This window comes from Uliginosibacterium flavum, from assembly GCF_040566545.1.
GTDB lineage: Bacteria > Pseudomonadota > Gammaproteobacteria > Burkholderiales > Rhodocyclaceae > Uliginosibacterium > Uliginosibacterium flavum.
In genome coordinates, this window is record NZ_JBEWZI010000029.1 from 1 (window position 1) to 40,428 (window position 40,428).

The 40,428-nt window shown below is 60.4% G+C and carries 34 protein-coding genes and 1 tRNA gene; 16 read left to right on the forward strand and 19 right to left on the reverse strand.

From position 1 onward, the window contains the following. From ABXR19_RS18245 to ABXR19_RS18270, 6 genes are all read right to left on the reverse strand, one after another. A partial coding sequence (locus ABXR19_RS18245; protein WP_354602588.1) for an MCP four helix bundle domain-containing protein occupies positions 1–701 on the reverse strand: 701 nt, incomplete at its 3' end. Between the two features lie 39 nt (positions 702–740). Continuing rightward, positions 741–2,909 carry a chemotaxis protein CheA gene (locus ABXR19_RS18250; RefSeq protein ID WP_354602589.1) on the reverse strand — a complete coding sequence of 723 codons (2,169 nt, stop codon included), beginning with the start codon at positions 2,907–2,909 and terminating at the stop codon, positions 741–743. A 3-nt stretch (positions 2,910–2,912) separates the two neighbouring features. Further along, a complete protein-coding gene (locus ABXR19_RS18255; protein WP_354602590.1) occupies positions 2,913–3,251 on the reverse strand; it encodes an STAS domain-containing protein in 339 nt (112 codons plus the stop codon). Between the two features lie 101 nt (positions 3,252–3,352). Next, positions 3,353–4,651, reverse strand: a complete 1,299-nt coding sequence (locus tag ABXR19_RS18260; protein WP_354602591.1) for a methyl-accepting chemotaxis protein — start codon at positions 4,649–4,651, stop codon at positions 3,353–3,355. Beyond that, positions 4,648–5,013: a response regulator gene (locus tag ABXR19_RS18265; RefSeq protein WP_354602592.1), complete on the reverse strand. Its 366-nt coding sequence runs from the start codon at positions 5,011–5,013 to the stop codon at positions 4,648–4,650. Before ABXR19_RS18265 ends, ABXR19_RS18260 begins: the two co-directional genes overlap by 4 nt. 297 nt (positions 5,014–5,310) lie before the next feature. Beyond that, on the reverse strand, positions 5,311–6,633 hold the full coding sequence (locus ABXR19_RS18270) for a hemolysin family protein (protein WP_354602593.1): 1,323 nt from the start codon (positions 6,631–6,633) through the stop codon (positions 5,311–5,313). A 195-nt stretch (positions 6,634–6,828) separates the two neighbouring features. On the opposite strand from ABXR19_RS18270, the gene ABXR19_RS18275 reads away from it, so the two are divergent. Beyond that, positions 6,829–7,125, forward strand: a complete 297-nt coding sequence (locus ABXR19_RS18275; protein ID WP_354602594.1) for a hypothetical protein — start codon at positions 6,829–6,831, stop codon at positions 7,123–7,125. 225 nt (positions 7,126–7,350) lie between these two features. Here the strand turns inward: ABXR19_RS18275 and ABXR19_RS18280 are convergent, their stop codons facing one another. The 3 genes from ABXR19_RS18280 to ABXR19_RS18290 all read right to left on the reverse strand — a co-directional run bounded on the left by ABXR19_RS18280 (position 7,351) and on the right by ABXR19_RS18290 (position 10,827). Then, positions 7,351–9,246, reverse strand: a complete 1,896-nt coding sequence (locus tag ABXR19_RS18280) for a methyl-accepting chemotaxis protein (protein WP_354602595.1) — start codon at positions 9,244–9,246, stop codon at positions 7,351–7,353. A gap of 520 nt (positions 9,247–9,766) precedes the next feature. After that, positions 9,767–9,843, reverse strand: a tRNA-Pro gene (locus ABXR19_RS18285). A gap of 15 nt (positions 9,844–9,858) precedes the next feature. Further along, positions 9,859–10,827: a polyprenyl synthetase family protein gene (locus ABXR19_RS18290; protein WP_435594341.1), complete on the reverse strand. Its 969-nt coding sequence runs from the start codon at positions 10,825–10,827 to the stop codon at positions 9,859–9,861. Between the two features lie 200 nt (positions 10,828–11,027). Between ABXR19_RS18290 and rplU the strand changes: the two genes are divergently transcribed. From rplU to proB, 4 genes are all read left to right on the forward strand, one after another. After that, positions 11,028–11,339: a 50S ribosomal protein L21 gene (gene rplU, locus ABXR19_RS18295; protein WP_354602621.1), complete on the forward strand. Its 312-nt coding sequence runs from the start codon at positions 11,028–11,030 to the stop codon at positions 11,337–11,339. A 17-nt stretch (positions 11,340–11,356) separates the two neighbouring features. Beyond that, positions 11,357–11,623 carry a 50S ribosomal protein L27 gene (gene rpmA / locus ABXR19_RS18300; RefSeq protein ID WP_354602596.1) on the forward strand — a complete coding sequence of 89 codons (267 nt, stop codon included), beginning with the start codon at positions 11,357–11,359 and terminating at the stop codon, positions 11,621–11,623. A gap of 120 nt (positions 11,624–11,743) precedes the next feature. Continuing rightward, entirely contained in the window at positions 11,744–12,892 is a 1,149-nt protein-coding gene (gene cgtA, locus ABXR19_RS18305) for an Obg family GTPase CgtA (RefSeq protein ID WP_354602597.1), read from the forward strand. A gap of 70 nt (positions 12,893–12,962) precedes the next feature. After that, the gene (gene proB, locus ABXR19_RS18310; protein WP_354602598.1) at positions 12,963–14,078 is read left to right on the forward strand and encodes a glutamate 5-kinase; all 1,116 of its coding nucleotides are present in this window, start codon (positions 12,963–12,965) and stop codon (positions 14,076–14,078) included. Between the two features lie 322 nt (positions 14,079–14,400). On the opposite strand, the gene ABXR19_RS18315 is transcribed toward proB, so the two are convergent. From ABXR19_RS18315 to ABXR19_RS18330, 4 genes are all read right to left on the reverse strand, one after another. Beyond that, the gene (locus tag ABXR19_RS18315; RefSeq protein ID WP_354602599.1) at positions 14,401–15,165 is read right to left on the reverse strand and encodes a competence/damage-inducible protein A; all 765 of its coding nucleotides are present in this window, start codon (positions 15,163–15,165) and stop codon (positions 14,401–14,403) included. A 4-nt stretch (positions 15,166–15,169) separates the two neighbouring features. Further along, the gene (locus ABXR19_RS18320) at positions 15,170–15,919 is read right to left on the reverse strand and encodes an EI24 domain-containing protein (protein ID WP_354602600.1); all 750 of its coding nucleotides are present in this window, start codon (positions 15,917–15,919) and stop codon (positions 15,170–15,172) included. Beyond that, positions 15,916–16,704 (reverse strand): hypothetical protein, encoded by a 789-nt coding sequence (locus ABXR19_RS18325; protein ID WP_354602601.1) that lies wholly within the window; start codon positions 16,702–16,704, stop codon positions 15,916–15,918. Before ABXR19_RS18325 ends, ABXR19_RS18320 begins: the two co-directional genes overlap by 4 nt. A gap of 313 nt (positions 16,705–17,017) precedes the next feature. Beyond that, complete coding sequence (locus tag ABXR19_RS18330; RefSeq protein ID WP_354602602.1) at positions 17,018–19,504, reverse strand: ABC transporter permease; 2,487 nt, start codon at positions 19,502–19,504, stop codon at positions 17,018–17,020. A 321-nt stretch (positions 19,505–19,825) separates the two neighbouring features. Between ABXR19_RS18330 and ABXR19_RS18335 the strand changes: the two genes are divergently transcribed. Continuing rightward, positions 19,826–21,565, forward strand: a complete 1,740-nt coding sequence (locus tag ABXR19_RS18335) for a diguanylate cyclase domain-containing protein (protein ID WP_354602603.1) — start codon at positions 19,826–19,828, stop codon at positions 21,563–21,565. 114 nt (positions 21,566–21,679) lie between these two features. Here ABXR19_RS18335 and ABXR19_RS18340 read toward each other — a convergent pair whose 3' ends face one another. From ABXR19_RS18340 to rpsF, 6 genes are all read right to left on the reverse strand, one after another. Beyond that, positions 21,680–22,054: a VanZ family protein gene (locus ABXR19_RS18340; RefSeq protein WP_354602604.1), complete on the reverse strand. Its 375-nt coding sequence runs from the start codon at positions 22,052–22,054 to the stop codon at positions 21,680–21,682. A 102-nt stretch (positions 22,055–22,156) separates the two neighbouring features. Next, on the reverse strand, positions 22,157–23,281 hold the full coding sequence (locus ABXR19_RS18345) for a D-alanyl-D-alanine carboxypeptidase family protein (RefSeq protein WP_354602605.1): 1,125 nt from the start codon (positions 23,279–23,281) through the stop codon (positions 22,157–22,159). Between the two features lie 156 nt (positions 23,282–23,437). Continuing rightward, entirely contained in the window at positions 23,438–23,887 is a 450-nt protein-coding gene (gene rplI / locus ABXR19_RS18350; protein WP_354602606.1) for a 50S ribosomal protein L9, read from the reverse strand. Positions 23,888–23,903: 16 nt separating this feature from the next. After that, the gene (rpsR, locus tag ABXR19_RS18355) at positions 23,904–24,176 is read right to left on the reverse strand and encodes a 30S ribosomal protein S18 (protein WP_354602607.1); all 273 of its coding nucleotides are present in this window, start codon (positions 24,174–24,176) and stop codon (positions 23,904–23,906) included. Between the two features lie 2 nt (positions 24,177–24,178). Then, a complete protein-coding gene (priB, locus tag ABXR19_RS18360) occupies positions 24,179–24,487 on the reverse strand; it encodes a primosomal replication protein N (RefSeq protein WP_354602608.1) in 309 nt (102 codons plus the stop codon). Between the two features lie 5 nt (positions 24,488–24,492). Then, positions 24,493–24,888, reverse strand: coding sequence for a 30S ribosomal protein S6 (rpsF, locus tag ABXR19_RS18365; protein ID WP_354602609.1), 396 nt, complete (start codon positions 24,886–24,888; stop codon positions 24,493–24,495). A 177-nt stretch (positions 24,889–25,065) separates the two neighbouring features. Here rpsF and ABXR19_RS18370 point away from each other — a divergent pair, with 177 nt between their 5' ends. The 10 genes from ABXR19_RS18370 (at position 25,066) to ABXR19_RS18415 (ending at position 39,595) form a co-directional block, all read left to right on the forward strand. Beyond that, entirely contained in the window at positions 25,066–25,644 is a 579-nt protein-coding gene (locus ABXR19_RS18370) for an ANTAR domain-containing response regulator (protein WP_354602610.1), read from the forward strand. 317 nt (positions 25,645–25,961) lie between these two features. Then, positions 25,962–27,221: a CmpA/NrtA family ABC transporter substrate-binding protein gene (locus ABXR19_RS18375; protein ID WP_354602611.1), complete on the forward strand. Its 1,260-nt coding sequence runs from the start codon at positions 25,962–25,964 to the stop codon at positions 27,219–27,221. Positions 27,222–27,277: 56 nt separating this feature from the next. Next, positions 27,278–28,216: a nitrate ABC transporter permease gene (gene ntrB / locus ABXR19_RS18380; protein WP_354602612.1), complete on the forward strand. Its 939-nt coding sequence runs from the start codon at positions 27,278–27,280 to the stop codon at positions 28,214–28,216. 18 nt (positions 28,217–28,234) lie between these two features. Continuing rightward, entirely contained in the window at positions 28,235–29,026 is a 792-nt protein-coding gene (locus ABXR19_RS18385; RefSeq protein ID WP_354602613.1) for an ABC transporter ATP-binding protein, read from the forward strand. An 831-nt stretch (positions 29,027–29,857) separates the two neighbouring features. Then, a complete protein-coding gene (locus ABXR19_RS18390; RefSeq protein ID WP_354602614.1) occupies positions 29,858–32,374 on the forward strand; it encodes an EAL domain-containing protein in 2,517 nt (838 codons plus the stop codon). Between the two features lie 369 nt (positions 32,375–32,743). Continuing rightward, entirely contained in the window at positions 32,744–32,878 is a 135-nt protein-coding gene (locus ABXR19_RS18395) for a hypothetical protein (RefSeq protein ID WP_354602615.1), read from the forward strand. A 244-nt stretch (positions 32,879–33,122) separates the two neighbouring features. Continuing rightward, positions 33,123–35,573, forward strand: coding sequence for a nitrite reductase large subunit NirB (gene nirB, locus ABXR19_RS18400; protein ID WP_354602616.1), 2,451 nt, complete (start codon positions 33,123–33,125; stop codon positions 35,571–35,573). Between the two features lie 122 nt (positions 35,574–35,695). Next, positions 35,696–36,007, forward strand: coding sequence for a nitrite reductase small subunit NirD (nirD, locus tag ABXR19_RS18405; protein ID WP_354602617.1), 312 nt, complete (start codon positions 35,696–35,698; stop codon positions 36,005–36,007). A 32-nt stretch (positions 36,008–36,039) separates the two neighbouring features. Beyond that, positions 36,040–36,864 carry a type IV pili methyl-accepting chemotaxis transducer N-terminal domain-containing protein gene (locus tag ABXR19_RS18410; protein ID WP_354602618.1) on the forward strand — a complete coding sequence of 275 codons (825 nt, stop codon included), beginning with the start codon at positions 36,040–36,042 and terminating at the stop codon, positions 36,862–36,864. 7 nt (positions 36,865–36,871) lie between these two features. Beyond that, positions 36,872–39,595, forward strand: coding sequence for a nitrate reductase (locus ABXR19_RS18415; RefSeq protein WP_354602619.1), 2,724 nt, complete (start codon positions 36,872–36,874; stop codon positions 39,593–39,595). The last annotated feature ends 833 nt before the right edge of the window (positions 39,596–40,428 follow it).

Here is a 40,428-nt window from a genome sequence, read left to right on the forward strand (position 1 = left end):
GCGGTGAGATCGCCCTCGGCGATCCGGGTCGCTACATCCAATGCGTCGCCAATCGGTTTGGTGATGCTGCGGGTGACGATCCAGGCGGCAAGTGCGGCAAGCACCAGCGCGACCAGGAAGGTCACCAGCACCAGGGTGCGGGTTTGCTGGGCGAGGGCCTCGGCTTCATCCCCGTCGGCTTCCATGATCTTGGTCTGGAACTCGTTCAAGGCCTTCAAGGCACCCATGTATTCACCTTGCGTCTTGCGCAGGTCGCCGAAGATGGCGGTCACCGCATCGGCACGCCGGTTCTCATTTATCGCCTTGATCACCACATCCTGAGAAGCCACATACGCTGCACGCGTGGAACTCACAGTCTTGAGCAGATCGCGGCCCTTGTCCGAGGTGATGGACTTGTCCAATTTATCGATGTTTTCACTGATCTGCTTGCGCAAATCCGGGATCTGGTCGAGTTCGGCTTTAACCACATCCGGTTTGTCGGCCAGCATGGCATTGCGCAAACGCCGGGCAATCGTATCCAGATCGTTGATGGTGTCATTGACCAGTACCGTTTTCGGGAAACGGTCATTGGCCATCAAATTCACTTTTTCATTCAGCACCCCGACCCGGGTGAAAGCGAGAACTGAAATCACTGCCATCAAGGCCACGATCAGGCCAAATCCAATGGCTAGTTTCACACCGAGTTTCAAGTTTTTGAACATGATCCAGCTCCTTCGTTTGAAATTATTAATCGTCGTGGATTAGCCGTTACTCATGCTCACCGCGCGCTTGGTTTTTTCCTGATCAGCCGCCAGGCCGATCAATGCAGGCACATCCAGAATCAAAGCCACCTCACCACCGCCCAGAATCGTGGAACCGGCGACGCCGCGCAGCTTCTGGAAAATGCGACCGAGCGGTTTGATCACGGTCTGAAATTCACCCATCAATTCATCGACTAGCAGCCCGGCCTTGCGCCCGCCGTAACGCACCACCACCACGTTTTCGCGCTTGCCGGCGGGGCCGCCGATCTCGAGGAATTCGCGCAGGCGGATGCAGGGCAGCACCTCGCCGCGCAGGTTGATGTAGTTGCTGCCTGTGTTCGTATGGCTCTGCTCGATGCATTCTTCGACCATTTCCAGCGGTACCACGAAGGCTGAACCGCCAACGCCCATCAGGAAACCATCGATGATCGCCAGCGTCAGCGGCAAACGGATGCGAATCAGCGTGCCCTGCCCTTCAACGCTTTCCACATCCACCGTGCCGCGCAGGGCTTCGATATTGCGGCGCACGACATCCATGCCGACGCCGCGCCCGGACAGGCTGCTGACCTGCTCGGCGGTGGAGAAGCCGGGTTCGAAAATTAGCCGACACAGCTCCTGATCGCTCATTTCTGCGTTAGCGGCGATCAGGCCACGCGCGATGGCTTTTTCGCGGATGCGCGTACGGTTCAGGCCACCGCCGTTGTCGGAGACCTCGATCACCACGCTGCCGGATTCGTGATAGGCATTCAGGCCGAGCATGCCGCGTTCCGGTTTGCCCTGGGTGCGGCGCACTTCGGCGCTTTCGATGCCGTGATCCATCGCGTTGCGTACCAGATGCATCAGCGGATCGCCGATCTTGTCGACCACGCTTTTATCCAGTTCAGTGTCTTCGCCCTGCACGCGCAATTCGATGTCCTTGCCGATCTCCTTGGAGACATCACGCACGACCCGCTGGAAGCGGGTGAATACGTCGCCGATCTGCACCATGCGCAGACGCAAAGCGCCATCGCGTACTTCTTCGACCAGACGCGAAATGGTCGAGGTAGCCTCGCTCATCACGGCATCGTGCGAGCGCTGCGCCAGCAAGGAAACCGCCGAGCCGGCAATCACCAGTTCGCCGACCAGATTGATCAGGTGATCGAGCTTGTCAGCATGCACGCGGATCAGCTGCGCATCCTGTGCGCGCCGCTCGCTACCCTGCACTTGTTTGCTGACGGCGGCTTCGACCAGTGCCTTCTGCACCACTTGCTGTTCCACCAGAATCTCGCCCAGCGGCGGCGGCGCCGGTTCGTCGGTGATGTCCTGTTGCTGCACCGTCAGGCCAGCATTCAGTTCCTGTTCGGTCAGCACGCCGGCCTTCACCAGAATCTCGCCGAGGCGCAGATTGTCTTCCGGCAGGCTCATGATCAAGGCGATGTAATCATCCAGGCGGCTGTCTGGCGGCAGGATGCGCAGCAGGCAGTTATCGCGCACGAATTCGAAGACGCGTTCGATCTTTTCCTTGCTGGTATCGGATTTGAAATCGATTTCAAATCCCAGATAGCAGCTCTCGGCATCCATTTCCTCGGCCGGCGGAATGGCATCGGTCAGGGTGGTGATGTGGGTGATCTCGCCAAAGCTGGCCAGATAACGGATGAAGGACAGCGGATCCATGCCTTCGCGCAGTACGTTCGTGCCAAAGCGGATCGAGATGTGCCAGCAATCATGGCCGATCAGGCCGCCGCGCGCGGCATGCAGCGGGCCATCGGAGCGGGCCAGCGCACTGCCGGCGTCGGCTGTCTCGGTGCCGGTAATCTTGTGCAGCAAGGCATGCAAGGCAGCGCCTTGCGCCAGCAATTCGACCGGCGGACTGCTGATTTCATCGGCCACGAAGGTGAGCAAGGCGCGGATATGATCAATGCAGCTGAAAATCAGGTCAATCAGCTCGGCGCCCAACTGCAGGCGTTCTTCGCGCGCATCGTCCAGCAGGTTTTCGAGCACATGCACAAAGCTTTCGATGTAGCGGCATTCGACGACGCCCGCACCGCCCTTGATGGTGTGCACTGCGCGGAAAATGGCGTTGATCAGTTCGGGGTTGTTGCCGTCTTTCTCCAGCGCCAGCAGGCTTTCATCCAGCACTGTCAGCAATTCCTGGCATTCGGCAATAAAGGCTTCGCGTACCGGATCCATGATTCAAGCCCCCATTGAAGATTGTTCAGCCGCAACCAGCAGCGGATCGCCAAACCAACCAACCATGCCGCACAGGTCCAGCGTCTCTTGCACCTCGGCGCTGTGCGCCACGATGGCCAGGTTGTGGCCCAGGCGGATCGCCTCGCGCTTGGCCAGCACCAGCACCTGCAAGCCGGCGGTGTCGAGCTCCTCAACCTTGAGCAGATCCAGCTCGACCTGCGCGGCGGATTCAACCGCCTGCAGCAGTTGCAGCTTGATCTCCGGTGCGCTGTAGATGTTCAGCCCGCCGTTGAGCGTGAGGCGCTCGGCTTTGGGCTTGGCTTTTGTTTTTGCCTCTGTCATGTTGTTGACTCCGTTTCAGAATCTGTTGATACGCAATTTTGATATCACGATAGTTCGCAGCAGGGGCCTGGTGCGGCGGGTTTCATTCATGTCGGCGCACCTCAAAACAACTCGATTTTCTTGCCGCCACCACCGGCCGGCGCAGCATTACGCCCCAGGGCGGAGGCATGCGCATCGCGCTGTCCATCCATCACATAACCGGAAAACATTTCGTCCAGCCGTTCGCCTAGCGGACGCAATGGCGGCACATCGCTGCGCGACTGATCCAAGGTTTGTGCCATCTGCGCCAGATGCTCAGCCAGGCCACCCATGGCACCGACCACGTGCTCGACTTGTTGACGCGTCACATCCTGAAACTGGATGTCGGCCATCACATCCATGAAGGCATGCGTCAGCGCCTCGCTGGTATTGCGCAACTGCTCCACCGTCTCGCTCTCACGCAGCACCAGATAGCCGTAACGCGCCCCCATTTCCGTCAGCTGACCTGCGAAAACCTCCAGCGTGACGACCTCATCTTTTTGCACGTCATGCGCAAGGCTATCGGCAAACTGCTCCTCGACATTGGAAGCGACCTTCATGATGCCTTCACGGATCTGCAGCACGGCCTGCTCGGTCTGCACCGAGAGCTTGCGTACCTCGTCAGCCACCACCGCAAACCCTCGCCCGGCTTCGCCCGCACGAGCCGCCTCAATCGCCGCATTCAGGGCCAGCAGATTGGTCTGGCTAGCTACATGTTTGATCAGATCCACAAGGGATTGCAGGCCGCGCGCATCGGCGACAATCGCGGCAATTTTCTCTTGCTGTACGCCAGTGTCCGTCACCCGCTCAGCGATGTAGCGCTGCATGTCATCCACCTGCGCCTGATTTTCAGACATGCTGCGGCGCGAGCTTTCCGCCATGCGTTCAGACTCACTGTTGAAGTAGCCGATGAACTCATTCATTGCACACAGGTGTTCATCCACTTTCTGCAGCCGCTCCATGATTTTCATGGCCGCCGCTTCGGTCTGCGAACTCATGGCACCGAGCTGGGTGGCGACCACATTCTGAAAGGCCGGAAAGGCCAACAGTTCGCGCTGTACCGGCGCCACGCGGTTATGCCAAAGATTCAGCCCCGCCTCTTCGACCTGCTCCTCTTCCTTGGCAAGGCCAAAAGCCGGATCGCGATACAGAAACCAGGAAGTCAGAAACTGCACGGCAAAAGCGGCCAGCACGGCAACTTCCACCATCAGCAAGGCGCCTCCACGATCCGACAGACCGAACCATTCGTGCAGCAGGGGCTCAAGCCAGCCAAAGCCCCACCAGGCACAGATGCCGATGATGATGACCGTCGACAGCGACACCAGCGACACGCGCACGATGAAGCAGCTGCGGCAATTAACGGGTTTGGGCGTAGCGCTCATTTCACCACCAACTTGACGGTAGAAATCAGCTCATCGGCGGTAACCGGCTTGACCAGCCAGCCTGAAGCCCCGGCAGCCTTGGCTTCGGCACGCTTGGCCTGTTGCGATTCGGTAGTGAGAAACAGGATGGGTACGAATTTCAGCGGCGCCAGCAGGCGCACCGCCTTGATGAACTCGATGCCGTTCATGCCCGGCATGTTCAGATCGGTAATGATCAGATTCGGCCGCAAACCGCCATTCAGCAGCCTGAGCCCTTCCTCGCCGGAAAGCGCCTTGTGCGCCTCATAACCCGATTTGCTCAGGATGCTTGAAGTACTGAGCAGCACCGTGCTCGAATCATCCACCAGCAATATTGATTTCATCACGCCCCCGTGTGTCAGGTTATCGAGCTGGCGCCCTCCCGGGACAACAACCGCTCTTTTCTCCTAACGACGTGCGCAAACGTATCTGAAGGCGCTTTTATTGCGCTGCCACAACAAACAGGGCTCTTTGCCCATGCGGGCAGGAAGGGGCTTGAAACAAGGCAGGCTGAAGAGCCGCGCAGGACGGGCATCTTCAGGCATCATCAGTGAAGAGGCAGGCCCGGGGCGGGTCTGCGGGCAGAGGCGTTTGTAGCCCGGTATGCAGCGCAACGGGATCCGGGCTACGAAACAGAGGAATCAGGCGTCGTTTTTCTCGCGCTTGTCAGCGTCAGCAGCGCTTTCCAGCAAGGTCAGCAGCACCTTGTCGACGCGGTGACGATCCATATCGAGCACTTCAAAACGCATCGACAGACATTCAAAATGATCCGCCACGCGCGGCACGCGGCCGAGCTGATGCATTACAAAACCACCGATGGTGTGGAAGCCGCCAGTGTCGGAGCCGGGTAGCTCATCCACATCGAACATGCTGCAGAAACGCTCGACCATCATTGAGGCATCCAGCAGCCAGCTGCCGTCTTCGCGCTGCACGGCGTCGGCATCGACTTCCTCGTCATCATCCGGCAATTCGCCAACGATGGAGGTCAATACGTCAGTCAGAGACACGACGCCTTCAAGTTCGCCGTACTCATCCACCACCAGCGCGAACTGCACGCGGGTCTTGCGGAAATTCTCGAGCAGTTGCGAGGTCGTCACCGTGTCCGGCACGAACAAGGCCGGGCGCGTAACGGACTCGACATCGAGCACGCCGCCAGCCAGCGCAGGCTTGAGCAGATCGCCCACATGCAGCACGCCGAGTACGTTCTCCAGACCACCACGGCACACCACCAGACGACCATATTCGTTTTCGTCAATCTTGCTGCGCAACTCTTCCGGCTCGTCCAGATCCACGAAATGCACGTCCTTGCGCGGCGTCATGATCGTGCCGATGCGCTGTTCGTCCAGACGCAGCACATTGGAAACGATCTCCTGCTCGCTTTCATGGAACACGCCGGCTTCTGCGCCCTGCTCCATCAGCACCTTGATCTCTTCGTCAGTCACCGGCGGCTCATTCGAACGGCGGGCGTTGAAGGGGCGCAGGATCAGATCACCCGAAAAGGAAAACAGCCACACCAGCGGACGTGTCACCCGAGCCAATGCAGTCATGGGCGGCGCGATAATGGCGGCAATTTTCTCCGGCGCCAGCAGGGCCAGGCGCTTGGGCACCAGTTCGCCGATCACTACCGACAGATAGGTAATCAAGACCACCACCAGGCCAACAGCGACCGGGCGCGCATAGAGTTCGAAGCCGGAAAATGTCGCCAGCCACTCGGCAATCGGTGTTGCCAGCGCATCTTCACCGACCACACCGCTCAGAATCCCGATGGAAGTGATGCCAACCTGAACGGTGGACAGAAAGCTGGAGGGGTCATCATGCAGACGCATGGCGGCTTTGGCACCAAGCGAGCCATCATCGGCCAGTTTCTGCAAACGCGCCTTGCGCGAGGAGACAAGTGCGATCTCAGCCATGGCAAACACACCATTAAGCAGGATCAGCAAGAACAAGCCAAAGGCCAGATTCATATGTGTCGCCGGCCTGTACCGACGAGGATTGAAAGAGCGCAAGAGGATAACACGCAGCCACCATCGCGATCACGCGCAAACAATCACCTGTTGCAGATCAATCACTTGCACATGTTTGCAATTGGACTCTAGCAAGCATGTAGGTATTTACCCTAATATGACATTCTTTGGTTTTTTACTCCAACGATTCTCGTCATGGCCTTTCAGATCGAATCAACCAACCACTGCCCCAGCGGCCTTGCGCCACGCTGGAGTTGGTGGATCCGTGGCATCCACGGCAGTCGACGCTACGGCATCGTGGGCACTGACGAGCACGGCATGGGCTTGTACCTGTTCAAACATCACGCCACCCAGGCACCGGAACGCGAGCCCCTGATCAGCGCGGAGCAGTTCAAGCTGCCAGACAGTATCAGTCGCGCCGAAGCCATCAGCATGCTGACCAAAGCCTTGGTCACCCTGGGCTGGCATGAGGCGGAACTGCAGACGGCCTGAAACTGAGTTCCTGCGCTCGTAAACGCAAAAAGGCCACGCAGACACGTGGCCTTTTTGCGAACCAGAAGCGAGGGAGTGTGAAGCGCTGGCGGGCCAACTCATCTACGAACCTCAGCTGGACGGGCTCGCCCACGCTCGCCCATGCTCGCCCATGCTCGCCGCAAACCCTCACCCAGCATAGCTTTACAGACAGTCACCCCTGAGATGCCCGTCCAGCTTGCCTCTTCAGGCCATGCCTCGGCCCTTTGCTTTTAGCGGCTTGCTGCCATCCAGACTGAAGAAGGTCATTGTTTGCAGCAACTGCTGGGCCTGCGCGCCGAGTTCTTCGGCGGTCGCAGCCAGTTGTTCGGAGGCTGCAGCGTTTTGCTGCGTGGCGTTGCTAAGCTGGCCCATAGCGCCATTGATCTGGCCAACGCCAGTCGATTGTTCGGACGAGGCGCAGGCGATTTCCTGAACCAGCCCAGAGGTCTTGTTGATGCTCGGCACCATCGCGGTGAGCAGCATCAGCGCGCGCTCGGCCTGCTCGACGGATGAATTCGACAGGGCGTTGATTTCCTGAGCGGCAACCTGTGACCGCTCGGCAAGCTTGCGTACCTCTGCGGCGACCACCGCAAAGCCCTTGCCGTGCGCGCCGGCGCGCGCAGCTTCGATGGCGGCGTTTAGGGCGAGCAGATTGGTCTGATAGGCGATGTCGTCGATGATGCCGATCTTGCGGGCAATGCTGCGCATATCCTCGACCGTGCGCGTAACCGCTGCGCCAGTCTCTGTGGCCTCCTTGGCCGCTTTGGCAGCCATGCTGTCAGTAAGGTGGGCGTTCTCCGTGTTCTGGGCGATGGATACCCCCATCTGCTCCATTGACGCGGTGGTGGCCTCGACACTGCCGGCCTGTTCCGACGTGGACTGGGCGAGCGACTGGGCGGTGGCCGAAACCTGGTCGGCTGCGTTGCTCAGGTTGTTGGCAGCCGAGCGCACCTCGCCGATGATCGAGGTGAGATTGCTCACAGTGCGCGCCATGGCGCCCTGCAGTTCGCCGATCTCATCACTGCGATCCACGGTGATGCTCTTGCTGAGGACGCCATCGGCCACGCTGAGGGCGGTTTCGGTGATGTGATGGACATCGCGCAACATGTGAAAGAGCAGACGGGCAAAGACCAGGGAAAGGCCGATGGTAAGCACGCTGAGCAAAACGGCAATCAGCAGCGCATTGCGTGATGAACGATGCAACTGTGCAGCGGCGGTAATTGTCCTGGTGGCGATCTGGTCTTCGAGGCCCTTCATTGCTTCGATTTTTTTTGTAATGGTGGCAAACCAGAGCGCTGGCGCCACGCCGAAATTACCTTCGGCGGCTTTCTTCAGCGCGCCATTGCGCAGGCTTGCAGTTTCCTGCGCCGGAGGCGAGACCAGCAGTTGTTCCAGTGCGTCGATTTCGTCGGGAGTGGCCATGGCGCGGAAGCTGACCAGATACGTATCCTGATTGGCGAGAATGCCAGCCAGGCGATTAAGCAGAGGCAGATCAAAAGCCTTGTCGGCAGAGAAGGCCGCATTCAGCGTCGCGCGCTCGCGACCAGCCTGCTCCTTGGCCTGCACGAACATTGTGTAAGTGATGAATCGTCGCATCATCTCGGCATTGCCGAGGCTGGGGGCAACAGTTGAAACCGCCTCCAGATTGAGTTCGATGGCACGGGAAAAATAAGCAAACGAGTCCGGCCCCGGCAGATTCAAAGCACTGATCGCAACACGCTGGGTCTCCATCTGCCGCAGGAAATCGGCAGCATCAGAAAGGCGCCGAGTCAGCGTCGCGGGAAGCTCGGCCTGCGCGGCCTTGATCGCAGCCTCCAGCGCTTTAGCCTTGAGATCGGTATCCCGACGCTGAGTTTGCAGTTCACTCCGAAAACTCTGCCCCTTGCTGCCAATGAAGCCAGCTGACAGCCCGCGCTCCTTCTGCAACTCATGCACCAGCGCACTGTCTGCAATAGCGACTTCGCTGACGGCGGCGATGTGGCTGTTCTCCTGCATGGCCAGATAATTGCGAGCAATATCACGTAAAAGGTAAAAGGCGAAGCCAAGGGTCAGCAGCGTAATCATGCCGAGCAGACGAACACGAATCGAGCGGAAGTTCATGGCGGAACCCTTCGTTTGTACACTCTTTGCCACTAATTAAGGCCTGCGAGCACCCGCGGGCCGGGCACCTCACTCTCGCGGCAGGCGGGAAGATAGCGGACGGCCGCCTGCTGCAACGTAGCGCCGATGCCCACTCGCCTCTTCACCTCCTGCTGATATCGGGCGAAATATCGAAAAGTTGAAGCCGATGAGATCTGCTCGTGTAGACAGAAAGCTGCGCCTGGCAATGCGGAGTACCGCACAGAGGCATTCAGGAGGGGCGTAGGGCTATGCAACCAGTTTGGCGGAATGCGGAAAGGTTGGGCTCAGATCGGGGAGAGTCTGGATCGAGATTTGAAGCGCGAACGGTTTTCGACGGAAGCCATACATTTTTTCCTCAATCAGAAAAAACGTACGGAGCGAAAATCCAGAAATGCCGACCCCAGGAGGGGCAAAGTCGAAAAACTTGCCGCTGAGCGGCCTCCAGAAATGAAATTGGCGAATCAACAACCTTTTCAAGTCATTGATCCGCCAAGAATCCTGGTCGGGGTGAGAGGATTCGAACCTCCGGCCTCTACGTCCCGAACGTAGCGCTCTACCAGGCTAAGCTACACCCCGTTTGCCGTTGCGATCTTAATGCTGACGCGCAACCGCGAAAGAACATAATTGTAGCAGGCTATCCTTGAAAATGGAAGCCGGTAGATCGGAAATCAGTGCCGCAGCTTGCTCAGCTTCCTGACGCGCAAACACGCAGGTAGCCTCTAGCGCACCACAATCCTTGACCGCTTCGATCACCGCCGGAAACGCTTCGCGCCCACCCTCTTCAATCGCCTGACGCACCAGCGCTGCCTGCGTCGCCGAGCCATGCAGCATTACGTGAATCAGCGGCAGTGTCGGCTTGCCCTCAGCCAGATCATCACCCAGATGCTTGCCGGTCGCCTCTTCGTCACCGGAATAGTCCAGTACATCGTCAATCAACTGGAAGGCGGTGCCTATATGCCGGCCGAAGGCCGCCATGCGCTCCTGCCCGGCTTCATTCAGCCCACCCAGAATTGCACCAAGACGTGCCGCCGCTTCGAAAAGCGTGGCCGTCTTATAGTGAATCACCTGCAGATAGGCCTCGACGCTGACATCTGCATTGTGCACATTCAACAATTGAAGCACTTCGCCTTCGGCAATCACATTGGTTGCATCAGCCAGCACGCGCATCACGCGCATGTCTTCGATCCCCACCATCATCTGAAAAGCGCGCGAATACAAAAAGTCGCCGACCAGCACCGCTGCCGCATTACCGAACAGGGCATTTGCCGTACTGCGGCCGCGCCGCAAATCAGACTCATCCACCACGTCATCGTGCAGCAGGGTCGCGGTATGAATGAATTCAACCACGGCAGCCAACTCGTGATGATGCGTGCCGCGATAGCCCAAAGCATTCGCCACCAGCAACAGCAAGGCCGGGCGCATGCGCTTGCCACCCGCCGCGATGATGTATTCGGACACCTGGCTGATCAAAGCCACTTCAGAATGCAGGCGCTTGCGGATAACGCCATTGACCGCCTCCATGTCGGAAGCAAGCGGCGCGTAGAGTTGTTCTAGTTGCAAGGCAGCCACGTTATAAGCTTGGGGAAAGGCGCGATGGTATGAGGCGCAGCGCAACATCGTCAAGGCCAGTCTGTTTTAACCGGCATCAAACCGGGGCGCGATGAAATCCCTATTTTAGAAGCAGATTGTTCTTGACCGAGGCAGGCCGAATCTGCATAATCTATGGTTTCCCACGCTCTTTGTAATTGGAGTCCAACATGTTGTATGCGGTCATAAAAACCGGAGGCAAGCAGTATCGCGTTGCTGCCGGCGAAAAAATCAAAATAGAACAGATACCGGCAGACGTTGGCACTGAAATCACCATCGACCAGATTCTTATGGTTGGTGAAGGCGAAACCGTGAAAATCGGTACGCCCATGATTGAAGGTGCGAGTGTCAAGGCTACTGTTCTGACTCAGGGTCGTCACAAGAAGGTCGAGATCTTCAAGATGCGTCGCCGTAAGCACTACCAGAAGCATCAGGGTCACCGTCAGAACTACACCGAAATCCGCATTGACGCGATTTCGGCTTAAGCAGGAGCTAATACGCTATGGCACACAAAAAAGCAGGCGGCAGTGTACGTAACGGCCGCGACTCTGAATCAAAACGACTCGGCGTAAAGCGCTACGGTGGTCAACTCGTGCTGGCTGGCAACATTCTTGTTCGCCAACGTGGCACCGAGTATCACCCCGGTGAAAACGTCGGCATGGGCAAGGATCACACCCTGTTCGCACTGAAGACCGGCCGCGTGCTGTTCGCAGTCAAGGGCGCTTCGCGTCGTCGTACCGTGATCATCGTTCCGGAAGCCGCTGTTTAATCAGGCTCCGAGCGACACCCGAAAGCCCTGTCGCAGCGCGATAGGGCTTTTTCCTTTTCTGCCGGGGCACTTCAGCCCGGAAAAAAGGACCAATAGCAGTACCTTTCTGGAAGTCCGAACATGAAGTTTTACGACGAAGCACGCATTGAAGTATTCGCCGGCGATGGTGGCAACGGCAATGCCTCGTTCCGTCGCGAAAAATTTATCCCCCGTGGCGGCCCGGATGGCGGCGATGGCGGCCACGGCGGCAGCATCTACGCGGTGGCGGATCGCAACCTGAACACCCTGGTCGATTTCCGCTACACCCGCTCCTTCCGCGCCGAACACGGCGAAAAAGGCGGCACCACCGACTGCTATGGCAAGGGCGGTGATGACATGACCCTGCGCATGCCGGTCGGCACGCTGATCAAGAATCACGAGACCGGTGAGCTGATCGCCGATCTGGACGTGGACGGCAAGATGCTGCTGATCGCCCGTGGCGGCAAAGGCGGCCTCGGCAACATCCACTTCAAGAGCAGCACCAACCGCGCGCCGCGTCAGAAAACCAATGGCGAGCCGGGCCAGCAATTCAGCCTCGCGCTGGAACTCAAGGTGCTGGCGGACGTCGGTCTGCTGGGCATGCCCAACGCCGGCAAGTCCACTTTCATCCGTGCCGTTTCCGCCGCCAAACCCAAGGTGGCGGGTTATCCCTTCACCACGCTGGCGCCGAATCTTGGCGTCGTGCGTACTTCTGAAGGCCGCAGCTTCGTCATCGCCGACATTCCCGGCCTGATCGAAGGCGCCGCCGAAGGTCTGGGCCTCGGCCACCGCTTCCTGCGTCACCTGCAACGCACCAACGTACTGCTGCACCTCGTCGATCTCGCCCCCTTCGATCCGTCTACCGATCCGGTGCATGAAGCGCGCGCCATCGTTGAAGAGCTGCGCAAGTACGACGAATTGCTGCATCAGAAGACCCGCTGGCTTGTCCTCAACAAGCTCGATCTGATTCCCGAAGAAGAGCGCGACGCCCGCGTCCGTGCCTTCCTCGACGCCTACGGCGAACCCGAACGCTGGTTTGCGATTTCCGGCATCAATGGCGAAGGCTGCCAAAAACTGATCTTCGCGATTCAGGATTTCCTCGACGCCCAGCCCAAGCTCTCGGATGAAGAGAAACGCGCAGCCGTCAATGGCGGCCCGGAAGCCTTCCCGATCGGCAAGGCGGATGAAGACGAGGAGGACGAAGATGATGAAGACGACGATTACGACGGCGAAATCATCTACGCTCGCTGAGTAGGGTGCGCATTGCGCACCATCCCGCTATCAACCCTGCACGACGGTGCGTAATGCGCACCCTACCAACATGCGCAATTCCATCCGCAACGCTCGCCGCCTCGTCGTCAAAGTAGGCTCAGCCCTTGTCACCAACAATGGTGCCGGCCTTGATCTGGCCGCCATCGGCGACTGGGCGCGGCAGATCGCTGCGCTGCGCGCCGAAGGCCGCGAGATCGTACTGGTGTCGAGCGGCGCGATTGCCGCCGGCATGCAGCGTCTGGGCTGGAGCGAGCGCCCGGCCGAAACCCACGCCCTGCAGGCCGCCGCGGCGGTTGGCCAGATGGGTTTGGCGCAGGCCTACGAAGGCGCTTTCAACCAGTACGGACTGAAGACGGCCCAGCTGCTGCTGACCCACGCCGATCTGGCCGACCGCCTGCGCTACCTGAATGCCCGCTCCACCCTGACGACCTTGCTCGGCTTGGGCGTGGTGCCGATCATCAACGAGAACGACACCGTCGTAACCGACGAAATCAAGTTCGGCGACAACGACACGCTGGGCGCGCTGGTCGCCAACCTGATCGAAGCCGACGCGCTGATCATCCTCACCGACCAGAAAGGCCTGTACACCGCCGACCCGCGCCGCGATCCAGCCGCCACGCTGATTGCCGAAGGCCAGGCCGAAGACCGCAGCTATGAAGCCATGGCCGGCGGCGCTGGCAGCGGCATCTCGCGCGGCGGCATGATCACCAAGATCCGCGCGGCGCAACGCGCGGCCAGCTCTGGCGCCCACACCCTGATCGCCTCCGGCCGCGAAACCGATCCGCTGATCCGCCTGGCGGCTGGCGAGAGTCTCGGCACCCTGCTCTACGCCAGCAGCACCCCGCTGGCCGCACGCAAACAATGGCTGGCCGACCACCTGCAACTGGCCGGCTCGCTGGTACTGGATGAAGGCGCAGCCAAGGCATTGAAGGCCGGCGCCAGCCTGCTGCCGATTGGCGTGGTAAGTGTGGAGGGCGAATTCGGTCGTGGCGCTGCTGTGGCCTGCCGCGACCAAGCGGGCGTCGAGCTGGCGCGCGGACTCAGCAATTACGCCAGCGGCGAGGCGCGACGCATTGCACGCCATGCCAGCAGCGAGATCGAAACCCTGCTCGGCTACATCGAAGAGCCGGAGCTGATTCACCGGGATAATCTCGTTCTGCGTTAAAGGCAGTGCTGAGTTCTTAGGATTGAGTGCTGAGTAAAGTCGGCGCTGGCGGGGCCTGCGTGCAGGAGCACCCCAAGCGCGAGTTCGCGGCCAGAGGCTGCTCCTACGAACCTCCTCCAAAAGCCTCGCCTGACAAGCCTCTTCAGCCACTCATACCGAAGAAGCCCGCCCATCCTTGCGCAGCAGGCACCCTGCCCGCACAACTCCGCCCATTGCGGCTCTCTAGGCAAACAAAGAAAATGTAGGGCGCAATCGAAGCGAAGCGCATTGCGCCGCAGGCTCCCATTCAGCGCAATGCCCTGCGGGCGATTGACGCCCTACTTCAAGCCGCCGGCCGCGTATCCTCGGCAGCCACCCAATCAAAACCACACCGCGTCATCTCGGCACGGATCTCGGCCATCACCGCCTCGACCACTGTCGGCTCGCCCTTGGCCCCCAGCTCGATGTGACCACGCTGGCTCGGCGTACTCAAGCTGGGCAGACTGAAGATCGACACCGCGTATTGCGCTTCCAGTGCCTCCATGAAGCTGATCAGCTCGCCCTCGCGCGCCTCGAACACCAGAATCGATTCCTCGCTGTGCGGCTGGGTGTGATGCAGCTGGGCGAACCAGTTATCCAGCACCCACGCCGCCATCGGCCAGGCCATTTCCGGAAAACCCGGCAAGAAGTGGTGCGTGCCTAGCGCGAAACCGGGGATGCGGTTGTAGGGATTCGGAATGATCCGGCTGCCGACAGGAAACTCTCCGAGACGCAGGCGCAGCGGCGTGGTTTCGGCGCCGAAACGCGCGCGGATTTCGCGCTCCGCATCGGGATGCAGAGCCAATTCCACGCCCGCCGCGGCCGCCGCGCACTGGCGGGTGTGGTCGTCGGGCGTGGCGCCGATGCCGCCGAAGGAAAACACGATATCGCCCGTTGCCATCGTCTGCTGCAGCAGCTCGATCAGGCGCGGGCGCTCGTCGCCGCAATAGCGCGCCCACGACAGCTGCAAGCCACGCGCTGCGAGCAACTCGATCAGCTTGCTCAAATGCTTGTCCTGCCGCCGGCCGGAGAGGATTTCATCGCCGATGATGATTGCGCCGAATGCCATGCGTTTACTCCTGTGGAATGTCTTTCAGCGGCCGCGCCCGCTCGCGGCGCAGCGCTTCCAGCAGGTAATGCACGAAGGCCAGTCCGCTCCAGGCGGGCACCACGAAATTCAGGATCGGTACAAAAGCCAGCACGCCGGAGATGGCGCCCAGCAGCGTGAGATCGCCTTTGTAGATCTGCGGCAGGCGCGCCAGCTCGTCGGTATCGGCGTGATTCATCAGCGCATCGTAGCTGAAGCAAGTCCGGTTCAGGCGTGCCGAGAGCAGCACCGAAATCACCAGCCCGGCGCCGGGAATCAGCCACAGCGGCAGGCTCAGCAGCAACAAGGCGAGGAAAGATGCCAACGCCCGCAGACTGGTGCGCAGGCTGCCCCATTGCGAGCCGCCAGCGCAGCGCTGCAGATCGACGTAATCGAGCGCCGCCACCCGCTCCAGCATCAGTGGCAAGGCCACGGTGGCGACCAGCAAGAGCGCGCTGACAAAGATCAGCGGCAACAGCAGACACCACAACAGAATCTGCAGCAAGCCACTCACCGCCAGATGCGCCCAGGCGCCGCCCGCCACGAACCATTTACCCAGCCACGGCAGGCCCGGCAGCAAGATCTCACCCGCCGCCGCCAGATCGCCGATGAACAGCGCGCCCAACACGATCCAGACCACGGCCGAGAGCAGCGCGGGCCAGAGCAGATGCCAGAGCACGCCGGGCTCGGCGAGGCTGCGCAGGGCGCGGACAGCGGCTTGCAGCAAGGCGCTCATGGCTGCACCTGGTGGGGTTTGAGAACTTGATCAACAAAAGTCCGAGTAGCGGTATCCGCGCCAACGGGATTTCCGGGGCATTTGTATGCGGCTAGCCACGGCGAAGGACTGGCTGAGTTAGGTTTGGCCGGGGTCCATGCGTAGCGCTTCATCTCGCCCAGCACTTCGTTGGTCTGCAGATCCAGCACCTTCACCGTGCTGCTCGCCAGCCCCAGCACCCGCTCTTCCGGGATCACGTGATCCTCGAATGTCACCCCATACTGCGGCCCGTCCGCCTGCGCCAGCCGGTGCTCCAGAACGGTATCGATCCAGCCAATCTTTGAAGTCGGCCTCGGCTTCTGCGCTAACGAATACCTCTCCCGTTTCCCCGTCGCCGCATCCATTAGATCCACGTAGCGGTAGCCGGGAAGATTGGAAGGGTTATTGGGCTGATAATCCGTTGTGATATAGCCGCGTGTGAGCGGAGTCACCGGTTTGTCGGAACTCGAATGCTCGTAGGCCAAAAAGGAGGTGATATAGCCCTCTTGCTCACGCTCCAATGCAAACGCAGCCCCAGGCCACATCGGATCAGCCCATTCCCGCTCGCCCGCCTTGGGCCTCACCTTCAGCAGCACAATCCCTTCCACATCCTCAACCGTCTTGTAGATCTTGATGCCGGCAACATTCTTGCAGCGGTCTTCAAACAGCGCGTGGCCGTCGTTGGCGCGCTGCTGCGCGGGCGAGCTGCCGCAGGCGCTCAACAGCAGCAAGGCAAGGGGCAGCAGGCGAAGCAAAGCTCTGGTCATGGTGCGATTCCTGTCATGGTTTGCACGGAATGGTAGCAGCAAGACAAATCTGCCTGAAATCGGCCCTGCCTGCAGCAGCGCGCGGGGCGGGCCTGTGCGGGCAGGCAGGCTGGAGAGGCAAGCTGCGCGCGGCTGTACGGGCGGATTCATACACGGCGCACAGCGCAGCCCTGCCCTCGATACACCGCACTACGTGCGGCAATCGGGCCGAACGGATGGTGGGGTGCCAGGTCGAGGGGTTTGAGATTGATCGCCCCAAAACCGTTCGGGCCGAGTGCCCGGCTGGCCGGGCGAATTGAGGCTGGGGCCAGAATCAGCCGGCCGCACGAATCCCCTCCAGCGCGGGCTGGCGCAGGACGCCGCGCACGCCCAACCAGCCGAAGCCGACGATCACCGCCAGCGCGGCGGCGCCACTCAGCGTGAGCAGGCCGAGACGCGGGGCGAAATCCATTTCGAATACGTAATGCGCCAAGCCCCAGCCGATGCCCAGCGCGGCAAGATTGGCGAGCAGCACGGCCAGCCCCGCCAGCGCGGCGAACTCGGCCAGCAAGGCGCTACGCACCTGCTGGTTGCGGGCGCCCAGTGCGCGCAGGATGGCGATCTCGTAACTGCGCTCGTCGTGCGTGCTTTGCTGGGCGGCGAGCAGGACGATGATGCCGGCCGATAGCGCAAAGGCGAAGACAAACTGGACCATGCTCGCCAGCCGGCCGGCGAAACTCTCGATCTGCGCCAGCACGGCGGCGACGTCGATGACGTTGATGTTGGGGAAGGCGGCAACCAGTTCGCGCACCACGCTGGTTTGCGTAGATGCGAGGTAGAAGCTGGTGATGTAGCTGGCAGGCTGCGCGTCAAGCAAGCTGGGCGCGGCAATGAAGAAAAAATTCACGCGCATGGAATCCCAATCCAGCTTGCGCACGCTACCGACTCGCCCGGCCACGCGCTGGCCGGCGATCTGGAATTCGACTTGGTCGCCCTGCGCGATGCCGAGCGTCTTGCCCACGCCCTGCTCCATCGAGAACACGGGCTCCTTCGCCTCGCCATGCCAGGTGCCGCTGACCACGCTATTGCCGGCCGGCAGCACACTGCCTTGCGAGAGGTTGAACTCGCGCTCGACCAGATTACGCGCACGTTCCTCCGGGTAATCCTTGGCCGACACGGCACGGCCGTTGATGCTCATCAGGCGGCCGCGAATCATCGGCTGCAGGCTGACCGGCAAGCCGTTCCGGGTCAGCGTCTCGGTAAGCGGCGCGCGCTGCTCGGGCTGGATGCCGATGACGAAACGATTCGGCGCATCGGGCGCCTGCTGCTGACGCCAGCCGGCGAGCAGATCCTGACTGACCAGGCCGAGCAGCAGGATGCAGGCCAGCCCCAGCGACAAGGCCACGACCTGAATCACGCTGCTGGCGCGGCGGCGATACAAGGCGGCAATACCGTAGCGCAGGCCCCAGCCAACCGACATCGACCGCGCGCGCCCCAGGAATCCCAGCAGCAGCCAGGCCACACCGACGAACAGCGCAATCGCCACGCTGAAGCCGCCGACCACGGCGAAGCCCAGTTTCCAGTCGCCCGCCATCCACAGCAGCAGGCCAGCCAGCGCAGCAGCGCCGATGCCCCACAAGGCGGAACTGCCTGCGCCCATCTCGCCCCACTCGCGGCGCAGCGCCCGGATCGGCGGCACGCCAGTCAGACGCAGGAGTTGTGGCAGGACGAAGCCGAGCGTCAGCACCAAACCGACGAGCAGACCGTGCACGACCGGCAGCCAGCCCGGCGCTGGCAAGGCGGTTTTCACCAGCGCCAGCGCCAATTCCGCGAGGACGGCTTGCAGGCCGAAACCGGCGAGGCAAGCCAGTGCAGAAACCAGCAACGCGAAGCCGAGAAATTCGTAGAGATACAAGGCCAGCAGCTGGCGGCGCCGCGCCCCCACGCAGCGCATCACCGCCGCGCCGTCCAGATGGCGCATGAGATAGCGCCGCGCCGACAGGCCGATGGCCACCGCGGCGAGCACCACGGCGAGCATGGCAGTCAGGCGCAGGAAACGGCCAGCGCGATCCAGCCCGTTGCGCAGCTCGGGGCGGGCGTTGTCGAGGCTTTCCAGCGCCTCACCGCGCGCCAGTTGCGGCTTGACCCAGGCTTCGAAGCTTTTCACCACCGGCAACTCGCCGGCGACCAGCAGGCGATAGCGCGCGCGGCTGCCTTCCACCAGCAGGCCGCTGGCCGGCAGGTCGGCAATGTTGATCAGCACGCGCGGCGAAAAGCTGGAGAAGCCCATGCCGCGGTCAGACTCGTAAGTCACCAGTGCGCCGATACGCAGTTTGAGATAGCCCAGCTCCAGCGTGTCGCCGGCCTTGAGTTGCAGCGCGTTGAGCAATTGCTCATCGACCCAAGTTTCGCCCGCGGCCGGGATGCGCCCGGCTTCGCGCCCGGCCTCGCCGGGTTGATTGGCGATCAGCAGGCTGCCACGCAGCGGGTGGCCGGCATCGACGGCCTTGACGGCAGACAGCTGCGCGCCGGCTTCAGTCGTGGCCATACTGTTGAAGGTGATGCTGTGAGCAATGCGCAAGCCGAGGCGCGCCGCCTCAGCCTCTATGGCTGCGGGCACGGGATGATCGGCTGAGATCAGTGCGTCAGCCCCGAGCAGCTGGGTGGCGTCGCGCGCCAGCGCCTGTTCGACGCGCCCGGTAACGAAGCTGACGCTGGTCAGCGCCAGCACCGCGACAAACAACGCCACGCCAAGCAGGCTGAGTTCGCCCGCACGCAGGTCGCGGCGCAGCATCTGGAAAGCAAGACGGAGAGTGTGCATCGGTAGCGATCTGATCAAAGAGAAAGGCAGACCGCAGGATAGCCGGAATTGTTCCGCACGGCGCTCATGGAGGAGATAGTCGCGAGTGCATACCTGAAGAGCCGCCTCTGGATTGACTCTGCAAGCAGGCATGCCGGAGAGGCAATATGGGGGCGGCTCTTCAGGCACACACCATTCACGAGTCGCCCATACGCCTGCCCGTTGGCCTGTGCCACAATGCGGGCCCGAAGGTTTTGCGTACCACTGGCCGGCCAGATTTGGCCGCCTGTCGAACAAACGCACACCCCTCCTCCCCTTCCCTCTGCTCTGGTCTCGTTTCCGGTGAAGACTTTTTCCTCTCTAAGCTTGCGCCAGTGGCTGACGCTGCCCTACACCGCTCTGGTCCTCGGGGTTGCCGTGTTGATCGGCACTTTGTCCTACAACACCGGCAGCCAGGCCGTGGACACCATTGCCATGCATCTGCTGCAGGAAACCGTGGCGCGCATTGGCCAGGCGGTGGATCGCCATGTCGTCGGCTCGGCCGCGGTGCTGGAAGCCGCCTTTCCGAACGGCATGGCCGCGCCGGACAAGCTGGACAAGGAATTGGCCACCCTGCGCACGCGTTTCTGGATCGCCACCTCGCTGCACATCGACCCGAACAACTACGTTTACTACGGTAATCAGCACGGCCAGTTCTACGGCCTGTGGCGCTTCAACCAGCAGGACGCCGAATTGCGCATAAAGCTGCAGGCGGAGCAGCCGCGCGGCATCTCGCATTTCAGCGGCATCAACGGCATTCCCGGCGAAGCAAAGCTGGAGCAGAAGATTTTCGAGCCGCGCGCACGCCCCTGGTACAAGGCCGGCGAAAGCAGTGCCGCACACACCTGGACCTCGATCTACATCGATTTTCGCAACTCGGAACTGGTCGCCACGCGCGCGCGCCGCGTGCTCGACATTCACGGCAGTCTGCAAGGCGTGGTGGCCACCGATCTGTCGCTGAAGCGTCTGAATGACTTCGTCAGCAAGCTCAGCATCAGTCGCAATGCCGTGGCGTTCATCATCGAGCCGGATGGCAAGCTAATCGCCTCCTCGCGCAGCCCCAACGTGGCGCGCCAGGCCGATGGCAGCAACGCGCGCATCAATGCCGCCGACAGCGACGACGCCCTGCAGCGCGCTGCTTACGCGCAGGTACAGGCGCTCATCGCCGCCAATCATCAATCCGTCGGCGCCATTACCCGGCGCTTTACCGGCCCGAACGACGAAGCCGTGGAACTGGCCTTCGACCGCGTGCGCGACGCCGCCGGACTGGACTGGATCATCGCGGTGGCGGTGCCGCGTAGTGATTTCATGCTGGGCGTGACGGCCAACGTCAAACGCTCGATCCTGATTGGCTTGCTCGCCGCGCTGGTGGCAGTGGGGCTGGGCCTGACCATCGTCGGCTGGATCAGTGGCGATCTGAAACGCCTGACCCACGCAGCGCAGGAAGTGGGCGCAGGCCGTCTGGAAACGCCGCTGGAGGTACATCGCAGTGACGAAATCGGCGTCCTCGCCAACACCTTCCGCCAGATGCAGCATGGCCTGCGCACCGACGCCCTGACCGGTCTGGATAACCGCGACGAAATGCTGCGGGCGATTGCCCGACGCATCGAATACTCGCGCCGCGCCGGTGACGCCCTGCCCTTTGCGGTGCTGTTCGTCGATTTGAACAATTTCAAGCAGATCAACGACCTTCTTGGCCACGATATCGGCGATCGCGCGCTGATTGAATTTGGTCACCGCCTGCGCGCAAACATCCGTGCTGGCGACCGCGTAGCGCGCTATGCCGGCGATGAATTCGTGTTGATGATTGACGATGCCGCTTCGCTGCAAGAAGCCGAAGCGGTGCGCCTGCACCTCGAAGAAATCATGCGTCAGCCACTGCAATCGGTAGATCTGTTCGCGCTGCCCGGCGGCACGCTGGCGGGCGCGGCAGTAGGCCTGGCCCTCTATCCGGCCAATGGCGACAGTGCCGATGAACTGATCGCCCACTGCGATCACGACATGTACAAGCGCAAGCGCGCGTCGCATCTGGGACGTAGCTGACGGAGAGCCACTCGGAGCGGGCTTCTTCAGGCAACTATGCTGAAGAACAAGGAGGCGCGCGGGTGTTCAGGCAGACCTGCTGCTAACGCAGGCCCGATGCGGCTACGCAGCAGGCTATGAAATCCGTGGTGGCAGAAGATTACGCCGCAGCACACCCACGAGCAGTACGCCGAGCAAGGCGCCGAACAGATCGGCGATCCAGTCATCCAGCCCGGCAAAGCGCCCCGGCAGGAAGGCCTGATGAATTTCATCACCGGCCCCCAACAGCACCGCCAGCAAGACGGCCAGCCAGGCCCGCAGACGCAAGCCGCCATGCAGCAGAAAGGCTATCGCCCCGAACACACAGGCATGCGCGAGCTTGTCCCAAGGAGGCGGAATCAGCCCGACCGCCGCCGGCTGGGCACCACCGACGAACAGACCGGCGGCCAGCGCCAGCACACAGAATGCCGCAAAGGCGATGCGCCAGCGGGAGTAACGGAGCGATTTCATCTAATTCCGATTCTCAGAAAGCTGGAGCGCGACAAGCCTGCCCTGAGCCCGGTTGAAGGGGCGAAGTCGGCAAAGCATCGGCGCTATTGCGAATCGGGATAATCAAGCGAACCACAGACGGATCGTATCGACCAGACGACGCCACCAGCTGCCCTCGGATACTGCATCCAGCACCGTCAGCGGATATTCAGCCAGCGCCTGCCCGTCCAGGCTCAAACGCACACGCCCCACCTCCTGCCCGGCCGCTAGGGGCGCGATCATATGCTTCTTCAAGCTGACTTCCTGCTTGATTTCAGCCGCCTTGCCCTGCGGCACACTGATGTATTGATCCGCCGCAAAACCCACCGTCACCTCCGGCGCAACGCCTTTATAGACCGGCACTTTGGCGATAGCCTGACGCGCGGCAAACAGACGCGGGGTTTCGAAATTGAGCAAAGCCCAATCCAGCAGCTTGGCGGATTCACGCGCACGTTCCTCCATGCCCGTGGTGCCGGTCACCACCGAAATGACGCGGCGCCCGCCGCGTTTGCTCGTTGCAACAAGGTTATAGCCAGCCGAAGCCGTGTGGCCGGTCTTCAAACCATCGACATCCGGGTCGCGATACAGCAGCAGGTTGCGATTGTCCTGCTTGATCTTGTTGTAAGTGAAGGACTTCATCGCGTAGATCGGATAGAACTCCGGAAAATCGCGAATGATCGCCTGCGACAGCTTCGCCAGATCATTGGCTGTCGTGTACTGCTGCGCATCGGGCAAGCCAGCGCTGTTGGCAAAGTGCGTATTCGCCAGACCCATCTTCTGCGCCTGGGCGTTCATCATCACGGCAAACGCCTCTTCGCTGCCGGCAATCGATTCGGCCAGTACCACACAGGCATCGTTACCCGACTGCACGATCATGCCCTTGAGCAAGTCGTCCACTTTAGCCGGCACCTTGATGTCGAGGAACATGCGCGAGCCTTCGCTCTTCCAGGCCTTGATCGACACCGGCAGTTGTTGCTCAAGTTTGAGGCGGCCTTCCTTGACGGCCTTGAAGCTCAAATAAGCCGTCATCAGCTTGGTCAGTGATGCCGGCTCGATATGCGTATCGGCATTCGCACTGGCCAAAGTCTGGCCACTTTGCGCATCGAACACGACATAGCTGCGTGCTGCCACTTCAGGCGGAATCGGCAGCGCGGCAAAGCTGCAGAGAGGAATGGCAAGGCTGGCAGCCAACAGCAGACGACGAATCATGAAAACTCCGGAAGATTAGGAAAGAGCACAAATCAGGGCACAATTTTACCCCTCTGTGAGTGCCTGGCTGCGCACGAGTTCCGCGACGCAGCAATAAAAAAAGGCTGCGAATCGCAGCCTTTTTTTAATCATACAGCACCCGCAGGTGCCGCAAGATCAGTGCTCGCCCAACACGGAAACCGTGACGGCAACCACAACATCGGTGTGCAGCGCGACTTCAACCGGATGGTCACCCACCAGCTTGATTGCACCGTTCGGCAGGCGAACGCCAGCCTTTTCGATCTTGTGGCCCAGCGCCACGAGCGCCTCGGCGATGTCGCCGGTGCTCACAGAGCCGAACAAACGACCATCCACACCCGCCTTGCGGACGAGTTGAACAGTCAGGCCTTCAACCTTGGTGGCAGCAGCTTGAGCGGCGACCAGCTTCTCGGCAGCGACCTTCTCCAGCTCAACGCGGCGAGCTTCGAACTCGGCCAGGTTGATCTTGTTGGCGCGCTTGGCGCGGCCAGACGGGATCAGGAAGTTGCGGGCATAACCTTCTTTAACGTTAACCACGTCGCCGAGGTTGCCGAGGTTCACGACTTTTTCCAGCAGAATGATTTGCATCGTATTTTCCCCCGGATTACTGGTGAAGATCGGTGTAAGGCATCAGCGCCAGGAAACGTGCGCGCTTGATGGCCGTCGACAGCTGACGCTGATAACCGGCTTTGGTGCCAGTGATACGCGCCGGCATGATCTTGCCGTTTTCGGAGATGAAATCCTTCAGGATTTCGATGTCTTTGTAGTCGATCTCTTCGATCTTCTCCGCGGAGAAGCGACAGAACTTGCGACGCTTGAACAGGCCGCCGCGATTGCCGCCCTTCTTCTCGTCTTTCTTGCCAGGCTTGAATGCCATGATTAAATTCCTTCCAACAATTCAAATGTTCTAACGTGCAGTACGGGAGCCCGGTTTTTCGCGCTTTTCGCGGCGATGAAACCTTCGATTTTCATCTGGGAACCCAGTGCTACCACCTCGATCTGATGTGCTGCGGGGCCAATAGCCCTGATGGTCAGTTCGCAGGAAACTTCGCGTTCGGTACCGGCTTCCATCTGCCGGGAGAGGTGTTCGATACGAAACTCCAGTACCGGCACTCTGGCGGGCGTCCATCGCAGTGATTCACGTGCGACGAGCGTCCCGGTCATCCGAAGCGTATTTTCTGCGCTCACTCCAATCAGGCTGCGGGCTCAGCGGCGACGTCGGCCTTGGCTTCTTCAGCAGCCGGAGCAGCCGAGGTCAGCGAGCGGGACTTCTCTTCCTTCATCATCGGAGACGGCGTGGTAACAGCCTTCTTCGTCTTGGAGGTGAGATGGCGCAGCACAGCGTCGTTGAACTTGAACGCGTGTTCGATCTCGTCGAGGGTCGGCTGATCCACTTCGATGTTCATCAGAACATAGTGGGCCTTGTGGATCTTCTGGATCGGGTAAGCCAGTTGGCGGCGGCCCCAATCTTCCAGACGATGAATGTGTCCAGCGCGCGAAGCCACGAGGGCCTTGTAGCGCTCGATCATGGCGGGCACTTGCTCGCTCTGATCGGGGTGGACAATGAATACGATTTCATAATGTCGCATGCAAACTCCTTACGGGTTGATAACAGCCCCCCGGCATGCGTACCGGTGGGGCAAGAGAACCGACGATAATAGCCGGAAAAGCTTTTTCAGGCAAGCTGCACAACACCTTGCCGTCACGGGCATACTGGAGGCCATTCGCCCCGCAGAGGGCACTAAAAATAATTGCGCCCCCCAACCATGCTCAAAATCCTCGTTATCGATGAAATCCAGGAACGCGCCCTCGAAATCTGCGAAGGCTTGACTCGCGCCGGCCATATGGTTGCCGCTGTGCTGCCGGACGCACTGGATCTGCACGATAAAGTCGTCAGCCTGCACCCGGACGTTGTGCTGATCCACACCGACTCCCCCAGCCGCGATACGCTCGAAAATCTCGCGGCACTGGATCGAAACTTTCCGCGCCCGGTACTGATGTTCGCCGACGACGACACCGACGACGTGATCCGCCAGGCCATGCGCGCGGGCGTCTCTTCCTATGTGGTGGACGGTCTCGCCCCCTCCCGCCTGGAATCCCTGCTCAAGGTTGCCACCGCGCGCTTCGACGAATATCAAAGCCTGCGGGCCGAACGCGACTCCGCACAACGCAAACTCTCGGAGCGGGTCATCGTCGACAAGGCCAAGGGCCTGCTGATGCAATCGCGCGGCATGAGCGAGGACGAGGCTTATCACGCCCTGCGCAAGATGGCGATGGAACGCGGACTCAAGCTCGGCGATGTCGCCAGCCAGATCGTCTCGGCCGCCGAACTCCTGCTTGGCTGAAGCCGGCAATACCCATACCGCCGACACAGCCTTTTGATCCAGATCAAATTGGTGCAGCACAGCCGCCGCTCGCACTGAGGCGGCGCACACGGCGGGCGCATCAGCCCGCCTCCCGCATTAAAAAAACTCTCAAAACCATGAATTCAAACAGTTTTTAAACACTGGCACGCTGCCTGCTAAGTAGTCCGTGAAGTCAAGCCAATGACGGCTTGCATGGACAACGGCGTCCAGCCCCCAACGTCTCATCGAGGCAATGGGAGCTGTGACGCCGTTTGCATTTCTGACGCCCCTTAGCCTTTGTATCCCAGGAGAGAAACATGACGGAGAAATTCGATGCCACCCTCAGCCGCCGCAGCTTCCTCAAACAAGGTGTTGCCGTGAGCAGCGCCGCCGCAGTCGCAGCAACCGGCCTGCTGCCCGCCAGCAGCGCCTGGGCCGCAGGCAGTGACAAGCCCGAACTCACCGAAGTCAATATCGGCTTCATCCCGCTGACCGACTGCGCCTCCGTGGTCATGGCCAGTGTGCTGGGCCTGGACAAGAAATACGGCATCAAGATCAATGCTACCAAAGAAGCCTCCTGGGCCGGCGTACGCGACAAGCTGGTCAATGGCGAGTTGCATGCCGCCCACGTGCTGTACGGCCTGGTATATGGCGTGCATCTGGGTGTCGGCGGCCCAAAGAAAGACATGGCCGTCCTGATGACCCTGAACAACAACGGTCAGGCCATCACGCTGGCCAACAGCTTCAAGGACAAGGGCGTGACCGATGGCGCCTCACTGGCCAAGCTGATCGCCAAGAAGGAAAAGGAATACACCTTCGCCCAGACCTTCCCCACCGGCACCCATGCCATGTGGTTGTACTACTGGCTGGCGGCCAACGGCATCAACCCGATGAGCGACGTCAAGACCATCGTCGTACCGCCGCCGCAAATGGTGGCCAACATGCGCGTTGGCAACATGGACGGCTACTGTGTGGGCGAGCCCTGGAACCAGCGCGCCATCATCGACAAGATCGGCTTCACCGCCACCACCACGCAGGACATCTGGACGGATCACCCGGAAAAGGTTCTGGGCACCACTGCCGAATTCTTCGCCAAGTACCCGAACACGGCGCGCGCCATGATCTGCGCCATTCTCGAGGCCTCGATGTGGATTGATGCGAGCGCCGCCAACCGCAGCAAGACCGCCGAAACCATCTCGGCCAAGTCCTACGTCAATACCGATACCGACGTCATCCGCAGCCGCATGATCGGCCAGTACGAAGACGGCCTGGGCAAAACCTGGTCCGACAAGAACTACATGAAGTTCTACAACGACGGCCAGGTGAACTTCCCCTTCCTGTCCGATGGCATGTGGTTCCTCACCCAGCACAAGCGCTGGGGCTTGCTCAAGGGCGATGTGGATTACCTGGGCACCGCCAAAAAGATCAACCAGATAGCGCTCTATAAACAAGCGGCCGCCATCGTCAAGGCGCCGGTTCCCAAGTCCGACATGCGCAGCTCGAAGTTTTTCGACGGCGTGGTGTGGGATGGCAAAGACCCGGCCAAGTACGCCGCCAGCTTCAAGATCAAAGCCTGACCTGTCTGAAACCGCTGCGGGCCTCACAACCCGCAGCCTGAATCCCGGAGCCCATCATGACCGCAAGCAGCATGGCCATCTCCTTGAGCAACACCCCCAGCCCCAAGTCCGCATCCGGCAAGACCAGCAAAAAGAGCGACAACATGAGCACAACAGCCCCCGCCCCCGCTACACCTGCAGCCGCCCCCGCCGCCCGCAAACCCTCCGAAGTCCGCGAATTCGCCAGCCGTCTGGCCAAAGCCCTGCTGCCCCCCCTGATCGGCTTCGCCCTGCTGATCGGCATCTGGGCCATCGTATCGATGAAGAACAAGGGCATCCCGACGCCAGAAGTCGTCTGGAAAGCCGCCATCGTCCTGTTTTCAGATCCGTTCTACAGCAACGGCCCGAATGATCAGGGCATCGGCTGGAACATCCTGTCCTCGCTCAAACGCGTCGCCATCGGCTTCGGTTTTGCCGCCGCCATCGGCATCCCGATGGGCTTCCTGCTGGGTCGCTTCCAGTTCCTGAACAAGGCGCTCGACCCGATCATCTCGCTGCTGCGCCCCGTATCCCCGCTGGCCTGGCTACCGATCGGCCTGCTCGTGTTCAAACGCGCCGACCCGGCCGCCACCTGGACCATCTTCATCTGCTCGATCTGGCCAATGATCCTCAACACCGCCCAAGGCGTGCAACGCGTCCCGCAGGACTACATGAACGTCGCCCGCGTCCTGAATCTGTCCGAGTGGAAAATCATCACCAAGATCCTCTTCCCCTCGGTGCTGCCCTACATGCTCACCGGCATCCGCCTGTCCATCGGCACCGCCTGGCTGGTCATCGTGGCAGCCGAGATGCTCACCGGCGGCGTCGGCATCGGCTTCTGGGTGTGGGACGAATGGAACAACCTCAAGGTCGAGAACATCATCATCGCCATCTTCGTGATCGGCATCGTCGGCCTCACGCTTGAACAAGCCCTGATCAGCATCGCCAAACGCTTCAGCTACGACAGCAACAGCTGATCAAGAAGGAGAACGAACATGAAATCACTCGTACAAATCGAAAACATCGGCATGAGTTTCGAGACCAAGAAAGGTCCATTCATCGCCCTGCGCGACATCAACCTGCAGATCCGCGAAGGCGAAGTCGTCTCGCTGATCGGTCACTCCGGCTGCGGCAAATCCACCCTGCTCAACCTGATTGCCGGGCTGACCCTGCCCACGGATGGCGCACTGATCTGCGGCGGACGCGAAATCGCCGGCCCCGGCCCGGAGCGCGCGGTGGTCTTCCAGAACCACTCCCTGCTGCCCTGGCTGACATGCTTCGAAAACGTCTATCTCGGCGTCGAACGAGTCTTTGGCACGAAGGAAAGCAAGAGCAAACTCAAGGCCCGCACCCTGGCCGCCATCGAAATGGTGCACATGGCTCACGCCGCCGACAAACACCCCGGCGAGATCTCCGGCGGCATGAAACAGCGCATCGGCATCGCCCGCGCCTTCGCCATGGAACCCAAGATCCTGCTGATGGACGAGCCCTTCGGCGCACTCGACGCCCTGACCCGCGCCGCCCTGCAGGACGAATTGATCGGCGTGATGGGCAAGACCGGCGCCACCGTCGTCATGGTCACCCACGACGTGGACGAAGCCGTCCTGCTGTCCGATCGCGTCGTCATGCTGACCAACGGCCCGTCCGCGACCATCGGCGAAATCCTCGAAGTGAATCTGGCCAAACCACGCAATCGACTCGCGCTGGCCAACGACGCCGAATTCATCCGCTGCCGCGCCGCGATCCTGGAGTTCCTGTACCAGAAGCAAGTCAAGAAAGCCGCCTGAGGCCTGCCGCACAAATGCAAACGCCCGCCGACTTGCCTCGGCGGGCGTTTGCATTTGTGCGTCATCGAAAACCACGTATCTCACACCAACACCGGCTTCAAACAAAGCCTGGCTGAAGAGCCGCACACAGCTTTGGTCTACAAGCACACCAACCGAAGATGCACGGCCACAATGCATCTTCAGGCATGCATGCCAAAGAAGTCCGCCCGGAGCGGCTCTTCAAGCATATCAAAATCAGAACCCTTCACGCCGGCGTAGGGGTGCGTTGCCAGGCGCAGTGCCGATAGATGCTCTGCCCCCCAGAGACATGCAGCCTTACCCCTTCCGGAGTTGGGCTGCCATTCGTCTCAGCGTGCCCGCGTAACAAGCATCAGGCCAAGCCACCACTGGCACCAAGCGGGAGGAGAGCCGCTTGCACGTGGTACCGCAACTCCTCGAGGCTGCATGAACAGGCTGATCGCATTGCGATGTCATCAATGCCGATCTGACGACGGCTTTCTATCAATTCTTGGTCTTATGTACTCCACCGAACCGACCATACCGGAATTTGCACTTAGTTTGCTACTCGAACAAGAAGCTTGCTCACCTTAGCTTGACCCTCGCAACACGCATTAACTGATACGCCTCCGATGTATTGATAGTGCTGGACACGTGCACAAGACAGGATGGACTTTCCAATGGAGCAAGGCCTATATAGGATTTCCCCTGTCGCGCTTGAGCCTCAGGGACTACGGGCAAGACCTGCCCTTGGCATCGTTGTCAAAGGCCTCACGATAGCGCGTCCGCATGGCTTCGACCTGAATACGCGAAACCCATTCCCGGCACCATCCCATGAATGATGCCACCACTGTACTTCTCATCGAAGACGATCCCGCTGACGCCAAACTGATCCAGGAGGCCCTCACGGACATGGAAGACGGGCGCTTTCATGTGGAGTTGGTGACTTGCCTTGCTGATGCGCTAAGACGACTGAATGAAGAGCGTGTTGAAGTAATTCTGCTGGATATGACATTGCCCGATAGCCAAGGCATCGAGGCCTTCGATCAGGTGGCGCAAGCCACTCCGGATTCCCTGATTCTTGTTCTCAGTGGCGCTGGCAGCGAAGAAACTGCGCGTCAGGCCGTGCAGCGTGGCGCACATGAGCATCTTGCCAAAGCTCATCTCGATGCTCATTGGCTGCCACGTACCCTGCGTTGTGTCATCGAGCGTGAAAACGCACGCAACGCACTGCGCAATAGCGAGGAACGCTTCCGAACAATATGCGATGCTTCTCCGCTGGGTATATTTGTCTCGGATGCACAGGACAGCTGCGTTTATACAAACGCGGCTTACGGCGAGATATCGGGGCTTACGCATGAGCAAGCCTTGGGCACAAACTGGAGCTCGGCAATACATCCCGAGGATAGACAGCGGGTTCTTGACGAATGGCGCGCAGCCCCAACGGGCCATGCATCGATTCACGCCGAAGTGCGCTTTCTGCGCAGTGATGAAAGCATCGTCTGGACACGCCTGAACGTAGCACCAATGCTGGACAGGACAAGCTCGCGCGGGCATGTACAAACGGTGGAGAACATCACCGCGCGCAAGACAGCCGAGTTTCAGTTGCGAATAGCAGAAGACGCCCTGTTCGAAGAGAAGGAGCGTGCCCAGGTCACGCTCAATTCCATAGGCGATGCGGTGCTGTGCACCGACCTTCTATGCAAAGTAACGTATATGAATCCGGTGGCCGAGGTAATGACCGGCTGGGGGTATGAAGAGGCCTTGGGACGCCCACTTACGGAAGTGTTCCAGATCATCAGTGGTACTACACGTCAAGCCGCAGACAATCCTGCGCAACGCGCCATCAATGAGGACAAGACAGCTGGACTGCCCATGGATTGTGTGTTGGTGCGCCGCGATGGCATTGAGTCGCCCATCGAGGACTCCACCGCTCCGATTCACGACCGCGACGGGCGAGTCGTCGGTGCCGTGATCGTGTTTCAGGACGTTAGTGCGTCGCGCAGCATGGCGCAGAAAATGTTTCATCTGGCTCAGCACGATTGCCTCACGGGCTTACCTAATCGAGTGCTGCTGACAGAACGACTATCACAGGCAATCGGGCGAGCCAATAGATACGGCAAGCAAGCTGCACTGCTATTTCTGGATATTGACTATTTCAAGCACATCAACGATTCGCTTGGGCACGCCGTTGGCGACAAACTGCTACAGGCGGTCGGAGCACGGCTGGCAGCTTGCGTGCGTGCCACCGACACGGTTTGCCGACAGGGCGGTGACGAGTTCGTGATTCTGTTGAGCGAAATCGAGCGGCCGCAAGACGTAGCGTACGTCGCCGAAACTTTGCGCACCAAACTCGCTGTGCCGCACGTGATAGGCGAACATGAACTACATGTCACTTTGAGCATTGGCATCAGCGTCTATCCTGACGACGGAAGTGACGTCGACGTCTTGATGCAAAACGCGGACACTGCCATGTATCACGCCAAGGCTGACGGGCGTAATAGCTATCAGTTTTTCACAGCCGATATGAACTCCCTTGCGGTGCAACGCCTGTTCGTTGAAAGCAGCCTGCGCCGTGCACTCAAACAGAACGAGTTCGTGCTGCATTACCAGCCGAAGATTAACCTCGACTCGGGTTTCATGACCGGTGCCGAGGCACTCATTCGTTGGCACGATCCGGATCTTGGACTGATTTCCCCGGCGCAGTTTGTGCCTGTTGCAGAAGAGTGTGGGCTCATAGTTCCTATTGGCCGGTGGGTTATGCGCGAAGCCTGCCGGCAAATTCAGGCCTGGCTAGATGCAGGCTTGCACGTTGTGCCAGTGGCCGTGAATATTTCAGCCCTGGAGTTCAGGCGCGAGGATTTTCTCGAAGACATAGCGTTGATCCTTAAAGAGACAGGAGTGGCGCCACGCTATCTCGAACTTGAATTGACTGAAAGCATTCTCATGCAAGACGCCGAGTCTTCGGCAGCAGTGCTGGTCGCAATCAAGGCTATGGGCATGCGCCTCGCAATCGACGACTTTGGAACCGGGTATTCAAGCTTGAGTTATTTAAAGCGCTTTCCGATAGACGCCCTCAAGATCGACCAATCCTTCGTGCGCGAGATCACCACCAATGCTGATGATGCGACCATAGTTAACGCCGTCATCGGCATGGGCAAAAACCTCAAGCAAAAAATCATCGCCGAGGGCGTGGAAACGGCCGAGCAACTAGCACTTTTGCAGACCCAAAAATGCGACGAAGGGCAAGGATTCTTGTTTAGTCCGCCTTTGGTAGCTGACGACTTCGCCAAATTGCTTACAACGAATTTTTCCCGACGTCAGGAGTCGTCAAACACCTATACATTATAAAAAAATAAAACCGAGACAAAAGTTGCCTTCGATGGTATTTGGGAGCCCTTGGTCTTCCCTGTTTCGGAGCAGCAATCCGCACATTTCATCGAAGACGGCGGCAAGCGCGCATAAAAGTCTGAATGTATGGCAGTGAGCACAAACTGAAAGCGTGACGAGTCTGTGCGCCGCGGCGAAACAGATTTCAACAAGACATTCCTCTCAAGAAAAATAAACGTAAGTTAATGTTTCTATTAAGAAAACTTATTCCACGAATTTGGTGGGATTGGGATGCTGAAGAGCCACTCGCAGCCTTGATCTGCAGGCACACCTACCTGAAGAAGCCCTCCCCATGCGGCTATTCAGGCATGCACCAGAGCTGAGCAGCACATGAACCGGATCGAAGCACGCCCGGTACGCAGCGCGCTAAGAGGCATTTTCAAAAAACATCAAGCCATTGATTTAAAAACAAAAAACAAAACAAACGAGAATGGCACGCAAGCTGCTTTGATCTACGTCAAATAGCGCATCACGCGCGAACTGCGGTTCGCGTGCCAATCGACGGGCAACGACGCCCGGCGATGCAGGATCAACGGCGATCTCTGGCGTGGCTGAAATTCAACCACGGAGGCTTCGTTCCGTTTCCAAATCCATCATCCCGCGAAGACAAGACGCCGACAGTGCTCAGGCACGGCAAGTCGAAGTCGACAAAGACAGGATGGGTTTGGAAACGGAACAAATCTCCACCGCTTCTACAGAGGGATTGCACATGAGTAAGCTCAAGCTTGTTCTCGTTGGTAACGGCATGGCGGGTGTACGCACACTCGAAGAGCTGCGCAAGATCGCGCCGGACATGTACGACATCACCGTCTTCGGTTCCGAGCCGCACCCCAACTACAACCGCATCATGCTGTCCCCGGTTCTGGCCGGCGAGATGACCATCCAGGACATCATCCTCAACGACCTGGACTGGTACAAGGACAACGGCGTCACCCTGCATACAGGCAAGACGATCACCAAGATCGACCGCAAGGCGCGCAAGGTGATTGCCAGTGACGGCACCGAAGCGGAATACGACCGCCTGCTGCTGGCCACCGGCTCGAATCCTTTCATCCTGCCCGTGCCGGGCAAGGATCTGCCGGGCGTCATCGCCTACCGTGACATTGCCGATACCGATGCAATGATCGAAGCCGCCAAAACCTACAAACACGCGGTCGTCGTCGGTGCCGGCCTGCTCGGTCTGGAAGCCGCCAATGGCCTGATCCTGCGCGGCATGAGTGTGACCGTGGTGCACCTGGGCGCATGGATCATGGAGCGCCAGCTCGACCAGACTGCTGCCAACATGATGCAGAAGGAACTGGAAGCCAAGGGCATGCAGTTCCGCCTGTCGGCCAGTACCACCGAACTGGTGCAGGGCGAAAGTGGCCGCGTGTGCGCACTCAAGCTCAAGACCGGCGAAAGCATCCCCGCCGACTTGGTCATCATGGCTGCTGGCATCCGCCCCAACACCGCGCTGGCCGAATCCGCCGGCATCCACTGCAATCGCGGCATCGTCGTCAATGACACGCTGCAGACCTATGACCCGCGCGTGTATGCCGTGGGCGAATGCGCTGCGCACCGTGGCATCGCCTACGGCCTGGTCGCCCCGCTGTTTGAACAGGCCAAGGTCGCCGCCAACCACATCGCCGAATACGGGATTGGCCGCTATCAAGGCTCAGTCACTTCGACCAAGCTGAAAGTCACCGGCATCGACGTGTTCTCGGCCGGCGACTTCAGTGGCGGCGAAGGCACTGAAGACATCGTCCTGTCCGATCCGGCTGCTGGTGTGTACAAGCGCGTGGTCATCAAGGATGACAAGATCATCGGCGCCGTCGCCTATGGCGATACCGCCGATGGTTCCTGGTACTTCCAGATGCTCAAGGATGGCCAGAACATCTCTGACATCCGTGACCACCTGCTCTTTGGCAAGAGCCATTTGGGGGACGCCGGACACAAAGGCCAGAATCAGGCCGCCAGCCTGCCGGACACGGCCGAGATTTGCGGTTGCAACGGCGTGTGCAAGGGCACCATCGTCAAGGCCATCAAGGAAAACGGCCTGTTCTCGCTGGACGAAGTGCGCAAGCACACCAAGGCCTCCAGCTCCTGTGGCTCCTGCACGGGTCTGGTCGAGCAGATCATCGCCTCCACCGTCGGCGGCGCCTACACCCCGGCCGATTCGAACAACAAGGCGGTGTGCGGCTGTACCGAACATTCGCACGGCGAAGTGCGCGCCGCCATTCGCGACCAGCATCTGATCGACATTCCCTCGGTGCAAAAGGCCATGGGCTGGAAGACGCCGAATGGCTGCGCCTCCTGCCGCCCGGCGCTGAACTATTACCTGATCTCGACCTGGCCGCATGAAGCCAAGGATGACGCACAGAGCCGTTTCATCAACGAACGCGCCCACGCCAACATCCAGAAGGATGGCACCTACTCGGTCGTGCCACGCATGCTCGGCGGCCTGACCACGCCCAACGAATTGCGCGCCATCGCGGATGCTGCCGACAAGTTCAAGGTGCCGACCGTCAAGGTCACCGGTGGTCAGCGGATCGATCTGCTCGGCATCAAGAAGGACGACCTGCCCAAGATCTGGGCCGACCTGTCCAAGGCCGGCATGGTCTCCGGCCATGCTTATGGCAAGAGCATCCGCACAGTGAAGACCTGTGTCGGCGCCGAACACTGCCGCTTCGGCACCCAGCGCTCGATGGACATGGGCGTGAAGCTGGAGAAGATGCTCTTCGGCATGTACAGCCCGCACAAGGTCAAGCTGGCCGTATCCGGTTGCCCGCGCAACTGCGCTGAAGCCGGCATCAAGGACGTTGGCGTGATCGGTGTGGATTCCGGTTACGAGCTGTATGTCGCCGGCAACGGCGGTATCAAGACCGAAGTCGCCGAGTTCTTCTGCAAGGTCAAGACCGACGCAGAAGTCATGGAGTATTCCGGCGCCTTCCTGCAGCTCTACCGCGAAGAAGGCTTTTACCTGGAGCGCACCGTGCATTACGTGCAGCGCGTCGGCCTGGAATACGTGAAGGGCAAGATCGTCGAGAACGCCGCCCTGCGCCGCGAACTTTACGAGCGCCTGCTCTACGCCGTGCAGGACTACAAGGACCCGTGGCTGGAGCGCAGCGAGAAAGACGGCGAAGCCACGCTGCGTGCAGCGTTCGAAGACATCACGGTCTGAGGTGAGTCATGAACGACTGGGAAAAAGCCTTCGGCTCTGACGACGAAGACACGCACGCCTGAATAGCAGGAGCGGGCTGGCCCGCTCCTGCAAAATCCAAACTCCCCACACAGGAATTAACCATGTCCGACTGGAAAAAAATCTGCCCCCTCACCGACATCCCGCAACTGGGCTCGCGTGTTGTCAAAAGCGAGAAGCATGGCGACATCGCCATCTTCCGCACCTCGGATGACGAAGTTTTCGCCGTGCATGACAAGTGCCCGCACAAACAAGGCCCGCTGTCGCAAGGCATCGTGCACGGCAAGCAGGTCACCTGCCCGCTGCACAGCTGGAAGATCGAACTGGAAACCGGCAACGCTGTCGCCCCCGATATCGGCTGCACCAAGCCCTTCGCCGTCAAGCTGGAGGATGGCGTCGTTTTCCTGTCGGTTTGAACTGCCCCCGCTTCAACAGAGAGAGAAAAATAATGAATAGCGCCTTCAGCCCCAAGCGTCGTCACCTGCTCCTTGCCCTGGGCAGCCTTCCCTTCGCAGCCAGCGTACTCGCTGCCCCCGCGAGGCCGGCCGAGATCGGCCTGCTGGAGGCCATCAATCAGGCGGGGCGCCAGCGCATGCTGTCGCAGCGCATGGCCAAGCTGTATGCCCAACAGATCCGCGGCATTCGCGAGGCCGATGCACGTGGCTTGATGGCCACCTCGATGAACCTGTTCGAAACCCAGCTCACGACCCTGCGCAATGTGGCCAGCAGCAAGAATGCCGGCGACATCGTGCAGACCTACGACCTGCTGGGCGCGCGCTGGATGGATTACAAACGCGTGGTCGGCAGCCCGGTCAGCGCCGAAGGCCTCAAGACCGTCGCCGCACTCAACGAACAGGTGCTCGCCACGGCGCACGAAGGCACGCTGCAGCTGGAGAAGCTCAACGGCAGCTCGCTGGGAAAACTGGTGAATATCGCGGGCCGTCAGCGCATGCTCTCGCAACGCATGTCGAAGTTCTACTTCCTCATCGCCAACGGCATCGATTCACCCGAGTTGCGCAAAAATCTGGACACGGCACGCAAGGACTTCATGGCCGCCATGCAGACCCTCAAGAACGCCCCCGAAAACACCAAGGACACTTCCTCATGGATCGCCCTGGCCGAGACCCAGTGGATGTTCTTTGATGACGCCCTGCGCGGCGGCGGCGGCAAGACCCAGCAACAAGAGTATCTGGACACCAATGTTGCGGTGAGTTCCGAGAACATCCTGCAAGTCATGGATAAACTGACTGGTCTCTACGCAACTCTGAGCTGAAATCACCATGGCCGAAACGAAATCCACCTGTCCTTACTGCGGCGTTGGCTGCGGCGTCATCATCCAGCATGATGGTGCGCGCGTCATCGAAGTGCGTGGAGACCCGGAACATCCGGCCAACTTCGGCAGGCTGTGTACAAAGGGTTCGACCCTGCACTTCACGGCCCGCCCGGAAAGCCGCCTGCTCTACCCCGAGCTGCGCACCAGCAAAGGCGAAGCGCGTGCGCGGGTGAGTTGGGACGTGGCACTCGACACGGCCGCCGACAAGTTCGCCAGCGTGATCCGCGAACATGGTCCGGACGCGGTGGGTTTCTATCTCTCCGGCCAGTTGCTGACCGAGGACTATTACGTCTTCAACAAGCTGGCCAAGGGGCTTGTCGCCACCAATAACGTCGACACCAACTCACGCCTGTGCATGAGCAGCGCGGTGGCCGCCTACAAGCAGACCCTCGGTGCCGATGCGCCGCCCTGCTCGTATGAGGACTTCGATCATTCCGATTGCATGCTGATCGCCGGCGCCAACCCCGCCTTCGCTCACCCGATCGCCTTCCGCCGCATCGAAGCCGCCAAGGCGGCGCGGCCGGACATGAAGATCATCGTCGTCGATCCGCGCCGCACCGACACGGCGGCGAGTGCCGATCTGCATCTGGCGATCCTGCCCGGCACCGACATCTGGCTGTTCAACGCCATGTTGCACGTGCTGCTATGGGAGGGTTACGTAAATATGCCCTGGGTGCGCGAGCACACCGAGGGCTTCGAGGCCCTGCGTCAGGTCGTCCGCGACGTCACTCCGGCGGTGGCCGCAGGCATCTGCGGCGTGCCGGCCGATGACATCATCAAAGCGGCCAAGTGGTGGGGCGAAGCGCAGGCACCGCTGTCGCTGTGGTGCATGGGCCTGAACCAGAGCCATCACGGCACGCACAACGGCACCGCGCTGATCGCCCTGTCATTGGCGCTGGGCAAGATCGGTGCGCCCGGCTGCGGCCCCTTCTCGCTGACCGGCCAACCCAACGCCATGGGCGGGCGCGAAGTCGGCGGCCTCTCCAATCTGCTCTCGGCTCACCGCGACCTGGCCAACCCGGCGCACCGCGCCGAAGTGGCCGCCCTGTGGGGCATCGAATCGGTGCCGGAAAAACCCGGCTACAGCGCCATCGAACTGTTTGAAGCGGTGCGTGAAGGCAAGGTCAAGGCCCTGTGGATCGCCTGCACCAACCCGGCCCACTCCATGCCGCAGCAGGCGCTGATCCGCGAGGCGCTGGAAAAGTGCGAATTCGTGGTGCTGCAGGAAGCCTATGCCAACACCGAAACCGCGCCCTACGCCGACCTGCAATTACCCGCGCTGACCTGGGCCGAGAAGGAAGGCACGGTCACCAATTCCGAGCGCCGCATCACCCACGTGAATGCCGCCATCCCCGGCCCCGGCGAGACCCGTGCGGACTGGGCGATTGCGCGCGACTTCGCCCTCAAGCTCGGCGAGAAGCTCGGCCAGCCCGATGCGGCACGTCTCTTCGCTTACCCCACAGCCGAATCGGTGTTCCTGGAGCACGCCGAAAGCACCCGCGGCCGCGATCTGGACATCACCGGCCTGTCCTACACCCTGCTGGATGAACGTGGCCCGCAGCAATGGCCCTTCGCAGCAGGTGCCAGCGAAGGCGCCACCCGCTTATATGCGGACGGCAAATTCGAGACCGCATCGGGCAAGGCACAATTCATCGTCCCGGCGACCAGCCTGACCAGCGAGGCCATCGACGCCCGCTACCCGCTGCGCATGACCACCGGCCGCCTGCGCGACCAGTGGCATGGAATGAGTCGCACCGGCAAGGCGGCGCGCCTGTATAGCCACGTCGATGAGCCGCGTATCGATCTGAACAGCTCCGATCTGGACCGGCGCAGCATTGCCGACGGCGATCTTGTGCGGGTCAAGAGCCGGCGCGGCAGCATCGTCCTGCGCGCCCACGCCACCGAAGAAGTGCGCCCCGGCCATGCCTTCATCGCCATGCACTGGGGACGCAATGTCTTGAGTTCATCCGGCGTGAATGAGCTGACCCTCAACAAGGTCGATCCGCACTCGAAGCAGCCCGAACTCAAACACGCCGCCATCCAGATCGAAAAGATCGAACTGCCCTACCAGGCTTTGCTGATGCGTAGCGCCGTGTATGCCGATGCGGCCAACCAGCTCTCGCTGGAACGCGCGGCCGCACTGGAGCCCTGGCTGCGCAAGTTCGACTACGCCGCCGTCTCGCTGGCCGGGCGCGATTTCCCCTCGGTGGTGCTGCGCATCGCCCACAGCAGCCCGATTCCCGCAGAATGGCTGGCCGAACTCGACGCCTTGATGGACCTGCAAGGCGAGCACTGCATGGCCTATTCGGATGCACGACGTGGTGTCAGCAAGAAAGCCATCGTCGAAGAAGGCATGCTGACGGGATTGCGCCTGACCGGCGAAACCGCCGCTGGCGGCTGGCTCAAGGAGCTGATGATCGAGCGCGCGCCCACCGACACCGTGCGCCGCTGGCTCTTCGCGCCGCTGCCCAAGGCACCAGTCGCGGGCTCGGCACGCGGGCGAATCGTGTGCAACTGCCTCAACGTGTCCGAGAATGAAATCCGCGCTGCGGTAGCCGGCGGCGCCAATCTGGATGCGCTGCAAGCCTCGCTCAAATGCGGCACCTCCTGCGGATCCTGCGTGCCGGAACTCAAGCGCCTGGTGGCTGAGGGCAATAAAGCCGTCGTCTAATGACGTGCCCGGAGAGCCGCATTCAGCGGACCTCTCCGGGCAGGCACACCCAACAACCAAGCTGGGCGCTGATATCCAGCCATGCACGCTGCAAAGGCACGCTGGTGGCGGATATTCAAGCATGTGATGACCGAATGGTTTGCACATACTGAGCCTGCTTAACCTGGAAGCCGTAGCTGACCGTCTCGAAAGTGGCTTTCCCTTCGACAAGCTCAGAGCCTGCCCCCGGCTTGAACGGGGGGCGAACGGCCAACAAAGGGAATCACTCTTTGGTATGCCCACAAAAACCCGTTCGTACTGAGCCTGCCGAAGCCTGTCCTGAGTGCCGTCGAAGGGGAAACGCCACGTTGCAGCGCGTCAACTGTGACTTTAAGGATCACAACCCACTCGGGCGCGTCCACCTACGATCATCCAGGATGATCGACGAGAGCGCGTTTTGCCACATAGCCACATAGCCACATAGCCAAATAGCACCCGTTCTCAACATACGGCACAAGCGTGTTGGAATTCACGGATCAGCCTGGATCGTGCGTCGCGATGCAATGAATGAGGCGTATGCTGGCGGCTTGATCTTCTCGCGCTCGCCGACCAAATCAGCGCGCAGAATCCGGTCAGAAACGCCATCAAAGTCACTCGACAAAAAAATGAAAGAGAATGAATTGACCATCAGGATGCCGGAGCCAGAACCCCTGGTAATTGCGAGAGTGCTCGCAACCGGTTTTCTGTGCACGGAGATTGGGAGAGTCGCGTTCTACCTAGGGCAACGCTGAACAAGTGGCGTTAAAAAGCCACGCGCACGGTCAAATCGGCGCGAGGGCGAAAATTCGACGAAA

Bases quoted from the DNA above. Each gene is read 5' to 3' on its own strand.
- ABXR19_RS18250 (WP_354602589.1), bottom strand. From the start codon at position 2,909: ATGGATCCGGTACGCGAAGCCTTTATTGCCGAATGCCAGGAATTGCTG.
- ABXR19_RS18255 (WP_354602590.1), bottom strand. From the start codon at position 3,251: ATGACAGAGGCAAAAACAAAAGCCAAGCCCAAAGCCGAGCGCCTCACG.
- ABXR19_RS18260 (WP_354602591.1), bottom strand. From the start codon at position 4,651: ATGAGCGCTACGCCCAAACCCGTTAATTGCCGCAGCTGCTTCATCGTG.
- ABXR19_RS18265 (WP_354602592.1), bottom strand. From the start codon at position 5,013: ATGAAATCAATATTGCTGGTGGATGATTCGAGCACGGTGCTGCTCAGT.
- ABXR19_RS18270 (WP_354602593.1), bottom strand. From the start codon at position 6,633: ATGAATCTGGCCTTTGGCTTGTTCTTGCTGATCCTGCTTAATGGTGTG.
- ABXR19_RS18275 (WP_354602594.1), top strand. From the start codon at position 6,829: ATGGCCTTTCAGATCGAATCAACCAACCACTGCCCCAGCGGCCTTGCG.
- ABXR19_RS18280 (WP_354602595.1), bottom strand. From the start codon at position 9,246: ATGAACTTCCGCTCGATTCGTGTTCGTCTGCTCGGCATGATTACGCTG.
- rpmA (WP_354602596.1), top strand. From the start codon at position 11,357: ATGGCACACAAAAAAGCAGGCGGCAGTGTACGTAACGGCCGCGACTCT.
- cgtA (WP_354602597.1), top strand. From the start codon at position 11,744: ATGAAGTTTTACGACGAAGCACGCATTGAAGTATTCGCCGGCGATGGT.
- proB (WP_354602598.1), top strand. From the start codon at position 12,963: ATGCGCAATTCCATCCGCAACGCTCGCCGCCTCGTCGTCAAAGTAGGC.
- ABXR19_RS18315 (WP_354602599.1), bottom strand. From the start codon at position 15,165: ATGGCATTCGGCGCAATCATCATCGGCGATGAAATCCTCTCCGGCCGG.
- ABXR19_RS18320 (WP_354602600.1), bottom strand. From the start codon at position 15,919: ATGAGCGCCTTGCTGCAAGCCGCTGTCCGCGCCCTGCGCAGCCTCGCC.
- ABXR19_RS18325 (WP_354602601.1), bottom strand. From the start codon at position 16,704: ATGACCAGAGCTTTGCTTCGCCTGCTGCCCCTTGCCTTGCTGCTGTTG.
- ABXR19_RS18330 (WP_354602602.1), bottom strand. From the start codon at position 19,504: ATGCACACTCTCCGTCTTGCTTTCCAGATGCTGCGCCGCGACCTGCGT.
- ABXR19_RS18340 (WP_354602604.1), bottom strand. From the start codon at position 22,054: ATGAAATCGCTCCGTTACTCCCGCTGGCGCATCGCCTTTGCGGCATTC.
- ABXR19_RS18345 (WP_354602605.1), bottom strand. From the start codon at position 23,281: ATGATTCGTCGTCTGCTGTTGGCTGCCAGCCTTGCCATTCCTCTCTGC.
- rplI (WP_354602606.1), bottom strand. From the start codon at position 23,887: ATGCAAATCATTCTGCTGGAAAAAGTCGTGAACCTCGGCAACCTCGGC.
- rpsR (WP_354602607.1), bottom strand. From the start codon at position 24,176: ATGGCATTCAAGCCTGGCAAGAAAGACGAGAAGAAGGGCGGCAATCGC.
- rpsF (WP_354602609.1), bottom strand. From the start codon at position 24,888: ATGCGACATTATGAAATCGTATTCATTGTCCACCCCGATCAGAGCGAG.
- ABXR19_RS18370 (WP_354602610.1), top strand. From the start codon at position 25,066: ATGCTCAAAATCCTCGTTATCGATGAAATCCAGGAACGCGCCCTCGAA.
- ABXR19_RS18375 (WP_354602611.1), top strand. From the start codon at position 25,962: ATGACGGAGAAATTCGATGCCACCCTCAGCCGCCGCAGCTTCCTCAAA.
- ntrB (WP_354602612.1), top strand. From the start codon at position 27,278: ATGACCGCAAGCAGCATGGCCATCTCCTTGAGCAACACCCCCAGCCCC.
- ABXR19_RS18385 (WP_354602613.1), top strand. From the start codon at position 28,235: ATGAAATCACTCGTACAAATCGAAAACATCGGCATGAGTTTCGAGACC.
- ABXR19_RS18390 (WP_354602614.1), top strand. From the start codon at position 29,858: ATGAATGATGCCACCACTGTACTTCTCATCGAAGACGATCCCGCTGAC.
- ABXR19_RS18395 (WP_354602615.1), top strand. From the start codon at position 32,744: ATGAACCGGATCGAAGCACGCCCGGTACGCAGCGCGCTAAGAGGCATT.
- nirB (WP_354602616.1), top strand. From the start codon at position 33,123: ATGAGTAAGCTCAAGCTTGTTCTCGTTGGTAACGGCATGGCGGGTGTA.
- nirD (WP_354602617.1), top strand. From the start codon at position 35,696: ATGTCCGACTGGAAAAAAATCTGCCCCCTCACCGACATCCCGCAACTG.
- ABXR19_RS18410 (WP_354602618.1), top strand. From the start codon at position 36,040: ATGAATAGCGCCTTCAGCCCCAAGCGTCGTCACCTGCTCCTTGCCCTG.
- ABXR19_RS18415 (WP_354602619.1), top strand. From the start codon at position 36,872: ATGGCCGAAACGAAATCCACCTGTCCTTACTGCGGCGTTGGCTGCGGC.